At 40.6% G+C, this 57,671-nt stretch carries 56 protein-coding genes and 1 riboswitch (1 of these 57 running past the window's edge); of the genes, 18 read left to right on the top strand and 38 right to left on the bottom strand.

The genetic code is table 11. The features are described from left to right. The 7 genes from icmF to ACR65M_RS10255 all read right to left on the bottom strand — a co-directional run. Positions 1-1,313, bottom strand: the beginning of a protein-coding gene (icmF, locus tag ACR65M_RS10285; protein ID WP_440273265.1) for a fused isobutyryl-CoA mutase/GTPase IcmF. Its footprint begins 1,948 nt before the window's first position; only the first 1,313 of its 3,261 coding nucleotides appear in the window; the start codon lies at positions 1,311-1,313; its stop codon lies beyond the left edge, outside the window. Positions 1,314-1,333: 20 nt separating this feature from the next. Then, positions 1,334-1,957 (bottom strand): TetR family transcriptional regulator, encoded by a 624-nt coding sequence (locus ACR65M_RS10280; RefSeq protein WP_121448538.1) that lies wholly within the window; start codon positions 1,955-1,957, stop codon positions 1,334-1,336. 204 nt (positions 1,958-2,161) lie between these two features. Further along, positions 2,162-3,301 carry an acyl-CoA dehydrogenase family protein gene (locus ACR65M_RS10275; RefSeq protein WP_121448539.1) on the bottom strand — a complete coding sequence of 380 codons (1,140 nt, stop codon included), beginning with the start codon at positions 3,299-3,301 and terminating at the stop codon, positions 2,162-2,164. 86 nt (positions 3,302-3,387) lie between these two features. Continuing rightward, a complete protein-coding gene (locus ACR65M_RS10270) occupies positions 3,388-4,521 on the bottom strand; it encodes an acyl-CoA dehydrogenase (RefSeq protein ID WP_440273264.1) in 1,134 nt (377 codons plus the stop codon). Positions 4,522-4,594: 73 nt separating this feature from the next. After that, the gene (locus ACR65M_RS10265) at positions 4,595-5,446 is read right to left on the bottom strand and encodes a 3-hydroxybutyryl-CoA dehydrogenase (protein WP_440273263.1); all 852 of its coding nucleotides are present in this window, start codon (positions 5,444-5,446) and stop codon (positions 4,595-4,597) included. A gap of 189 nt (positions 5,447-5,635) precedes the next feature. Further along, positions 5,636-6,814 (bottom strand): acetyl-CoA C-acetyltransferase, encoded by a 1,179-nt coding sequence (locus tag ACR65M_RS10260; RefSeq protein ID WP_440273262.1) that lies wholly within the window; start codon positions 6,812-6,814, stop codon positions 5,636-5,638. Positions 6,815-7,023: 209 nt separating this feature from the next. After that, the gene (locus ACR65M_RS10255; protein ID WP_440273261.1) at positions 7,024-9,144 is read right to left on the bottom strand and encodes a (Fe-S)-binding protein; all 2,121 of its coding nucleotides are present in this window, start codon (positions 9,142-9,144) and stop codon (positions 7,024-7,026) included. A gap of 315 nt (positions 9,145-9,459) precedes the next feature. Here ACR65M_RS10255 and cls point away from each other — a divergent pair, with 315 nt between their 5' ends. Next, positions 9,460-10,662, top strand: coding sequence for a cardiolipin synthase (cls, locus tag ACR65M_RS10250; RefSeq protein ID WP_440273260.1), 1,203 nt, complete (start codon positions 9,460-9,462; stop codon positions 10,660-10,662). Positions 10,663-10,869: 207 nt separating this feature from the next. Here cls and ACR65M_RS10245 read toward each other — a convergent pair whose 3' ends face one another. The 6 genes from ACR65M_RS10245 to speE form a co-directional block, all read right to left on the bottom strand. After that, positions 10,870-11,049 carry a XapX domain-containing protein gene (locus tag ACR65M_RS10245; RefSeq protein ID WP_099360873.1) on the bottom strand — a complete coding sequence of 60 codons (180 nt, stop codon included), beginning with the start codon at positions 11,047-11,049 and terminating at the stop codon, positions 10,870-10,872. Between the two features lie 79 nt (positions 11,050-11,128). Next, a complete protein-coding gene (gene argS, locus ACR65M_RS10240) occupies positions 11,129-12,799 on the bottom strand; it encodes an arginine--tRNA ligase (RefSeq protein WP_440273259.1) in 1,671 nt (556 codons plus the stop codon). Then, positions 12,800-13,237, bottom strand: a complete 438-nt coding sequence (locus ACR65M_RS10235) for a YwiB family protein (RefSeq protein ID WP_440273258.1) — start codon at positions 13,235-13,237, stop codon at positions 12,800-12,802. A gap of 314 nt (positions 13,238-13,551) precedes the next feature. Beyond that, positions 13,552-13,929, bottom strand: a complete 378-nt coding sequence (locus ACR65M_RS10230) for a cytochrome-c oxidase (RefSeq protein WP_341333276.1) — start codon at positions 13,927-13,929, stop codon at positions 13,552-13,554. Positions 13,930-14,092: 163 nt separating this feature from the next. Then, on the bottom strand, positions 14,093-14,971 hold the full coding sequence (gene speB / locus ACR65M_RS10225; protein ID WP_121448548.1) for an agmatinase: 879 nt from the start codon (positions 14,969-14,971) through the stop codon (positions 14,093-14,095). A 256-nt stretch (positions 14,972-15,227) separates the two neighbouring features. Then, positions 15,228-16,052 carry a spermidine synthase gene (gene speE, locus ACR65M_RS10220; protein WP_121448549.1) on the bottom strand — a complete coding sequence of 275 codons (825 nt, stop codon included), beginning with the start codon at positions 16,050-16,052 and terminating at the stop codon, positions 15,228-15,230. 243 nt (positions 16,053-16,295) lie between these two features. On the opposite strand from speE, the gene ACR65M_RS10215 reads away from it, so the two are divergent. Further along, positions 16,296-18,365 carry a transglycosylase domain-containing protein gene (locus ACR65M_RS10215; RefSeq protein WP_440273257.1) on the top strand — a complete coding sequence of 690 codons (2,070 nt, stop codon included), beginning with the start codon at positions 16,296-16,298 and terminating at the stop codon, positions 18,363-18,365. A gap of 764 nt (positions 18,366-19,129) precedes the next feature. Here the strand turns inward: ACR65M_RS10215 and ACR65M_RS10210 are convergent. The 3 genes from ACR65M_RS10210 to ACR65M_RS10200 form a co-directional block, all read right to left on the bottom strand. Beyond that, on the bottom strand, positions 19,130-19,345 hold the full coding sequence (locus tag ACR65M_RS10210; RefSeq protein WP_440273256.1) for a hypothetical protein: 216 nt from the start codon (positions 19,343-19,345) through the stop codon (positions 19,130-19,132). A gap of 201 nt (positions 19,346-19,546) precedes the next feature. Next, a complete protein-coding gene (locus ACR65M_RS10205; protein WP_341333278.1) occupies positions 19,547-20,056 on the bottom strand; it encodes a YwhD family protein in 510 nt (169 codons plus the stop codon). Positions 20,057-20,355: 299 nt separating this feature from the next. Continuing rightward, a complete protein-coding gene (locus ACR65M_RS10200) occupies positions 20,356-21,036 on the bottom strand; it encodes a site-2 protease family protein (RefSeq protein WP_440273255.1) in 681 nt (226 codons plus the stop codon). Between the two features lie 87 nt (positions 21,037-21,123). Here ACR65M_RS10200 and thmT point away from each other — a divergent pair, with 87 nt between their 5' ends. Beyond that, positions 21,124-21,312, top strand: a complete 189-nt coding sequence (gene thmT / locus ACR65M_RS10195) for a 2-hydroxymuconate tautomerase (RefSeq protein WP_121448328.1) — start codon at positions 21,124-21,126, stop codon at positions 21,310-21,312. A gap of 57 nt (positions 21,313-21,369) precedes the next feature. On the opposite strand, the gene ACR65M_RS10190 is transcribed toward thmT, so the two are convergent. Next, entirely contained in the window at positions 21,370-21,930 is a 561-nt protein-coding gene (locus ACR65M_RS10190; protein ID WP_440273254.1) for a DUF4256 domain-containing protein, read from the bottom strand. A gap of 244 nt (positions 21,931-22,174) precedes the next feature. On the opposite strand from ACR65M_RS10190, the gene ACR65M_RS10185 reads away from it, so the two are divergent. Then, positions 22,175-23,476, top strand: a complete 1,302-nt coding sequence (locus ACR65M_RS10185) for an NCS2 family permease (RefSeq protein WP_341333281.1) — start codon at positions 22,175-22,177, stop codon at positions 23,474-23,476. A 228-nt stretch (positions 23,477-23,704) separates the two neighbouring features. Here ACR65M_RS10185 and ACR65M_RS10180 read toward each other — a convergent pair whose 3' ends face one another. From ACR65M_RS10180 to ACR65M_RS10170, 3 genes are all read right to left on the bottom strand, one after another. Next, a complete protein-coding gene (locus tag ACR65M_RS10180; RefSeq protein WP_341333282.1) occupies positions 23,705-24,211 on the bottom strand; it encodes a YwgA family protein in 507 nt (168 codons plus the stop codon). A 41-nt stretch (positions 24,212-24,252) separates the two neighbouring features. Continuing rightward, positions 24,253-25,548 carry an HD domain-containing protein gene (locus ACR65M_RS10175; protein WP_341333283.1) on the bottom strand — a complete coding sequence of 432 codons (1,296 nt, stop codon included), beginning with the start codon at positions 25,546-25,548 and terminating at the stop codon, positions 24,253-24,255. 210 nt (positions 25,549-25,758) lie between these two features. Further along, positions 25,759-25,986: a DUF1450 domain-containing protein gene (locus ACR65M_RS10170; protein ID WP_121448333.1), complete on the bottom strand. Its 228-nt coding sequence runs from the start codon at positions 25,984-25,986 to the stop codon at positions 25,759-25,761. Positions 25,987-26,471: 485 nt separating this feature from the next. On the opposite strand from ACR65M_RS10170, the gene ACR65M_RS10165 reads away from it, so the two are divergent. Next, positions 26,472-27,164, top strand: a complete 693-nt coding sequence (locus ACR65M_RS10165; protein ID WP_341333284.1) for an RsfA family transcriptional regulator — start codon at positions 26,472-26,474, stop codon at positions 27,162-27,164. Between the two features lie 54 nt (positions 27,165-27,218). Here the strand turns inward: ACR65M_RS10165 and ACR65M_RS10160 are convergent, their stop codons facing one another. The 8 genes from ACR65M_RS10160 to ACR65M_RS10125 all read right to left on the bottom strand — a co-directional run bounded on the left by ACR65M_RS10160 (position 27,219) and on the right by ACR65M_RS10125 (position 36,510). Then, complete coding sequence (locus ACR65M_RS10160; RefSeq protein ID WP_440273253.1) at positions 27,219-28,784, bottom strand: ABC transporter permease subunit; 1,566 nt, start codon at positions 28,782-28,784, stop codon at positions 27,219-27,221. A 14-nt stretch (positions 28,785-28,798) separates the two neighbouring features. Continuing rightward, a complete protein-coding gene (locus ACR65M_RS10155; protein ID WP_440273252.1) occupies positions 28,799-29,818 on the bottom strand; it encodes an ABC transporter permease subunit in 1,020 nt (339 codons plus the stop codon). Between the two features lie 170 nt (positions 29,819-29,988). Continuing rightward, positions 29,989-30,372 (bottom strand): VOC family protein, encoded by a 384-nt coding sequence (locus tag ACR65M_RS10150; protein WP_121448337.1) that lies wholly within the window; start codon positions 30,370-30,372, stop codon positions 29,989-29,991. Next, positions 30,362-31,384, bottom strand: coding sequence for an ABC transporter permease (locus tag ACR65M_RS10145; RefSeq protein WP_341333287.1), 1,023 nt, complete (start codon positions 31,382-31,384; stop codon positions 30,362-30,364). The genes ACR65M_RS10150 and ACR65M_RS10145 overlap by 11 nt, the downstream gene beginning before the upstream one ends. Beyond that, positions 31,353-32,891, bottom strand: a complete 1,539-nt coding sequence (locus tag ACR65M_RS10140; protein WP_440273251.1) for a sugar ABC transporter ATP-binding protein — start codon at positions 32,889-32,891, stop codon at positions 31,353-31,355. Before ACR65M_RS10140 ends, ACR65M_RS10145 begins: the two co-directional genes overlap by 32 nt. A gap of 37 nt (positions 32,892-32,928) precedes the next feature. Further along, entirely contained in the window at positions 32,929-34,005 is a 1,077-nt protein-coding gene (locus ACR65M_RS10135) for a sugar ABC transporter substrate-binding protein (RefSeq protein ID WP_440273250.1), read from the bottom strand. Between the two features lie 551 nt (positions 34,006-34,556). Further along, positions 34,557-34,712, bottom strand: a riboswitch (SAM riboswitch). A gap of 319 nt (positions 34,713-35,031) precedes the next feature. After that, on the bottom strand, positions 35,032-35,859 hold the full coding sequence (lipL, locus tag ACR65M_RS10130) for an octanoyl-[GcvH]:protein N-octanoyltransferase (RefSeq protein WP_121448341.1): 828 nt from the start codon (positions 35,857-35,859) through the stop codon (positions 35,032-35,034). Positions 35,860-35,970: 111 nt separating this feature from the next. Continuing rightward, complete coding sequence (locus ACR65M_RS10125) at positions 35,971-36,510, bottom strand: CarD family transcriptional regulator (RefSeq protein ID WP_440273249.1); 540 nt, start codon at positions 36,508-36,510, stop codon at positions 35,971-35,973. A gap of 252 nt (positions 36,511-36,762) precedes the next feature. Between ACR65M_RS10125 and ACR65M_RS10120 the strand changes: the two genes are divergently transcribed. Continuing rightward, positions 36,763-37,191, top strand: a complete 429-nt coding sequence (locus tag ACR65M_RS10120; protein ID WP_121448343.1) for a winged helix DNA-binding protein — start codon at positions 36,763-36,765, stop codon at positions 37,189-37,191. Between the two features lie 158 nt (positions 37,192-37,349). Here ACR65M_RS10120 and pta read toward each other — a convergent pair whose 3' ends face one another. Beyond that, the gene (gene pta / locus ACR65M_RS10115) at positions 37,350-38,321 is read right to left on the bottom strand and encodes a phosphate acetyltransferase (protein WP_341333290.1); all 972 of its coding nucleotides are present in this window, start codon (positions 38,319-38,321) and stop codon (positions 37,350-37,352) included. Positions 38,322-38,614: 293 nt separating this feature from the next. Here pta and hemQ point away from each other — a divergent pair, with 293 nt between their 5' ends. From hemQ to gerQ, 3 genes are all read left to right on the top strand, one after another. After that, on the top strand, positions 38,615-39,367 hold the full coding sequence (gene hemQ / locus ACR65M_RS10110) for a hydrogen peroxide-dependent heme synthase (RefSeq protein ID WP_121448345.1): 753 nt from the start codon (positions 38,615-38,617) through the stop codon (positions 39,365-39,367). 342 nt (positions 39,368-39,709) lie between these two features. After that, entirely contained in the window at positions 39,710-40,132 is a 423-nt protein-coding gene (locus ACR65M_RS10105) for a cell wall hydrolase (protein WP_121448346.1), read from the top strand. Positions 40,133-40,187: 55 nt separating this feature from the next. Beyond that, positions 40,188-40,676: a spore coat protein GerQ gene (gene gerQ / locus ACR65M_RS10100; protein WP_440273248.1), complete on the top strand. Its 489-nt coding sequence runs from the start codon at positions 40,188-40,190 to the stop codon at positions 40,674-40,676. A 44-nt stretch (positions 40,677-40,720) separates the two neighbouring features. Here the strand turns inward: gerQ and ACR65M_RS10095 are convergent, their stop codons facing one another. After that, positions 40,721-41,092: a DUF423 domain-containing protein gene (locus ACR65M_RS10095; RefSeq protein WP_341333291.1), complete on the bottom strand. Its 372-nt coding sequence runs from the start codon at positions 41,090-41,092 to the stop codon at positions 40,721-40,723. A gap of 96 nt (positions 41,093-41,188) precedes the next feature. On the opposite strand from ACR65M_RS10095, the gene pxpB reads away from it, so the two are divergent. From pxpB to ACR65M_RS10080, 3 genes are read left to right on the top strand one after another with little or no spacing between them, the layout of a single operon-like run. After that, on the top strand, positions 41,189-41,911 hold the full coding sequence (gene pxpB / locus ACR65M_RS10090) for a 5-oxoprolinase subunit PxpB (protein ID WP_440273247.1): 723 nt from the start codon (positions 41,189-41,191) through the stop codon (positions 41,909-41,911). Continuing rightward, entirely contained in the window at positions 41,898-42,656 is a 759-nt protein-coding gene (locus ACR65M_RS10085) for a 5-oxoprolinase subunit PxpA (RefSeq protein WP_440273246.1), read from the top strand. Before pxpB ends, ACR65M_RS10085 begins: the two co-directional genes overlap by 14 nt. Beyond that, the gene (locus tag ACR65M_RS10080) at positions 42,625-43,587 is read left to right on the top strand and encodes a 5-oxoprolinase subunit C family protein (protein WP_440273245.1); all 963 of its coding nucleotides are present in this window, start codon (positions 42,625-42,627) and stop codon (positions 43,585-43,587) included. The genes ACR65M_RS10085 and ACR65M_RS10080 overlap by 32 nt, the downstream gene beginning before the upstream one ends. Before the next feature lie 182 nt (positions 43,588-43,769). On the opposite strand, the gene ACR65M_RS10075 is transcribed toward ACR65M_RS10080, so the two are convergent. Together ACR65M_RS10075 and hbs are read right to left on the bottom strand one after the other, a co-directional pair. Beyond that, a complete protein-coding gene (locus ACR65M_RS10075) occupies positions 43,770-44,060 on the bottom strand; it encodes a YwdI family protein (RefSeq protein WP_121448351.1) in 291 nt (96 codons plus the stop codon). Positions 44,061-44,476: 416 nt separating this feature from the next. After that, positions 44,477-44,755 carry a non-specific DNA-binding protein Hbs gene (gene hbs / locus ACR65M_RS10070; protein WP_010677267.1) on the bottom strand — a complete coding sequence of 93 codons (279 nt, stop codon included), beginning with the start codon at positions 44,753-44,755 and terminating at the stop codon, positions 44,477-44,479. A gap of 265 nt (positions 44,756-45,020) precedes the next feature. Here hbs and ACR65M_RS10065 point away from each other — a divergent pair, with 265 nt between their 5' ends. Continuing rightward, positions 45,021-45,299 carry an alpha/beta-type small acid-soluble spore protein gene (locus ACR65M_RS10065; protein ID WP_440273244.1) on the top strand — a complete coding sequence of 93 codons (279 nt, stop codon included), beginning with the start codon at positions 45,021-45,023 and terminating at the stop codon, positions 45,297-45,299. Between the two features lie 12 nt (positions 45,300-45,311). Then, positions 45,312-45,455, top strand: coding sequence for a hypothetical protein (locus tag ACR65M_RS10060; RefSeq protein ID WP_165918240.1), 144 nt, complete (start codon positions 45,312-45,314; stop codon positions 45,453-45,455). A gap of 47 nt (positions 45,456-45,502) precedes the next feature. On the opposite strand, the gene ACR65M_RS10055 is transcribed toward ACR65M_RS10060, so the two are convergent. The 6 genes from ACR65M_RS10055 to ACR65M_RS10030 form a co-directional block, all read right to left on the bottom strand. Next, a complete protein-coding gene (locus tag ACR65M_RS10055; protein ID WP_440273243.1) occupies positions 45,503-47,164 on the bottom strand; it encodes a glycoside hydrolase family 13 protein in 1,662 nt (553 codons plus the stop codon). A gap of 46 nt (positions 47,165-47,210) precedes the next feature. Beyond that, positions 47,211-48,896, bottom strand: coding sequence for a glycoside hydrolase family 13 protein (locus ACR65M_RS10050; protein ID WP_440273242.1), 1,686 nt, complete (start codon positions 48,894-48,896; stop codon positions 47,211-47,213). A 312-nt stretch (positions 48,897-49,208) separates the two neighbouring features. After that, entirely contained in the window at positions 49,209-50,228 is a 1,020-nt protein-coding gene (locus ACR65M_RS10045; RefSeq protein WP_440273241.1) for a LacI family DNA-binding transcriptional regulator, read from the bottom strand. A gap of 207 nt (positions 50,229-50,435) precedes the next feature. After that, positions 50,436-51,257: a carbohydrate ABC transporter permease gene (locus ACR65M_RS10040; protein WP_099351506.1), complete on the bottom strand. Its 822-nt coding sequence runs from the start codon at positions 51,255-51,257 to the stop codon at positions 50,436-50,438. Continuing rightward, the gene (locus tag ACR65M_RS10035; protein ID WP_099351505.1) at positions 51,257-52,117 is read right to left on the bottom strand and encodes a carbohydrate ABC transporter permease; all 861 of its coding nucleotides are present in this window, start codon (positions 52,115-52,117) and stop codon (positions 51,257-51,259) included. Before ACR65M_RS10035 ends, ACR65M_RS10040 begins: the two co-directional genes overlap by 1 nt. Positions 52,118-52,256: 139 nt before the next feature. Beyond that, the gene (locus ACR65M_RS10030) at positions 52,257-53,561 is read right to left on the bottom strand and encodes an ABC transporter substrate-binding protein (protein WP_440273240.1); all 1,305 of its coding nucleotides are present in this window, start codon (positions 53,559-53,561) and stop codon (positions 52,257-52,259) included. A gap of 430 nt (positions 53,562-53,991) precedes the next feature. Here ACR65M_RS10030 and ACR65M_RS10025 point away from each other — a divergent pair, with 430 nt between their 5' ends. From ACR65M_RS10025 to ACR65M_RS10010, 4 genes are all read left to right on the top strand, one after another. Then, a complete protein-coding gene (locus ACR65M_RS10025) occupies positions 53,992-54,564 on the top strand; it encodes a TetR/AcrR family transcriptional regulator (RefSeq protein ID WP_440273239.1) in 573 nt (190 codons plus the stop codon). 93 nt (positions 54,565-54,657) lie between these two features. Continuing rightward, entirely contained in the window at positions 54,658-56,886 is a 2,229-nt protein-coding gene (locus ACR65M_RS10020) for a YhgE/Pip family protein (protein ID WP_440273238.1), read from the top strand. Between the two features lie 158 nt (positions 56,887-57,044). Beyond that, positions 57,045-57,191, top strand: a complete 147-nt coding sequence (locus tag ACR65M_RS10015; protein WP_440273267.1) for a hypothetical protein — start codon at positions 57,045-57,047, stop codon at positions 57,189-57,191. Positions 57,192-57,324: 133 nt separating this feature from the next. Then, positions 57,325-57,519 carry a hypothetical protein gene (locus tag ACR65M_RS10010; RefSeq protein ID WP_341333300.1) on the top strand — a complete coding sequence of 65 codons (195 nt, stop codon included), beginning with the start codon at positions 57,325-57,327 and terminating at the stop codon, positions 57,517-57,519. Positions 57,520-57,671 lie beyond the last annotated feature (152 nt).

Here is a 57,671-nt window from a genome sequence, read left to right as displayed (position 1 = left end):
TAATAGCGTCGGTCATTCGGGATAATGACATTTTGTTTTTGGACATCTGCCGTTTTTTCGAATGAAGTTTCCCAGTCTGCACCCATTTTTTCATTGATTTTATCCACTAGATTAGCAAAAAGGGCGTTCGTTCCTGGATCATTAAACTGACTTGCAATCGTACCGAATACCGGCATATCTTCGTAGTCTTTTTCAAATAAAAGGTGGCTACGCTGATACTGCTTTTGCACCTGACGTTTTGCATCTTCTGAACCCTTGCGTTCGAATTTGTTAATCACAATCAAGTCGGCATAGTCAATCATGTCGATTTTTTCAAGCTGTGAAGGTGCACCAAATTCACTTGTCATAACATACATGGAGATGTCACAGACCTCTGTAATTTCGGCGTCACCTTGCCCAATCCCACTTGTTTCAACAATGATTAAGTCGAAGCCCGCTGCTTTTACTACTGCAATTGCATCTTTAATGGCTAGCGACAATTCTGATTTTGAACCTCTCGTAGCAAGGCTTCGCATATAAACCCTTGGAGAGAAAATAGCATTCATGCGAATTCGGTCACCAAGTAAAGCACCACCGGTTTTTTGTTTTGTTGGGTCAACAGATAGGATCGCAACTTTTTTATCGTCGAATTCATTGATAAAGCGGCGAATCAGTTCGTCCGTGAGGGAGCTTTTTCCTGCTCCACCTGTACCTGTAATCCCCACAACTGGAACCGTTTTTTCAAGATCTTTTATTTTTTGAATGATTGTTTCAGTCGCTGCAGCCGTTTCATTGTTGGTTCCAATTTGATTTTCCGCAATCGTTATGAGCTTAGCGACCGTATTGTAGTCCCCATTTTGAAGGAGCTCAAGTTCATCGGTTAGCTCCGTGCTTGTTGGGTAATCGCACTCTTGTAGCATCTTGTTGATCATCCCTTGAAGACCCAGAGTGCGACCATCGTCTGGTGAGAAAATCCCTGCAATTCCGTATTCATGAAGCTCCTTTATTTCACGAGGGATAATAACTCCGCCACCGCCGCCATAGATGCGAATATGAGAAGCCCCGCGCTCTTTTAAAAGATCATACATAAATTTAAAATATTCCACATGTCCACCCTGATACGAGGAAATCGCGATACCTTGCACATCCTCTTGGATTGCTGCATTCACTACTTCCTCCACCGAGCGGTTATGTCCAAGATGGATTACTTCTGCACCACTCGCCTGTAGGATGCGACGCATGATATTAATCGAGGCATCATGCCCATCAAATAAGCTTGAAGCCGTCACAAACCGAACATGATGCTTAGGACGATATACCTCTACCGTACTCATTTCCATTCCCCCAGTCTCACCTATTTTGAAACGATACCTTTTAATAAAAGCTCTGTTTGCATCTCAATATATTCCTCAAGCGTGAAAAGCCTGCGCATCGCCCAGCGGCGAAAGCCCCACATCTGGCCTTGAACAAAAATATTATGAGCTACAAGTTCAACCTGTTTTTTCGGCAATTGAAGTTCCCCGTTGGCAATGCAATCTTCAATTGCCCTTTCAAACATACCCACCATTTCTACTTCTTTGTTCAACACATATGGAAGGGCATCCTTTGAGAGAGATTTCGCCTCCTGATAAAGGACAAGTACCTCATCCTGCATCTCATCCATTACAAGAAAGTAATTGCGAATCGCAAGCTTTAGACTCTCTATACTACCTTCCTTTGTGTTGATTGCTTCTTCCATTCGCTCTTTAACCTGATCGTAAATACTGTCTACGACCAAATAAAGAACATCTTCTTTCTTACGGATATACTCATAAAGTGTGCCAATACTAAAACCAGCAGCTTTCGCAATTTCTCTCGTTGTTGAGCGATGAAACCCTTTTTCCTTAAAAAGCGTCACCGCACCCTTAATCATCTGATCCCGCCGCTTCTTAATCAACCGCTCATCCTTCACTGAAGCCGGAACATCATTCCTTCGCATCTTTTCACCTCCAAAGATAAAGCCCAGGGCGCTCGAACATATCGGCTACAAGCATAAAACGAGCGCTGACAGAAGGTGCATGTTACCTTCCGAAACGATTGGCTTATGACCTAGAACCGACGTCGCATGGAGCTAGACATTTTGAAGCAACTGTCCCTCGTTCCACCTTTTTTCTTGGGACAAGGGACCTGTCCCCTTGACCCACTATTTTGTTAACATTCTAGATATGACGAGGCGTTGAATTTCTTGTGTGCCTTCATAGATTTGAGTGATTTTTGCGTCACGCATATAACGCTCGACTGGATAGTCCTTTGTATAGCCATAACCACCAAACACTTGAACCGCTTCTGTAGTTACCTTCATCGCTGTATCTCCAGCAAAAAGTTTTGACATCGCAGACTCTTTGCCATATGGAAGTCCTTCTGATTCTAACCACGCTGCTTGATAGGTTAAGAGACGAGCTGCCTCGACACTTGTTGCCATATCCGCAAGCTTGAAGCCGACTCCCTGTTGAGCGGCAATTGGTTTACCGAATTGGACACGTTCTTTCGCATATTCAGTAGCGGCATCAAGGGCACCTTGAGCAATTCCTACCGCTTGGGCTGCAATCCCATTACGACCTCCATCAAGCGTCATCATGGCAATCTTAAAGCCTTCACCCTCTTCGCCGAGTAAGTTTTCCTTAGGGACACGGCACTCTTCGAACATAATTTCAGTTGTAGGTGATGAACGAATTCCCATCTTCTGTTCTTTTTTCCCTACAGAGAAACCAGGGAAGTCGCTTTCGATAATAAACGCACTTGTACCTTTATGTTTTGAAGATGGGTCAGTTAACGCAAACACCACATAAATATCAGCAATCCCACCGTTTGTGATGAAGATTTTCGAACCGTTTAACACATAATGGTCGCCTTCTAATCTAGCAGTTGTCCTCATTCCACCTGCATCTGAACCAGAGCCAGGCTCTGTTAATCCATAGGCACCGATTTTTTCACCCTGTGCCATTGGTCGTAAGTATTTTTGCTTCTGTTCTTCACTACCAAACTTGTAAATCGGCCAACCTGCAAGGGATGTATGAGCGGAAAGAGTTACCCCTGTTGAAGCGCATACTCTTGAAAGTTCTTCGACAGCGATACAATATGCTAAATAGTCACTACCAATTCCGCCATATTCCTCTGGCCACGGAATTCCCGTTAACCCAAGCTCCGCCATTTTATCGAAAATTTCACGATCAAAGCGTTCCTCTTCATCACGCTCCGCCGCTGTCGGTGCAACCTCATTCTTTGCAAAATCACGAACCATCTTACGAATCATCTCATGCTCTTCAGACAACTTAAAATACATTTCCATTACCTCCATTGGGACAGAGGGACAGGTCCCTCGTCCCACCATTTTTTTCCTGGGACAAGGGACCTGTCCCCTTGACCCATTTATAGATGTTTGCTGATGACGATTTTTTGAATTTCGCTAGTTCCTTCGTATATTTCAGTTATTTTGGCATCTCGGAAGAATCGTTCAACCGGATAATCTTTTGTATAGCCATAGCCCCCGTAAACCTGAATGGCTTCGGTTGCAACCTCCACCGCTGTTTTCGAGGCAAACAGTTTTGCCATCGAGGATTCTTTGCTACATGGCAAGCCCTGGTCGTGTAGGAATGCAGCCCGATAGATTAGTAGTCTAGCAGCCTCGACATTTGTCGCCATATCTGCAAGCTTAAAGCCGACTCCCTGCAAGGAGGCGATTGGTTTACCGAATTGGTAACGATTCTTCGCATACTCCACTGCATGTTCTAGCGCCGCTTCCGCAATTCCAAGCGCTTGGGAAGCAATGCCGATTCGACCCATACTTAGATTCGCCATCGCGACTTTAAAACCCTCACCTTCAACCCCTAGAATGTTTTCAGTTGGTACCATTACATCTTCTAGGGTGATTTGAAGCGTACGTGATCCGAGAAGTCCCATTTTATGCTCATCTTTTCCGAACACAAAGCCCGGTGTATCTTTTTCAATAATGAAAGCCGTAATGCCCTTGCTTCCCGTTTCGTTCGGGTTTGTGCGGGCAAATACAATATATACATCCGCTTCGCCACCATTTGTGACAAACACCTTTGACCCATTCAACACATAATGGTCACCTTGTTTGACTGCTCTTGTTTTTAAACTAGCAGCATCTGAGCCAGCGCTCGGTTCTGTGAGACAAAAAGCTCCCAAATACGCTCCACTTGCAAGCTTTGGAATATATTTTTGCTTCTGCTCTTCTGTTCCAAAATATAAGATAGGATGCGTACCAACTGAGGTATGAACGGATAAAATAACCCCGATGGTTGCGCTCACCTTAGAAAGCTCGTTGATCGCAATAATATAGGACGTAAAATCCATCCCTGCTCCACCATATTTTTCAGGGGTTGTAATTCCCATTAATCCAAGGGACCCCATTTTCGAAAGAATTTCTCGTGGAAATTCTCCTTTTTCCATGCGCTCCACGAACGGTGCGATTTCTTCTTTTGCAAAATCACGCACCATTTTTCGCATCATTTCTTGTTCTTCTGAAAAATGAAAGTTCATGCTGTTTCCCTCCAATGCGGGATCTTGATGAGTTGGGTTGTATTTAAGAGTTGTCACTTCGTGCTCACCCCTATTATTCGTATGTGTAGAAACCTCGACCAGATTTTTTTCCTAACCAACCCGCTTTCACGTATTTCCGAAGCAATGGACATGGTCTATATTTGTCATCACCAAAGCCTTCGTGTAGGGTTTCCATAATGTAAAGACATGTATCAAGCCCGATAAAATCAGCAAGTGTCAGTGGCCCCATCGGATGATTCATGCCAAGCTTCATCACTTCGTCAATTGCTTCTTTTGTAGCGACACCTTCATAAAGGGTGTAGATTGCTTCATTTATCATCGGCATTAAAATACGGTTTGACACAAATCCTGGGAAGTCATTGACTTCAACTGGTACCTTATTCAACGTTTTTGTCATATCTTCAATCACTTGATAAACTTCATCAGCTGTGGCTAAGCCACGAATAATTTCAACTAATTTCATTACTGGAACTGGATTCATAAAATGCATTCCAATTACCTTTTCCGGGCGCTTCGTGGCTGCGGCAATTTCTGTAATCGGAAGAGAGGAAGTATTGGTTGCTAAAATAGCATTCTGAGGTGCAATTTCATCTAGTTGTGAGAAAAGTTTTGTCTTGATGTCCATATTTTCAACGGCCGCCTCAATCACAAGGTCGACATCACTTGCATTCTGCAAATCAAGAGAGGGAGTAAGCCTTCCCAAAGTTGCTGCTTTTTCTTCTTCACTCATGCGACCTTTATCGACTTGTCGTGTAAGGTTTTTCGTGATCGTCCCAAACCCGCGATCCACGTATTCTTGTTTTAAATCATGGAGCTTTACATCGTAGCCTGCCATCGCACAAACCTGTGCAATCCCAGAGCCCATCTGTCCTGCACCTATGACCATCACTTTTTGTACCTTCATCAAACATACCTCCTAATTTGAAATGCGCAGGCGCCTTGCTCAGCCCCGACAAGCACAATACATGCCGGCTAGAAGGTTGCTCTCTGACCTTCTTGACGGAATGGATTGTGACCTCGAGGGGCTAGACGCCGGAGCTAGACACAGAAATCTAAGTATCGAATTAATTACGTTCCTACCTTATAAATAAAGTTATACCTGAATCATAATGGCATCGCCTTGACCGCCACCACTACAAATCGCAGCTATGCCTATGCCGCCGCCACGGCGTTTTAATTCATGAATAAGGGTAATAATTATCCTCGCACCACTAGCTCCAATTGGGTGACCAAGTGCTACAGCCCCACCATTGACATTGACTTTCTCAGGGTCAAGATTAGCAATTTTACCGCTTGTTAAGGCAACTGCAGCAAAGGCTTCGTTAATTTCAAACAAATCGATTTCATCGACTGACTTGCCCGTTTTCTTTAACAATTCTTTGATAACCAGGCCAGGAGTTTTCGGGAAATCACTTGCTTCAACAGAAATTGCAGCATGAGCAAGTATCGTTGCAAGTGGCTCTTTTCCCTCTTGCTTTGCTCGCTCCTCACTCATGAGAACAAGTGCAGCTGCACCATCATTCACGCCAGGTGCGTTACCAGCCGTAATCGTGCCATCTGCGCTAAACACGGACTTCAGCTTTGCTAGCTTTTCAATGGTTGTGTCTGCTCGCGGTGCTTCGTCTTGGTCAACAACTGTGTTTGCACCTTTACGGCCTTTTACCTCTACTGCAACGATTTCCTCCGCGAACTTGCCAGATTCAATTGCCGCTATGGCACGTTCGTGACTGCGAAGAGCCCACTCGTCTTGTTCTTCACGGGAAATGCTAAACTCTGACGCAACCTCATTGCCGTAGGTCCCCATATGAACACCCTGGAAGCTGCAGGTTAGGCCATCATGAACCATTAAGTCCTTTAAGCTTGCATCTCCCATTCGTAATCCAAATCGTGCTTTAGGTAAAAAGTAAGGCGCATTGCTCATTGATTCCATACCACCAGCGACAATTATCTCTTCGTCACCTGCACGAATAATTTGATCAGCAAGTGTGACACTGCGAAGCCCTGATGCACACACTTTATTAATGGTTTCTGTTTTTACTTCCCACGGAATTCCTGCATTTCTTGCAGCCTGTCGGGATGGAATTTGCCCTTGGCCACCTTGTAGAACATTTCCAAAAATCACTTCATCAACCTTTTCACCTTCAATGCCTGCCCGCTTTAATGCTGCCTTGATAGCGATTCCACCAAGTTCGGACGCTGTTAATGAACTAAGATTTCCCCCTAATTTCCCAAACGGAGTACGAACACCACTGATAATGACTGTTTTTCCCATGCTCAAACCTCCTTGATTTTTCTCGACTTAACGCAAAAATCGAAACCGCTTACATTTTTCCGACTGAACGCTCGCTCAGCCTTGTCTGAAAGAAGGAGGCGTACCAATGTACACCTCTCTTTATCTGTTAATCTATTACAAATAAAATAAATGTTTCCTATACTCCTATTTTACAATATAGAGGTTGGAAGATAAATCATATTTTTCCACTATGATGCAATTTCTTTTTGATCACCGACAACGGATCTTTCAAGGATTTCAGCAATATCATATGTGCCGATTTGCTCCTCTACTTCCTTCGCCTTTGTACCATCGCTTAGCATTGTTAAGCAGTACGGACAACCAGAACCAATCGTTGTAGGACTCACCGCAATCGCTTGCTCTGTTCTTGCTACGTTAATACGAGTTCCTGTATCCTCTTCCATCCACATGAGACCACCGCCAGCACCACAGCACATTCCCTTTTCACGGTTACGTTCCATTTCAACCAACTGAACACCTGGAATTTGTTTTAAAATTTCGCGAGGTGGATCATACACATCATTGTATCGGCCTAAATAACAGGAATCATGCCATGTAATGACTTCATTTACCGCATGCTTTGGAACCAATCTACCCTCTTTTACCAGGTCATACAATAGCTCTGTATGGTGGACAACCTCGACATCTTTAAGTCCCATATCTGGATACTCATTTTTGAAGATATTGTAGGCATGTGGGTCGATTGTCACAATCTTCTTCACTTCTGCCTTTTCAAATTCAGCAATATTGTTCGTCGCAAGCTCTTGGAATAGGAATTCATTTCCGAGTCGACGTGGTGTGTCACCAGAGTTTTTCTCTTTGTTTCCAAGAATCGCAAATTTCACGCCAGCCTCATTCATAAGCTTCGCAAAAGATAGAGCGATTTTTTGGCTTCGGTTATCGAATGCACCCATTGAACCAACCCAGAATAAGTATTCGAATTCTTCTCCGGCTTTTTTCATTTCTTTTACAGTTGGTACATGAACATCTTCACGAACTTCACGCCAGTTTTCTTTTTCCTTACGATTCAGTCCCCATGGATTTCCTTGGCGCTCAATATTCGTCATCGCACGTTGAGCATCCGCATCCATTTTTCCCTCTGTCAGAACAAGATAACGACGTAAATCAATAATTTTATCAACATGCTCGTTCATGACTGGACATTGGTCTTCACAGTTACGGCAAGTTGTACAAGCCCAAATCTCTTCTTCTGTAATAACATCACCAATTAAGCTTGGGTTGTATGCTAACTCTGCTGTAGCAGCTGTTTCATTTGCACCTTGGCCAGCTGAAGCCAGCGCTAGCTGATTTGCCTTTGTATGATTGAATGCAACTGCTGGAACCCACGGAACCTGTGATGTTACAACAGCACCTGTTTCCGTTAAGTGATCACGCAATTTCACAATTAAATCCATTGGGGAAAGCATTTTTCCTGTACCTGTTGCCGGACACATATTTGTACAGCGTCCACATTCCACACATGCATAAAGGTCAACTAACTGGGTTTGCTTGAAGTCTTCAATTTTCCCAACACCAAAAGTCTCTTGTGTTTCATCCTCAAAATCAATTTTCTCAAGCTTCCCTGGGCTTGTTTGTCTGCTTAAATACACATTTGCAGGCCCGGCAATTAAGTGCGCGTGCTTTGATTGCGGCACATAAACTAAGAAGCTTAACAGGAAGAGTAAGTGAATCCACCATGCGACATAAAAAATCACAATGGCAACTGTTTCATTAAGCCCGCCTAATGCAAGTGAGATGATGGATGCAATAGGCTCGGTCCATGTTGTTTCATGGCCATGCCAAACGATTGCAGCACCGTTTCCTAATAAAACAGAAAGCATTAAACCACCAATAAATAATAAAACGAGTCCTGATTTAAAGCCCCTTTTCAATCGAACAAGCTTTTCCACATAACGGCGGTGGAAAGCCCAAACGACTGCAACTAAGATCATAAATGTGACAATCTCTTGGAAAAAAGTAAAGCCTGGATACAAAGGTCCCAGTGGCAGATGTGAACCTGGTTTTAGACCCTTCCAAATAAAATCAATCGCGCCAAATTGGACAAGAATAAACCCGTAAAAGAACATCACATGGATGACTCCACTCTTTTTATCTTTTAAAAGTTTTTTCTGCCCAAACACGTTGACCCATATCCGCTGAAGTCTCTCCTTTACTTCCCCATCAAATTCGACTTTTTTGCCAAGTTTGATATAAGCAATTCTTGTCTTGATCAAATAAACGAAAAGATAAATTGCGTAAGCGGTTACAGATAAGAATGCAAGAAGATTAATTACTAAGAGGATATTCACTTTTTAACCCCTTTCTAAAATTTGCTAAACTTAATCAAATTCACCTTGGGAATTTGCGCCCAGATTTTTATCGAGCTTGCTCGATATATTTTCTCTAAAAAATCTGAGGCATCCGCCGGAGGCTTAACTCTTTTCAGGCAGGCTTGCCCTGCTGAATGGAGTTAAAATTCTGACTATATAGTTCGTATCTCCATTATATAATGAATGAGCATTCAGTCAACTACTTTTTCTTTAAAAACCTTAAATAATCAATCCCATTTTCGTATAAACTAAGTGAACGCCATTAAGCACAACCTCATCATAGGAGGGGTATATTTGCGAGCTATCTTCTGGATTGTCCTTATTATCATTATTCTATTACTGTTACTCCGCCTTGATTACAGTCTCGGAAGAAAAAGTCATCTAAAAAAACAAGAGGATGAGGAATTTCCTCTACGCGACAGTAACATTTCCCTTTATTCAACAGGAGAAACACTCTTCAACGATTTATTTACAGATATTCGAAACGCGAAAGAACATGTCCATGTTGAATTTTATATTTTGCAGGATGATGACTTTAGTAAAGGATTCGTCTCGCTTGTGAAACAAAAGGCCGAACAAGGTGTGAAGGTTCGCCTGCTTTTGGATTGGGTGGGCAGCCACAATGTTACAAAGGAAATGGAAAAAGACCTAACTCGCTCAGGAGTTTCGTTAGCCTATAGCAATAAGCCCAAATTTCCGTACCTTTTTTATAAGCTGAATGCCCGCAATCATAGGAAAATCTCCGTCATTGATGGAAATATTGGTTATATTGGCGGCTTCAATATTGGAAAAGAATATCTTGGTAAGGATCCGAAATTTGGGTTCTGGCGGGATTACCATCTGAAACTAACCGGTGAAGGAGTCGCAGATCTTCAAACACAGTTTTTGAAAGATTGGTATGGCGCCACAAAAGAGGAAATTGAAAACCGAAATGCCTATTACCCGCCACTTCCTATAGGAAAGTCAAAAACGAGACTCATTTCTACTAATGGGGTCTTTCTTGAAGGACAATTTATGAATATGATCAAACAAGCTGAACAAGAAATCATTATTGGCTCCCCTTATTTCGTACCAAGTGAACAACTCAAAGAAGAGTTAAAAAATGCAGTGAAACGAAATGTTCGGATTCACATCCTTTTACCGAAAAAGCCGGATCACCCATTGGTCAAAGAGGCCGCCATTCCGTATATGGACGAGCTCTCAAAGCTCGGCATTCAGTTTCATATGTACACTAGAGGTTTTTACCACGCAAAAGTCATTTGTATTGATGACAAGCTTTGCGATATCGGAACAGCCAATTTTGATAAAAGAAGCCTTTACTCTAATTATGAAATTAATTGCTATATCCATGATAAAGAAGTGATTCAAGAGGTTAAAAATATGGTAACAGAGGATTTTAAAACTTCAAATGAGCTTACTCGCGACCGAATCGAAGAACTAAAGACAGAGAATAAGTTTAAGATTAAGATTGCAACATGGGTTTCGCACTTTTTATAAGGAGATGAGTGCGGAATACTGTTAAAGGAATAGCCGCTTGTGCACTTAATACTGTCACTATTCCAATTTTACTGTCACTAGCCCGTTTACTGCCAGTAACCGAAAAATACTGCTACTATTTCAGATTTACTGCCGCTAATCGAAAAATACTGCCACTATTCGAGATTTACTGCCACTAACAAATCAGGCACCCGTGATGGGTGCCTGTTATTTTGGCCCAAATTGAATCATTGGTGCTAACCATTGGAATAGCTTAAATCCTAAATAAACCCCCACGATTCCAGTTACCCCTGCAAGTGCTGGTGGCGCAGGGATTGGTAGCTTTAATAAAGCAAAAATAAATCCGACAACGACACCTGTCAAAAGTGCCAATATAACCTCTTTCATATGTGTATCCTCCCTTTTCCCTTCATTATTCCCGTTAAAAAGGCCCTCTACTCAACGTAAGGGCCTCTTAATATATAGATTACATTTTTTCTGGTGCAGATACACCGATTAGCTTTAATGAATTTTGCAAGGTGATTTGAACAGCTTTCATTAACGCAAGACGTGCTTTCGTTTTTTCAAGATTGTCTTGGTCAAGCACTTTCTCCGCATTATAGAAGCTATGAAGAGCCGCTGCAAGTTCATTAATATAGTTCGTGATGCGATGTGGAATTCGTTTTTCTGCTGCTTCTGTCACGGCTGCAGGGAATTCTCCAAGCTTTTTCAATAGGTCAATTTCTTTTTCAGAATTGATATAGTCAAGCGCATAATTGCCATCTAATGCAATATTCACCTCATCACCAGAGCGTAGCATGCTGCAAATACGTGCATGTGCATATTGCGCATAGTACACAGGGTTCTCGTTTGATTGTGAGACCGCTAAATCAAGGTCAAAATCTAGATGAGTGTCTGAGCTTCTCATTGCAAAGAAGTAACGAACCGCATCTAAGCCAACCTCTTCTGTCAGTTCACGCATTGTAACAGCTTTTCCTGTACGCTTACTCATCTTCATTTTTTCGCCGTCTTTAAATAGGTGAACAAGCTGAATGATTTCAACCTCAAGTGTGTCTTTATCATAGCCTAGTGCTTGAATCGCCGCCTTCATCCGAGGAATATAGCCGTGATGGTCTGCTCCCCACACATTGATCAACTTTTCAAAACCACGCTCGAGCTTGTCCTGATGGTACGCGATATCAGGAGTTAAATACGTATAAGAACCATCATTTTTAATTAAAACACGGTCTTTGTCATCACCGAATGTTGTTGAACGGAACCAAGTTGCACCGTCTTCTTCATAAATATGTCCTGCATTACGAAGCGCTTCAAGTGCGCGGTCAATTTTTCCATTATTGTATAAAGACGTCTCAGAATACCAAACATCAAAACGAACTCGATACTCCTCTAAATCCTTTTGAAGCTTTTCCATCTCGTATTTCAAACCATATTCACGGAAAAAGTCAAAGCGTTCCTTTTCATCCATCGCGACATATTTATCACCAAATTCTTCAGCAAGACGCTTTCCGATGCCCACGATATCTTGGCCATGATAGCCGTCTTCTGGCATTTCAGCCTCTTGACCAAGGGCTTGAAGATAGCGTGCCTCAACAGACTTTGCAAGGTTATTAATTTGGTTCCCAGCATCATTGATATAGTACTCACGTGATACATCATAACCTGCTTTTTGTAAAATATTACTTAAAGAATCACCCACCGCTGCACCACGAGCATGTCCAAGGTGCAGGTCACCTGTTGGGTTTGCTGAAACAAACTCCACCTGTACTTTTTGCTTGTTGCCAACGGTTGTTTCACCGTACGCCTCACCCGCTGTTAAAATGGTCGGGATAAGATCCGTTAAATAGGAATTATTCATATAAAAATTGATGAACCCAGGTCCTGCAATTTCAATTTTTTCGATCGATGCTTTTGATTTATCAAAATTAGCTACAATTTCTTCTGCAATCATACGAGGAGCTTTTTTAGCCACACGTGCTAGTTGCATTGCCATGTTTGTCGCATAGTCCCCGTGCGCTTTTTCTTTTGGAAGCTCCAACACAACCTCTGGAATCTGCTCTTCCGTTGCTAGTCCAGCCTTAACAACTGAGTCTTTAATTTCCGCTTTTAAGCGTTCTTTTACCTGTTCAACAACATTCATCTAGTTTCGCTCCTTAAATGTAATGGTTATTTTATGTAATCCAGACACTTCACCATGTAGTGAAAGCTCATATGCTAAAAACAACGTCCCTTTACGAGAGTTTTTGTACCATTTGTATTCAATATTATTTGTTTTTGCGGTGAGGTCAAAGGTTCCGTGCTGGTTTTGGAATGAACCTTGTGTGGTTTCATTTTTCCGGTAAACCTGACGCATTTTCACCTGTCCCGAACGAAGGATGAGGACCTCTTTTTCAGAGATTTTAATCACTGTTTTAACCGTACCTGTTTCTTGCTTTTCATCAAATTGCAAATATGTATTGTCGCCTTTTATGTAGTATAGACCATTTGCATCAAAAGCAACATTTTCTTTTCGCGGTCCGTCTTTAATTTCTGTTACAAATTTGAGATCAATAGGTACTCCTGCTTGACTCATTTCCACACATCCCTATATGAGGATGTTCAAAATATCCGGTGAAAATGACACTTCGAATTTCTTCGTTGGCTTGTTTTTCCGTTCCTTGGAAAAGAAAATCACTTTTCCTTCGTGCTAGAACATCTGCTCACGTATTAACTACATACGTTCCGCTACTCAAAACTGCACCGCCTCGAACTTCTTGGTCTTTTTCATCCTCCCTTTTGAACAACGTATTTAAGTCATTAACTTTACTAGTATACGGCATTTTATGAGGGGATTTCAAATTAAAAAAGAAAACCCGGCCTAGGCCGAGTTAGAGGTGAAGTTATATGAAGGTATTATTGCTTTGTGACTTTAACGTTCAAGAAAATATTGATTGCAAAGAGGATGATCGCAAGGGTTGTCACAGTACCACCGACAGCAATTACGGGTTCGACTGCAGCATTTCCGAGCAATAACAATGTGAGTCCAATCATCATAACCGGTAAACCAATATTATGAAGCCAAAAATGAGTCTTTCCAAGCTTGGATTCTCCTGCTTGAGGGAATAAATAATAGACAATGCCTGCAAGCCCCATAGATGCCCAACCTAATAAGTTAATATGAACATGGACCCCTGTTAATGTGTAATTATGTGACATCGACATCCCCATCCCAATGAGAACACCAATCACAAAATACACGGCAGCCATTTTCAAAAAGCGAACCCCAACCATCGAACTCCCCCTTAGATAGGTAATTTATAGTTCAAAAGTATTATACTCACCTGGCTAGAAAGAATTGTCATAATAGTTAAATTTATTTTTTTGCGGGACTTAGGTTTTGCGGAATCACAAAAAAAGCTTGAGCCACAAGGCCCAAGCATTTAAACGCAAGTTTTTACTTTTTCGGTATCCACCCTAAAATCATTTCACGAATCAGTTTACTTGCGGTATTCGCCGTTTGTTCAGACGTATCATAAATCGGTGCAACCTCTACCAAGTCTGAACCAACTACACGCACATCTGATTTAGCAATCTCATGAATCGCCCCTAACAACTCTTTAGATGTAATACCACCGGCATCAACTGTACCTGTACCCGGTGCATGTGCTGGATCTAATACATCTATGTCAATGGTCACATACACTGGACGACCCGCTAACTTCGGAAGAATCTTTTTTAGCGGCTCAAGCACTTCAAACTTTGAAATATGCATGCCGTTTTCCTTTGCCCATTGGAATTCTTCCTTCATCCCTGAGCGAATGCCAAATGAAAACACATTCTCTGGTCCGATTAATTCAGCAATTTTACGAATTGGCGTGGAATGAGAAAGTGCTTCTCCCTCATAATTCTCACGTAAATCAGTATGGGCATCCATATGAATAATCGCAAGATCTGGATACTTTTTATAAACAGCCTTCATGACCGGCCAAGAAACGAGATGCTCGCCACCCATACCAAGTGGGTACTTTCCTGCTGCAAGTACTTGATCCACAAAGTCTTCAATCATATCAAGACTACGCTGCGGATTTCCGAAAGGCAATGGAATATCACCAGCATCATAAAATTTCACTTCTTCTAGCTCTTTATCAAGATATGGACTGTATTCCTCAAGTCCAATCGACACCTCGCGAATTCGGCTAGGGCCAAAACGTGAGCCTGGACGGTAGCTAACTGTCCAGTCCATTGGCATTCCGTAAATGACGGCTTCGCTCTCTTCAAAATTCGGATGGCTTTTGATAAACACATTTCCTGAATAAGCTTCATCAAATCTCATCGAAAATCCCCCAATAATTATTAATCAAATACGCCTTGGCGTATTTGCGCCCAGATTTAGGCCCACAGGAAGTGGGTCATAAAGACGTTGCCACAGGACGTGGCGCTTTTAGTCTTTGATCTTACTGATCGAAAAACATCCTTTGAAAATCTGTGGCATCCGCCGGAGGCTTTTAATTTAATTCAGTTGATTATTATCTTTTGCAAATTGCAGTTGTACTCCACAATAGGTGTGTTAATTACTAACTTATACTGAATTAAATTAAATCAGCAACAAATTTAGGCAATACAAATGCTGCTTTGTGGAGTTCTTTTGTGTAATATTTTGTTTCTATTTCATGGAAGCGGTCATCACTCACTTCTAATGGATCATATTTTTTCGAACCGATTGTGAATGTCCAAAGACCACTTGGGTATGTTGGGATGTTCGCAATATATAGACGTGTGATTGGGAAGATTTCCTTCACATCACGCTGTACGTTTCGGATTAAGTCGGGTGTAAACCAAGGGTTGTCCGTTTGCGCCACAAATACACCGTCTTCTTTTAATGCCTTTGAAATCCCTGCATAAAAGCCTTTTGTGAACAGATTTACCGCTGGACCTACAGGCTCAGTAGAGTCAACCAAAATGACATCATACTCATTTTCACTTTTTGCAATATGCATGAAGCCATCGTCAACTTTCACATCGACACGTGGGTCTTCAAGCTTTCCTGCAATTTCAGGAAGGTATTTCTTTGAGTACTCGATTACTTTTCCATCAATATCAACTAAAGTTGCTTTTTTCACACTTGGGTGCTTTAACACTTCACGGATTACCCCGCCATCACCGCCACCTACAACAAGGACGTTTTCTGGATTTGGGTGAGTGAATAATGGCACGTGTGCCACCATTTCGTGATAGACGAACTCATCCACTTGAGTGGTCATAACCATCCCATCAAGAACGAGCATGTTACCGAATTCCTCAGTTTCTATCATATCGAGTTTTTGAAACTCTGTTTGTTCTGTATGTAAGGTTTGCTTAATTTTTGCTGTGATACCAAAGCTTTTTGTTTGTTTTTCCGTAAACCATAATTCCATTTTCATAACATCCTTTCATTGAATAACTTAGGGATTTATTCCCTTATCGTTCCCTATTCCCTTAAAAAAATCGATGTCAACTTCAAAAAGTATAAGGCAACCGCCCGAAAATGCAAGAAAATTTTTCATCTTTTAGCAAATAAATGTTTAAAAAGGCAGAAAACTTTTCATACTGATTGATATATGCCTACGAAAATGGCTCTATATGAAGCTTTCAAATAGAAAAAGAGAGAGGTGAACTCTGTGGAGCTAATTACAAATAATCGTTTAAAAACCGCTATTAAAATCATGCGAGCTCTATTATTTATTGGCTTAATTTGCTGTACACTAGTTGCTGTCGGGATATTAGGTGTGCTTGCCTATGCAAAGACACAGGGGGCACCTCCTCTTGCAGTTCCTTTATCCACCTTATTCTACGCCGAGGACGGAACGTTAATTGGGGAAGAACGTCATCAAGGTGAGACTCGCTATTGGGTATCTCTCGACGATATGTCTGAATCCATTGTTGATGCCACCGTTTCCATTGAGGACCGGAACTTTTTTGATCATCATGGGTTTGACTATAAGCGAATTGGCGGAGCGATTATTGCCGACATTAAAGCAATGTCAAAGGTGCAAGGGGCGAGTACCATTACCCAGCAATATGCCAGAAACCTCTTTTTAGAGCATGAAAAAACATGGAATCGTAAACTTACTGAGGCCCTGTACACCATTCGACTAGAACTAAATTATTCGAAACAAGAAATTCTAGAAGGATATTTAAATACAATCTATTACGGACATGGCGTCTATGGAATTGAAGCAGCTGCTAATTACTATTATGGAAAAAGAGCAAGCGAGCTGTCTCTAGCGGAAGCCTCCATGCTTGCAGGAGTGCCTAAGGGTCCAACCCATTACTCACCATTAGTAAACGAGGAAAAAGCGAAACAGCGTCAAAAAGTCATCCTGCTTTCAATGGTGGAGAATGGCTTTATTTCAAAAAAGACCGCTGAACAGGCACAGGCTGAGGAACTAACCTTTACAGGAAACAAAATGGTCGGGCGTGAAGACATTGCCCCGTATTTCCAGGATGTTGTAAAAAAGGAACTTCAAACAAAACTAAAACTTGACCAACAAACAATTGAAACAGAGGGATTACGTGTCTACACCACGCTCAACCCAAAGCTTCAAGAAATTGCTGAGGATAAAGCGAAGAACTCGATTAAAGAAGAGTCAAAAATTCAACTTGGGTTTGTTGCGATGGATCCAAAAAATGGTGAAGTTCTTGCACTCCTTGGTGGACGGGATTACGAGGAAAGCCCATTTAATCGGGCCACACAGGCAAAACGGCAGCCTGGTTCAACCTTTAAGCCATTTTTATACTATGCAGCCCTTGAAAAAGGCTACACTCCATCGACCCAAATTCGAAGCGAGTTAACGACGTTCTCGTATGATGACAATCGCTCAAAATATACACCACGAAATTACAAAAATTATTATGCTAACGACTCAATTACGTTAGCTCAAGCAATTGCCCTATCCGATAATGTGTACGCTGTGAAAACCCATCTCTTTCTTGATGATGGAGAACTCATCGACACTGCGAAAAAGTTAGGAATCACAAGTAAACTTAAAGATGTTCCTTCTCTTGCTCTAGGGACCTCTGGTGTTAGTGTAATCGAAATGGTCAATGCCTACTCAACAATTAATAATGGTGGAACGCACCATAAACCTGTTTTTATTACTAGAGTTGAAAATTACAAAGGTGAAGTCATTTATGAAAATACCCCAAAGCCAAAACAAGTGCTTGATGAGGATCTCGCCTTTGTCACAACACAGCTAATGACAGGCATGTTTGATGAAAAACTAAACGATTACACAGCCGTTACCGGATCTACGATTAGCGATAAGTTGACCAGGTTTTACGCGGCAAAATCAGGCTCGACTGACACGGATAACTGGATGATTGGGTACTCGCCGCAGCTCGTCGCTGGTATTTGGACCGGCTATGACAATAATGAACCAATGACAATCGTTGCAGAAAAACAGTATGCAAAGAATATTTGGGCAGGGTTCATGGAAGAAGCGCATCAGGACATTGCGCCAACACCATTTAAACCGACTGAAGGGGTTGTTGGAGTGTATGTAAATCCAGACACAGGTTTGCTTCCAACAAAGGATTGCCCTGTTTCAAGGCTTACTTATTATAAAGCAGGAACCGAGCCAACTGAATATTGTTCGAAAAATACGGAAGATATAAAGAAAGAGAATCCAAAAAAGGACAACGAAAAAGAAGACAAAGGCTTCTTTAAGCGAATCTTTGATTGGTTTTAGATAAAATGTACTGTATTTCTGCTCAAGTGTTATAGAATGGGAAAAAATCTTGGGGGGTTGGGGCAGATCCAACCCCCGATTACTTGGGGTGACTGTTCTCTGTTTGAATTTGGGATGGATTCGGACTCTAAGTACTCGGGGTGACTGTTCTCTGTCTGAATTAAACCTGGATTCAGACTCTGACCGCTGGATTTAGCCGTGCTCTGTCCGAATTAGAACTGGGTTCGGACTCTGAGCATTTGATTTAGCCGTTCTCTGTCTGAATGAGAGCTGGGTTCGGACTCTGGGCGCTGGATTTAGCCACTCTCTGTCCGAATTTGAGCTGGATTCGGACACTGACCGCTTGATTTAACCGATCTCTGTCTGAATTTGAACTGGGTTCAGACTCTGACCGCTGGATTTAGCCACTCTCTGTCCGAATTTGAGCTGGGTTCGGACTCTGTGCGCTGGATTTAGCCACTCTCTGTCTGAATTTGAGCTGGATTCGGACTCTGAGTACTCGATTTTGCCACTCTCTGTCTGAATTTGAGCTGGGTTCGGACACAGACCGCTCGATTTAACCGATCTCTGTCTGAATTTGAGCTGAGTTCAGACACAGACCGCTTGATTTAGCCGTTCTCTGTCTGAATTTGAGCTGGATTCGGACACAGACCGCCTGATTTAGCCGCTCTCTGACTGAATTAGAGCTGTGTTCGTACTCTGTGCCCTTGATTTAGCCACTCTCTGTCCGAATTTGAGCTGGGTTCGGACACAGACCGCTTGATTTAGCCGCTCTCTGACTGAATTAGAGCTGTGTTCGTACTCTGTGCCCTTGATTTAGCCGTTCTCTGTCCGAATAAGAGCTGGATTCGGACTCTTACCGCTGGATTCTGACTATGCGTACTCAATTTGGTCGTTTCCTGTCCGAATGATGGCTGGATTCGGACACATTCATCGGGTACTTCAAACTTTGCGTCACAATTAATTCCTAATTTTACCAATCGCGGACTCTATGCTCAGAACGAACCCTCTTTTCTCAAATCATCTTCTGTAATTGTGACATTTTGGTGAACAAACAGACTAAAGCTTGAGCTTTTTTAACAAAATAAAGTACACTAAATTTACAATGTACACACATTGAAACTAGGACATAGAAACCCCCAGACCTACACAGCCTGGGGGTTTCGCTTTTATTCTCTTCTTTATTTGACCTTAAGCCCCTCTTTTAACTCCTCACTTGAGTTATCCCAAATTTCTTTATTGTGGTTAATTAAGAAATCCGCAAGTAGCTTCTTTGATTTGTCGTCCATAAAATCGACCATGATATGGCGCTTTAATGATTTATCCATTTTGTTTACGTGCTCCGGTAAGGATTTATAGCCACGACGAATCGAGCGGTCAACCGTCATTTCACAAGCTGTTACTCCCGCATAATATGGACCCTCTTCCCTTCGATCAATCGTTACCCACACAAGCCAGTATGGCTTCCCATTAGGGACATCTTCTTTATTCGGTAGAAATTTTATCCCTTTTTCAACCACACTTCGTGCATGCATTGCACCGACGTCAACAAATACATCTTCAGCGTCTATATCAACAAATACGGGTGAAATATTTTCGAGGCTAAGCGCCCCAATTCCATATCCTTTATGCCCATCAGTTGGATCATTTTTAATGATATTAAAGGCTACTTTTTTCTTGTTTTGATCCACCGTACATCCACCTTTCCCTTTCCAAAGGATGTTCTAAAAATCGGCCGAAAGTGACGCATAGAATTTCTGGGTGCATTACTCCACGAACATAGTGAATAACCAGTTATGCGCTTGCGTCCTAGTTTATTCACGAAGGCAATTCCTCACTGCAAGGCTGCAAGGGAGTTAACTCAAGCAGTTGCCTCGCTCCGGTACTCAGGAGCTCGCGTCGCCTTGAAATTCTTGGTCCTTTTCACCCTCCTTTAGAACTCACATTTTTCTATTCATTACCAACCATTTTATCATATGAACTTCTAATTTTATAATTGAAGAATTGGTCTGAAGATCATGACCAGTAGATCTGTGATGGCATAGACCCCATTCGTCAGTAACGGATATAGAAACCGATCCCCAACTGGTGTAATGACCAGAACCAAAAACAGCACAATTCCAAGTCCCTCATACTGTGTTAATTTTGGGCGGATACGAGCTGGGACAAGGTCTTCAATGATGCGATATCCATCAAGCGGTGGAAACGGTAATAAGTTAAAAATAAACAGCACAAGGTTCAACCGTACAAACAGGTTAAAGAACGTTTCAAAACCCTCTCCAAATGTTTCTGGAATCGATGCAAATACACCAACACGAATCAAGATGATGTAAATGAGTAAAGCAAGTGCCGCTACAAGCAGGTTACTTAGTGGTCCAGCGACGGAAACAAGAATCCCAGCAAGCCTTGGCCGTTTAAAATGAAATCGATTAACAGGTACAGGTCGTGCCCATCCAAACCCAGCTAGGAAAATCAGAATTGTCCCAAAAGGATCTAAATGAGCAATCGGGTTTAAGGTCAATCTCCCTTGCCGCTTTGCTGTGTCATCCCCAAACTTATATGCCACATACGCATGAGCAAACTCATGTACCGTAAAGGCAACCAGTAATGTGATCACTACATATGGTATCAAAGATAAATCAAATGCTAAAAAACCACTTAATTGTTCCACCAAATTTCCCCTTTTTATAGAAAAGTTGTTATTTTCAGTATACAATACTCTTATGATGATATAAAAGAATGATTGGAGAGATTCATTGTGCCATACGTAACAGTAAAAATGCTAGAAGGACGCACTGAAGAACAAAAAAAGGCGCTCGTTGAAAAAGTAACTGCAGCAGTATCTGAAACAACTGGAGCTCCAGATGATAAAATTGTTGTTTTTATTGAGGAAATGACAAAAAACCATTATGCAGTAGGCGGCAAACGCTTAAGTGATCAAGAATAGAGTGTTTAAAAACCCGTGGTAAAGAAACCACGGGTTTCTATTTTTATTATGTAAAAATTAAACCCTCAATGAGCCACGGAAGCCTCTAGCTCCATAGTAGGAATCTGCTCCATTGTGGTATGTAAAGACAGTGTCATAGCGACGATCACAAAAGATAGCCCCGCCAAGTTTTCGAATAGCTGCCGGCGTCTGGACCCAACTCGACGTTTTCAAGTCAAAATTTCCAAGTTCCTGAAGTTCACGATATTGTTCTTCTGTTAATAGTTCAATGCCCATTTCCGTTGCCATATCGATAGCACTGTTATCAGGTTTATGTTTTTTTCTGGCTTCAAGTGCTTCACGGTCGTAACAAACACTTCTACGGCCTTTTGGGCTTTCTGCTGAACAATCATAAAAAATATACTCATCGGTATCCTTATCATAATCAATAACATCCGGTTCACCGCCAGTTGCTTCCATTTCGTTTAATGACCACAGTTTTTCTGTATTAGCTTCTAGCTTTGCTTGAACTTTTGCCCATTCAAGATCGCTGTGGCGGTTCAAATTTTTCTCAAATCGCTCTTGTAGTGTGTTGAGCAATTCTTCAACCTGTTCTAGTGACAATTCCTTTTTTGCCATGTTGAATTCCTCCTTATAACTTCTACTCTAGTAAGCTTATCTTAATTTTACCCCAAGATCGCTATTTTTTGCAGGGCAAACAACCTTTCTCTCAGTCAAAATCCACGATTTTCCACCTCACCAAATGACTATTCCGGGAAAACTAACCGAAGACAATTTAAACTTTCTCTTGCAGTCCATCTTTAAAACGAATATTATAGAAAAGGATTTTTAAATCGTTCGTCTTTTGGAGGTACAAACTATTATGTTTAAATTATCGGAGTTAAATACAACCGTTAAAAAGGAAGTTCTAGCAGGGATTACGACCTTTTTAACCATGGTATATGTCGTCGTCGTAAATCCTGTTATTTTATCAGATGCAGGCGTTCCTTTTGAACAAGTGTTTTTAGCTACAATTATCGCAACTGTTGTGGGAACACTTTGGATGGCACTCTTTGCAAATTATCCAATTGCGATTGCTCCTGGAATGGGATTAAATGCTTTTTTTGCTTATTCAGTTGTAGGTGCAAATGAAAACATTACGTATGAAACAGCATTTGCTGCTGTATTTGTGGCTGGTATCATTTTTGTCATTTTGTCATTGACACCGTTTCGTGAAAAATTAATTGAGGCGATTCCACCAAACTTAAAGCACGGGATCACAGCAGGAATTGGTTTATTTATTGCCTTTATTGGTCTTCGTCTTACAGGGATTATCACCGCACATCCAACAAATTTAGTTACATTAGGTGATTTACACGCGCCACAGGTCCTTTTGGCACTTGCAGGATTAGCAATCACCCTTATTCTCATGGCACGTAAAGTAAACGGAGCTTTATTTTTCGGAATGATTATCACAGCTCTTATTGCATACTTTACGGGACAACTTGAGTTTAAAGAAGGATTCATGGACAAGCCGTCTCTACCTGAAGGATTAATTATTGCAAATCCATTTGCTGCGATTGGCGATGTCATTCAGTACGGACTATACGCTGTTGTCTTTTCATTTTTACTCGTTACAATCTTTGATACGACAGGTACGATGATTGGAGTTGCTGAACAGGCAGGGTTAATGAAAGGTAATGTTATGCCACGTGCAAGACAAGCCCTTCTTGCTGATTCGGTTGGTACAACGGTTGGAGCCATGTTTGGAACAAGTCCTACAAGTGCTTATATTGAATCGTCAACTGGGGTAGCTGCAGGTGGTCGAACAGGTCTCACTTCAGTAACAGTTTCAATCTTGTTTATCATAGCTGCCTTCTTCGGACCTTTGGTAAGTGCCGTTTCTGGGATTGCGGCGATTACAGCCCCAACCTTAATTATTGTTGGTTCACTCATGATGGGAAGCATTGCACATATCAAATGGAATGAGATTGATGAAGCCTTTCCAGCATTCTTAATTATTCTAAGTATGCCACTCACATCGAGTATTGCAACAGGAATTGCATTAGGCTTTATTTCCTACCCGCTTATGAAAGTGGTCATGGGTAAATGGAAAGAAGTGCACCCACTTGTTTATCTATTTGCTGTATTGTTTTTCTACCAACTTGCATTTTTACCACATTGATACAGAATGTGAAAGCGACTTGAAATTGAACGTCTACTAACTACTGCCACGTCCTGTGGCAAACGTAGACGTCAGCACATCGTGTGCAAGTCCGACAAGCATAAGAAATGCCAGCAAGAAGGATGTAGTTTATCCTTCTTGACGGATTAGCTTATGACCTCGAAGTGCTAGGCGCTGGAACTGGACTATACAAAAAAACTCGGCAGATTCTACCTGCCGAGTTTTCTATTAATGTTTTACAAGATTACGAAGAGAATCGATATATTGATAAGCTTCTTCAACTTCCTCGTCTGTATAACGTTGCTTTGCTTTTAATGTAAATACTTTCTCTTTGACTTCTTCCTTTTCAAGTCCCTCGAAGTATAAGACAGTAGACACCAGCTCTAAAAAGCGCGCACTTTGTTCATTTAGGGCTTGCATGCAGTCTTCAAGTGGAGGCATGTCCAATTGGTAATGTCCCAAAAACTGCTCGCCTTTTTCGGTCAATGCGTAGCGATATTGATAATAGCCACCTTTTTTCTCTTTGACCTCATCCAAAAATCCAAGATTGCAGAGCTCCTCCACACGTAATGTGAGCTCCTCTGAGTATGGCCCGTAAAAATGAAAGTTGTACTTTTCGTAAAATGGGTAATCAATCTTTTTGGCGATGTAAATCATTTTTTGAAGTTTTTTTCGACCCGTGATTTCCCCTGCAGCAGCGAATGCCTTCATTACCTTTGCATGTTCTGTTAACAAAACCCCTTCATCTCCTCATCCGAAATTGGCCAGAATACCTTTTATATATCTAAAACATCTTTTATTTTCTGTTTTACTGTATCATTTGGTAATTTTCCAATCATGTCTTGTGGAAAATATAGCTTGTGATCCGTACGCCTTTTTCCAGAAATGGCATCCACAATTTCAGACTGCCTTGATAATTCGCGAATTTCTCCATTTGGCATTAACAAGTTGATTGGAAGTCTTTCTTCTTCCTCACCCGGCCGGTAAAAATCATACGGCAAATCTGATGATGAATCGACCACTAAATAATAAGTCGGATCAATCCCTGCTTCCTCAAAAAGAGTTCTTAGCTCCATCATTTTCATCATTTGTGCACTAGGATCAAACTCTACATATTTAAAGAGATTACGATTGAGAAAACGACGGCATAAATCACTTAAAATTTCGTCATCCTCGTCCTGCCATACCTGAAAATAGAAAGTAAAAATCGCTTCATCTAGTTTTACATAATCATGTAATGTCAGCTTTTCTTCAAAAATGGATATCAAATGGACAGGGGCTGTTTTAAATTCATAGTGTTCCTTGTACAAATGTTTGGCACGATGGAGGATTTTTGTTAAAATGACCTCTGCGCTTCGTGTAACGGGATGGAAATACACTTGCCAATACATTTGGTATCTGCTCATAATGTAATCTTCAACCGCATGCATCCCACTGCTTTTAAAAACAACTTGGTCTTCCTGCGGTCTCATGACACGCAAAATCCGCTCCATATCAAAGTTTCCGTAACTAACACCCGTATAATAAGCATCTCGTAATAAATAATCCATACGGTCAGCATCAATTTGACTGGAGATGAGACTCACGACTAATTTATTTTTATATGTTTTTGCAATCACTTCGGCGACTTTTTTCGGAAAATCATCTCCGACTTGTTTCAGTACGCGATTTACTTCTGTATCCCCAACAATGATTGCTTGTGTAAATTCTTCATGATCATAATGAAATACTTTTTCAAATGAGTGTGAGAATGGCCCGTGACCTAGATCGTGAAGTAGTGCCGCACATAAGCACAGTAAGCGCTCCTCGTCATTTAACAAGGGGCGTTCACGAAATACATCATCGATAATTCTCCGGACAATTTCATATACACCTAATGAATGGTTAAAACGGCTATGTTCCGCCCCGTGGAAGGTAAAATAGGTTGTCCCTAATTGGCGGATGCGACGCAATCTTTGAAACTCTGATGTTGCGACGAGTTCCCAAATCACTTTATCCTGAACATGAACATACCTATGTACAGGGTCCTTAAACACCTTTTCTTCACTTAATTTCCCATTGGAATTTGTCATGTATTCAACCTCTTCCATACTGGCATGCTATTATTATATATTTTTATGACTGACAAAAAAACCTAAAATTCTTCATAAATCGCCTCTAGCCAAGTCATATCAATGGTTGGAAAATTTTTCGACATGCATTAGAATTTCTAGGTGGATTTTGGGAAACCCTGCATAAAAAGCATAAAAAATCACCTTTTCTCTTAGGAGAGAAAGGCGATTTTAGTCCATTTTCAATTTCTTCATGACTTTTTCAATCAACTCGTCTTCAGTTGGAGCTGATACCGGACGGTTGTTAACGAATGCGAATGATTTTTTTCTACCAGGGCCACAGTATGATTGGCAGCGGATATCAATGGTTGCCTCACTATCTACTTCCTTTAAGCGTGGCACTAATGTTTTAATATTGGTTGCCTGGCAATCATCACAGATGCGAAATTCGTTTGCCATATTACGTACAATCCCTTCATTTTGTAAATTCCGAGTCGTTCATATATTTGATCAGTCATGATTAGCATGACGATTTCCTTTAAAAACACTACATGGTATTTTAACCCTTACAACATAGCCATTGCAAGGGAACGAGACAATTTTCAAAAATTCTACACATGTACGAGGTATGATATCTAAATATAAATAAATAAGTCTACTATCCTTTTACAAATATGGTATAAAGTTTGAATCTATTGACCAATATAAGTAATAACCTAGCGGAAATATCAAATACGCCTTAGCGTATTTGCGCACAGATTTTTTCGTACTTGCGCGAAAAAACACCTTTGAAAATCTGTGGCATACGCCGAAGGCTTCAACTTTATTCAGCCATAGTTTGAACAAACAAAGCTTCATACTCTTACTGCACTCGTCTACCACTATATTAGTAGAGGACAAAAGCTGAATAAAGTTAAAACATTTATATTGGGAGATGAATAAATATGAAAGAAAGACAAGATGCTTGGACAGAAGAAAATGATTTGTTATTAGCTGAAACTGTTTTAAAACACGTAAGAGAAGGTAGTACACAACTAAATGCTTTTGAAGAGGTTGGAGATAGATTAAACCGTACCTCTGCTGCTTGCGGCTTCCGTTGGAACGCTGTTGTTCGTCATAGCTACGAGAAGGATTTACAGCTTGCAAAGAAGCACCGTAAACAACGCCAACGTGCACTTGGTAAAAATCAACCTGTGAAAAAGCAGCTGTTGTATACACCACCAACTCCAAGTCTAGAAGAGTTTGCGGACGAGCTCCCGCTATTTCCATCTGAATCTACGAGTATACGTCAGGAAACACGGACACCGCAGTATTCTACTTCTAGACCACAAATGACGATTGATTCCGTGATTTCCTATCTTCAATCTATGGGCAGCAAAAATCTCGGGATTGAAGCACTGAAATCCGAGAATGAGAGATTGAAAAAAGAAAAGAATGAGATACTTCGTAAAAATGAGGAACTTGAAAAGAAAATTGCCCAGCTTGAGCAAAGTTCTGCCAATATTCAAGAAGACTACGAAACATTAATGAAGATTATGAACCGTGCACGAAAACTCGTCTTATTCGAAGACGAAGAACGTCCAGCTACTTCTTTTAAAATGGACCGCAACGGAAATTTGGAGAAAATGGCGGAATAGAGTAGATACCCCCTTGGCTGTTTGTTTTTACAAACGGGCAGGGGGTTTGTTTTACTAAGGACCTACTCCTTCAAATTCTACTTTTTCAATCGTTTTTTCTGGTGTGATGTAGAACATTACAAATATCGATTTAATATCAACCTCTAAATAGCTCTCTTTCAATAGGGAACTTTCTAGAGCATATACATATCTTTCTTTGTCTTGAAACTCAACATCTTTCACTGCATCTATTGGCAAATGGTCCACCAATAGTTGATAAGCTTCCTCTACATTGGTAATAGGTTTTTTAAACTTAATCACGGGTTTTTCACAACGACCCGCTCCAATTGTTCTGCATTTAAGGACGAAGGTATCGGTCTCATAATCGTTATCTGATTTCTTCTCCATATGGAGTTCTAGATGCTCTAATTTATCGTAAAACCCACCTTTTGCAGTGGTTGCAACTGTTGTCGCTACAAGTTTTCCATTTTCAAACACATATTTATCTTCATCAAAATGTTTTGCTTCATTAACTACTTCTTCGACTTCCTCCTCAACCTCTTCCTCAACTGGTGCAGCCACTTCTGTTGTCTTATTTCCAACCCCAGTTACAATAACGGTTCCAACCATAACCACAAACATGACTAGTGTCACAGCCCCCGCCATTTTACTAGTAACAAACGCTTCTCCAACTCTTTCAACCAAACGTCTTACCGTTTGATTTTTCTCACTAGATGTCTGTCTTTCAAATAATTTCCTGAACCCCTCACTCAATAATTGAAACGTTAGCAGCAGCAATGTAAGTGCAAGTGCTGGGAACAGCGGTATCCAGATGGCCTTCATTACTTCATAACGGGCAGCAGACAATAGCCCTGGCCAATCGAACACTCCAGTCACAGAGTTATATCCAGATTCCTCATGAAAAGTCCCACCACCTGGAATATAGTCAATTGCATGCTCAATAAAATATTGAAACAATGCAAGCTGTCCCACTAGCAATGTCACACGTGCTAAATCATTAAAAAAATTGACAACTACACTTTGGGAAACGGATGGCAAATAATGCATGACTGATAACTGAAAGGGAGTGCTCCCCACCGTCACACTCGCTTGGACAAACTCTTTCTGCGAAACCTCGTAAATTTCATGGGATAGAATATAACTAACCCTCCCCACTTCAATAAGTGCGATGATCATGACTTTCCAATATACAGCGTTTTCCAGGCCTTCAACTGGGACAATTTCAAGAAGCAAAATGGCAGCAATAATAGTGGGGATACTCCCAAATAAGGAATACCACCCATTTGACACCATGTAGGCAATTCCTTTTTTCGTAGAAGCCAGAAATGCCATCGGAATCGCAATGATGTACCGAATGAATGTGATGAGCACGATAATTTTAAGGGTATCTTTTGCACCTATAACTATCATACTCAATATATCGCGAGCTTCGCGGTCAGTCCCCAGCGGATCTTCTTTAGAAGGCGGAAAAGGCGCTCTTCCAATCTCTCCACCCTCATAAAACCTCATACGGTGTTCGGGAGCAGTATCATCAATAAAAGGCAAATGTGGCCCAACAAAACTAATAAATAACATGAATCCGAGTAGAACTAACCCTGTCCAAAGCGACCAATTTTTCATGAACACCCTCCTCCCTAATGACCAGGTTTTACGTAAGAAATAATATAAAACACAAATAACCAAACAAATGCATATTGAAAAATAACTTTTGTAATTTTGGTCAACATATTTCTTTTTTCAATCTCATACTTATTTTGCCAAATCACAGACACGACTTGAGTGATTAATAGGAGAACGACAAAGCAGAAAGAAATTTCTACGATTAGCCCTGTTTCCGGAAAATCAGCATATGGTTGATTTTCCGGAATATTTAAATCTAACCGTTTGATTGACACCATCATTCGCCAAGCTGCACCCTTATACTCCATCAACCACTCAACAATGAATAGATTCGAAACGACATAGGTCATGACAACACCAACATGTTGTAAGATTGAACGAAAGCATTTTTTCAAGATATGCTTATATATAACAAATCGTCGGGTCAGTCCCTTTGCGCGAGCATATTGAATATACATCTCGCCATCCTCAGCTGATAGTGCAGTAAAGATAATTCTCGCAAAATACATCATTGGATAGAGAGACACTAAAATCCCTGGTAATATGAAGTTAAACCACTGGTCATGACCAAAAAAATCAATAAATCGAAAGTAAATTAAAATAATCCACTGCAACGAAATAATCATAAAAAAGTCAGGTAAAGAATTGAGGAAAGAGGTTACCCCTGTTCCTAAAAAGTTTAGGGACGTATAACGATTACGATAATCAAAAATTCCTTTTCCGATTCCTAGTGCAATCGCTAGCAAAAAGGCCGTCACAATCACCGATAAACTTCTCGGAAAATATTCAAGGACGATTTCTTCAAATGGCTCCTTATTTTTCGTTGCCCCAAGACTGCCCTCAGTCTGAAAATTGCTGGTAAAATGCTTGATTGTTTCCCAACTATCGGAAACAGGGAACAACATTTTTAGTCTTGAAAAAAACGTTGACACATCCCCATTCCCTAGAAAATAGGCAATACCCAGTACAACCAGCACAAAATAAAGAATCGATACCAAGTCTCGCCCACTGAATACTCTTAATCTCTTAAGCACCCAAAATCCCCCTCTCACCTCTTACTGTAAAAAATAGGAACTACCACAAAATCATACCATATATGTAATTTTCAGAAAACACTCTCATTTATTGACGTATATAGACATAAAAAAGTTGCACGAAAAATAAAAAAACCAGAGGATCCCCCCTGGTCGCAAATTACTCTCTATTATTTTTGAAACAATTCAATCCATTCGCCGTCTGGCCCATTGAAGAAAACGTATTTAGCCCCGCTTGGAAGCGTCGTAATGTTTTCATCAACAAACGTAACACCATGCTCTTTAACTCTTGCAATTTCTTCTTCGATATTTTCAACGGTAAATGCGATATGATGTACCTTTCCTTCTGTTGGAAGGTTTGGATTATATCCGGAAATGAGCTCAATCACTGTTTCGTCTGAATCACTAAAGCCAAGGAATGCTAGCTTCAAGTTTGGATCGACATGGTCCTGTTTTTCTAGCAACTCTAACCCCAATACTCTTGTATAAAACTCAATTGTCGTGTCTAAATCCTTTACTTGAATTCCAACATGTTCTAGTTTTTTAAGCGGCATGTTTTTGCTCTCTCCTTTTTCGAATGATTTTTGGTCGGTATTTAACGCCAATGTAGGTCACAGCAAGTGCCAAGACCAGCACCCCACCTTTTACAATTTCAAATGCATAGTATGGTAGATTTAGCATAGTTAGTCCATTCAAAAGAACTCCAATAAGTGCTGCTCCAAAAAAGGTTCCAAGTGCATTTGGCTTTCCAGCACCAAGCACGGAGAATCCAACAAACACCGCAGCAACAGACTCCATTAACAGTGAAGCACCCGCATCTATTTGTCCCGAACCGACACGAGCAGTAAACAATATTCCCGCCATTGAAGCAAACACTCCAGAAACGGTATACGCAATCAGCTTTACCTTATTTGTATTGATACCAGACAATCTTGCAGCCTCTGCATTTCCACCTGTCATATATAGAATTCGGCCCCATCTCGTATGGTTAAGAATCACATAAGCAAGAAGCACGAAAACGAGCATAATCCAGACCGGAACCGGTAATCCCAGCATCTTCCCTTGCCCAATCCATAAAAATGCTTGATTGAACTCACCAGGGGCCGTCCCGCCACTGGTCAATGGCATATGGTTATAGATGGAATACCCTTCCGTATAGGTCCGGTGCAGACCTGATACGATATACATCATTCCAAGTGTCGCGAGTAGATCCGGTATCCCTATTTTTACGATTAAAAACGTATTTACAAGACCAACTACAACCCCAACTAATAGTGGTAATAGCAGTACCACCCAGAGCGGTAACTCATACCAGACCATCAATGACGCCGTAATCACGACCGACAATGACATAGTTGACCCTACTGATAAGTCAAATCCATCAACAACAAGCGTAAACGTAACCCCTAACGCAAGAAGTGTTACAATTGAGATGGATCGTAGGATATCTGATAGATTTCCATATGAAAAAAATGCACTGTTCACAGTACTAAAATAGATTAAGATAAAGCCCATTAATAAGATTGCCCCATATTTAAACAGGAAGCTGATGATATTCCCTTTCATGTACGTCATCCTTTCCACCACTAGCATACAAAAGGATTTGATCCTGTGTGGCCTCTCCTCCTGAAAGTTCCTTTACGATTTCTCCGTCATACATCACAAGAATCCGGTCTGAAATTCTTATAATCTCATCGATTTCAGAAGAAAAATAAAGGATCCCTTTCCCCTCATCGGCGAGGGAATAAATAAGCTTGAAAATATCCTGCTTCGCACCGACATCAACCCCTTTTGTCGGCTCATCAAACAAATAGAGGCCCGCATTTCGAGAAACCCATTTTCCAATCGCAACCTTTTGCTGGTTTCCTCCACTTAAATGCTCAGCCAGAGTTTCCGTATCGTTTGTTTTTATTCCAAGCAATTCAATAATGGAGCTTGCATAGCTCTTTTCAGCCTGTCGATTCATAAATAAAAACGGTGAGAACTTTTTCAAATTGGCAAAGGATAGATTTGTAGAGATTGATTCATGAATAAACAACCCTTCCTTACGGCGCTCCTCTGAAATAAGCGCAAAACCTGCCTCAATTGCTTGTTGTGAATGGGTAAAATGATGAGATTTCCCCTTAACGATTACATCACCCTGTTCGTAAGGACGAAGACCAAACAATGTTTTCGCAAGCTCTGTTTTTCCGGCACCAACTAACCCGACAACCCCAACAATTTCCCCTTCAGAAACCGTAAACGAAACATCGGTAAGCTTTTCCCCATCATCAAGCCCCTTTACCTCTAAAAGAAGATCACCCGTCACGGCTTTTCGTTTCGAGGATTGTTCTGTATAGGTACTTCCAAGCATCGTTTCGACAACTGTTTTTGGAGTCACCTCTTTAGTTGAAAAAGTGTTTATCGTCCTGCCATCACGCATAATCGTTAACCTGTCACAGATTTCAAACACCTCGGGTAATCGGTGTGAGATAAAAACGCAACCGACACCTTTTTCCTTCAGTGTTTTTACAATATCGAAAAGGTATTTTGTTTCCTCAATCGATAATGGTGCAGTTGGCTCGTCAAAAATGATGACCTTCGCTTCATGTGCAAGGGCTCTCGCAATCAAAACCAACTGCTTTTCGGCAAGTGATAACTCTAATGCCTGCTTTGTCATTGGTATATCCGTGACATTCAAGAGCCTTAGAATCGAGGCTGCTTTTTCACGAAACTTTCTTTTATTAATGAACAAGCTTTTTTCAGTTGAAAAAGTATCGAGTAAAATATTTTCAGCAACCGTTAACTGCGGTACAATCGCCGTATCGACCTCTTGATAAACAATGTGAATACCAGATGATTTTGCATCCTTCGGAGAACGAATATCAATTGTTTTGCCTTCAAGGGTAATCGTCCCAGCGTCGAGCCCATAGGCTCCTGATAGAATTTTCATCAGCGTGCTTTTTCCAGCGCCATTTGCCCCAAGCAACGCGTGGACCTCGCCCCTTTGTAGCTCAAAAGAAGCATTCTCAAGTGCAACCACATTACCGAAACCTTTTGTAATTTCCTTCATTTCGAGTAAAGGCATCTGCATATCCTCCTTTACAGAGGACCCCTTGAGGCCCCCATTTTTACTCCCCAGCTTCAAGCTTTTTCAGCTCATCTGTGTAACCTTGTTCGCTTTTACCCCAGCCTTCAATGTATTGGTCAAGCTCTGCAGTTGTAATTTTTTCTTCAGGCAGTGCATCCTTTGTTACGAATACTGGCTCTAGTTTTACTCGTTCTGGTGTTTCATCACCATTTAGTTTTTGGTAGGCAAAACGAACTTGAATACGTCCGATATCTTTTGGATCAACCGCCGCAGATGCAACCCATGGGCTGTTTTCTGCTTGAATCATTTGTAAATCTTCATCACTCATGTCAATTCCATAAACTTTAATGTCTGAACGGCCTGCTTGTTCAATTGCACGAACAGCACCTTTTGCAAATTCATCCCACGCTGCCCAAACTGCTGTAATTTGACCCTCTTCAGGATATTGCTTTAAAAGAGCTTCCATCTGTGCTTGTGTATCAAGCGCAGTATTAGCAGTCGCTGCACCAAACGTTGCAATTTCCTTTATACCAGTATTGTTGTCAAGAAACTCTTGATAGGCGATTTGACGTCTTTCCATTGGAGCAAATCCAGCCACCCAAATTTTTACGATATTTGCTTCACCACCAGCATCTTCCGCTAATTTCTCAAGTGTCATTTGCGCCATTTGCTGGTCACCTTGTTCAAGAACTGTAACCCCATCCACTTCCACTTCTGCATCAAACACTACAACTGGGATACCTTTTTCTACCGCTTTTTGAACTGAACCTTGTAGGGCTTCTTTTGTACCGTGGTCAATCAAGATAGCATCAAATCCTTGGTTTACCGCCGCATCGACGTTTGACGCCATTTTTGCTAGGTCTCCGTCAGATGTAAAAACAGTTGTTTCACCAGCAAAACTTTTCACCTGCTCCTCAACACCCTCAATATATTGAGCAGAAAAAGTTCCTAAGTTTTGTTGCATAATTAAAGCGATTTTTTTGTTTGCTAATGGATGTTCAGAATTTTTTACTTCTGTACTATCTGTTTTTGTTGTTTCCTCTGCGACTTTCGGTTGGCATCCAACCAATACTGCAATAAGTAGTAACGCTGTGAATAATAGTTTTGTTAATTTCATTGTGTTTCTCCCCTTTTTTGTATGTCATCCATTTTCATATTAAATGGCTGATTTCGTAGACATTGTTGCTTTTTGCACCGTTGATCTCCACTGCAGGCGGACGCTTTCCGCGGGCGTGGCTTGAGCCTCCTCAACGAAGTGTGGAGGCGGCTTGCACAGAAACGAGAAAATTGGCCGACTAAAGCGCCACGTCCTGTGGCGACGTCGGCACTAGCACATCCTGTGCGTCGGAGACTCCGACAAAGAGGCGTATTTTGCCTCTGAAGGAGGAGTTGAAATTTCTCGAGTTTCTAGCCGCTGCAACTGGACAGGTCGCTGTCGCGTCTGCGGGGTCTCAAGTCTCATGCTTTTCCCGCTGGAGTCGCCGCCTTCCGCTTCAATCAACTTGGTTTGCACTTCTTATAAAAGCAACAATCTATTAGAAAAGAGCCATTTTAATCTACTTACTTTTTAAAAAGCCACCACTCTCCCGTTTATGAGGCCTTTTTTGAAAAAAATAAAAGCCTCTTTCTCATCAGAAAGAGGCTTGAAGCATACAAAAGTCTTCGCACCTCTTATCTACCAGAAAGAAAAATCCTTCTGTTGGAATTAGCACCGTGCCTTACGGGTCATACCCGGCGAAAAAAACTCGCCCCATTTCACAATGGTATTACGGTCGGTTGCTGGGCGTCATAGGGCCAAATCCCTCAGCCTACTCTTGATAAGAGAAAAATACAGCAAACATATTCAATTAACTTCATTCAAATAACTTACTTGACGAGAATCATATCATGCCCGAAAATAAAATTCAATATTTTTATAATAAAAAATATTTTAATAGTGAAAATATCTTTTGGAGAAAAAAATTACGGTAAAACGCAATCATTGGATTTAGTACGCAATTGTGATCTTCTATCACGCAATTATCGAATTTAACATACGCATTTCCGGGCATCTATCGCGCAATTATCATATCTAACACGCAATTGCACGCCCACAACCCCATTTTTCCACAAAAAAACTAGGAGAACCAAATCTCCTAGTTTCCTATAATGCTTTTTCGTTCCGATCAAGTACACGTGCATAATTTTGCTCAAATAACGGCATTTCTTCCCCCGTTAATTGTGAAGCAAAAATGTGCTCACTTTCTTTTTTTAATGTTTGAAGCAACAGCATCATGACGGTTTGTACGGTAAGGTTTGGATCAACTAATTCCGCCAAAGAAGCCATTGTTTCGGGTTTTACATCTGGGTAAACAAATTTCGTCTCCGCACCTTGCAAACCTATATCATAGAACCGACGGATGATGTCTGCTCGTTCTGACCCACTTCCGGTCACACCTAAATAAATTTGCACAGCCACTCCATTACGTAAGCGGCGCTGGGAAATGCCCGCAAACTTTTTCCCATCTATACTTAGATCATAGCTTCCAGGACAATATGATCCAACGATTTCTCGTGCAACGATATCGACTTCATAGCCCTCAAGCATTTTTCGAATGAGTTCAAGCATTGTATCGTATCCGCGGTTGATATCAATCCCTTTTTCCGTCTCAGGAAAAATGAGTGAAATGTTCAACACTCCCTCATCTAATACCACTGCTAGTCCACCTGAATTCCTAACAATCGCGCGATAGCCCAATGATTCAAGGAACTCAACCCCTTCATCCAAAAAAGGCAATTTAGTATCCTGTATCCCAAGAACGATGGTTTGATGATGAACCCAAGTCCGTGCTGTAGCTGGTGATTCACCTTTACCCACAAACGCACAAAGAGTGTCATCTATCGCAAACGATTGTAGTGCATCAAATTGATAGCCTAGACTAGATTGATCAATAATCCGCCAACTTGGCTGAAATAAAAGACTTTCGGTCATAAGGCATACTCCTAAAAAATAAAAATTACTAGATTAACGATGAGGTCCTTAAAAGAAATAAACCCCAAAAAACCAGGCTATGCCTGGTTCCTGTATCGTCCTATTTTACCCTTAATTTACGTATTTAGCTACCTCATGTCGTGAGGTTTTGTTCATTTTAAAGGCAATCATTTGATTGATTTTTTTCGTTACGGCCTCAACCGTTGTATCTAACGTAATCGCCAATTCTTTATAAAATATTTTTTGCAAATGAAGAAGTAGACGACGGTCATGTTCCGACAATTTTTTATCGTTCATTTCAATCTCATGCTTTTTACAAAGCAATGTATTTAGTACTTTAGATATTTCCTCTCTATTTCCGGACGAAGCTATTCCAGAATAAACTTTATGACGCTCCGAACTGTTGTCAATCCACTGAATTCCTGGTAGCTTAAAGGATTCTAAGATTTCCTCTGATTCACTTTTATCAATAATTCCTTGCATTAATACTCTGTCATTATCCACTGGGTTTTGGATTATCAACGTGCTGTCTTCAATTGGGTGCATTATATAATAAGTCCGAGTCATACCACCGTATGTTTTTTCACAAATATCGTCTATTTGGCATATACCCATATTCGAATAAATCACTAGATCACCGATATTAAACATGTACCATGCTCCTATCCAATGGATTGTCAACTTAGTTGACTTTATTTAATCATACACCATAATTCAAAAAATATCAACTTGGTTGACAAAAATAACATTTCCAAGACAAATAGCCGACCTGTAAAACCTCAATATCCTGTATAAATCGACAAAAGTTTCAGCTTAACCCTCACATGAATTTTGTCAACTTAGTTGACTACATCTATTTATTTTTGTATAGTAATGGCGATTATAAAAACGGGAGTGGAATTTATGGACCCTGTACTTCAACATTTAGATTTAATCGACCTCTTAAGTGAAAGACATGGACAGCTTCGAGGGATTGCAGAAAAATTATGGAATGAGACCAGCGACATCGCGATTTCAAATTCAGAATGGTATATCATGTCGCGGATCTATAAAAGACAAACAACGATTGCGAATGTTTCTAAAAATGTTGATATAACTAGGCAAGCAACACATAAATTTATAAAAAACTTAAAGGCAAAAGGGCTAGTCAACGTAATGGATGTTGAAAACAACAAAAAGGAAAAACGAATCGAATTAACCCCCCTTGGTGAAGAGTGCTATGAGAAAAATGAGGAACTAAAAGCAACGATTGAAAAACAAATCATAGAAAATATCGGGGATGAACAAGTAGAGCTATTAAAAAAAGTATTAAAAACGGATTGGAACATTTGAAATTCAGACAATTGGGTGTGTAGCTGACGATTTACTGCCACTGTTTCAGAAATACTGCCATTAATCTTAATTTACTGCCACTAATCGTAATTTACTGCCACTAGCAAAAATACACCCACAAAAAAGGCCATGTCCTAAAGACATGGCCATTCTCATTCTTACAACGCTTGCGCTGCTGTGATTAAAGCAAGTTTATAAACATCCTCTGAGTTACAACCGCGTGAAAGGTCGTTTACTGGCTGATTTAAGCCCTGTAAAATTGGACCAACCGCTTCAAAGTTTCCGAGACGCTGTGCAATTTTATATCCGATATTACCCGCTTCAAGGCTTGGGAAAACAAATACATTTGCGTCACCTTTGATTATGGAATCTGGTGCTTTTTTCTTTGCAACAGATGGAACAAATGCCGCATCAAATTGGAATTCTCCATCCAATACTAAGGCAGGATTCATTTCTTTTGCAATTTTAACAGCCTCTGCTACTTTTTCCGTTTCAGGAGATTTTGCAGAACCTTTGGTTGAGAAGCTTAACATAGCTACTCTTGGTTCGATATCAAACATATCAGCCGTATTGGCACTTTCAATTGCAATCTCTGCTAAATCCTGACTATCTGGTGCAATATTAATCGCACAATCAGCAAATACATATTTCTCATCTTCACGAACCATGATAAATACACCAGAAGTCTTCTTCACACCTTGTTTTGTTTTAATGATTTGAAGGGCAGGACGAACCGTGTCTGCAGTTGAATGTGCCGCACCACTTACAAGCCCGTGTGCTTTACCTGTATACACTAGCATGGTTCCGAAGTAATTTTCATCCTTAAGGATCTTACGTGCATCCTCCTCAGTTGCTTTGCCCTTACGTCGTTCAACAAATGAAGCCACAAGCTGATCGAACTCTGGATATGAATTAGCATCATAGATTTCCACTCCTTCAAGGGAAACACCAAGTTCCTTCGCTTTGTTTTCAACCGCTGCTTTTTCGCCAACTACAATTGGTACAAGTACCTTTTCACTTGCCAAACGGCTTACCGCTGTTAAAATGCGCTCATCTAATCCTTCTGGAAAAACAATTTTCATTTCCTTTCCAGATACCTTTTGTTTTAATTGAGTAAATAAATCGCTCACTCTTATTCCTCCTAGTATGTTAATAAATGCGTTTTATGTAAGTTAGGCATTTAGCCGTACCAAAACTGCCAACCATTAGGATACGGCTTTTTTCATCAATTGAAAACCAAAAAGCCTTAAAAATCATGTGACAGTATTATGACACTATCTTCAATTTTCCCAACAACCTGACAAAATACTCACTCTCACTTTTGTTCACAAAATCTCCTAAGGTTTAATCACTTTGCTATAGGGGAAACTGTGATATAGTAGTGTTGAATACATAAACATGTGATAAATAAGGAGTGATTGTAATGGCTGAAGCAGCACAAACGCTTGATGGCTGGTATTGCCTACATGATTTTCGTTCGATTGATTGGACGTCTTGGAAAACCCTTTCTAGTGACGAGCGACAAGCAGCAATTCATGAATTTCTTGGTTTAGTAGATAAGTGGAATAAAACTCAAGCAGAGAACCAAGGAAGCCATGCATTATATACAATTGTCGGCCAAAAGGCTGATTTCATGATGATGATTCTTCGCCCAACAATGGAAGAACTAAATGAAATCGAAAATGAATTCAATAAAACAAAGCTTGCTGAATACACAATTCCTACATATTCTTATGTTTCTGTTGTTGAATTAAGTAACTATGTAGCAGGCGAAAGCAATGAGGATCCATATCAAAATCCTTATGTACGCGGACGTTTATACCCAACCTTACCGAAGAACAAATATGTTTGCTTCTATCCAATGGACAAGCGCCGTGAAGGCAATGACAACTGGTACATGCTTTCAATGGAAGAACGCAAAGAGCTTATGCGCAGCCACGGTATGATTGGCCGCCAATATGCAGGAATCGTAAAACAAATCATCACAGGCTCTGTTGGCTTTGATGATTATGAATGGGGCGTAACCTTATTCTCGGACGATGTGCTTCAATTCAAGAAGCTTGTCTATGAAATGCGCTTTGACGAAGTAAGTGCTCGATACGGTGAATTCGGAGCATTCTTCGTTGGAAACATTTTAACTGAAGAAAAAGTACCACAATTCCTACACATTAATTAAGAAAAGTGACAGGCGCCCTGTTTTAGGCGACAAGCATAAGAAAAGCGCTGACAGAAGGTGCATTTTACCTTCCGAAGCGCTTTTCTTAGACCAGAGAGCCGATGGCGCATGAAACTAGACATAAAAAAAGAGAGGGACTTCCTCTCTTTTTTTTATCCATATTCATAATCCTTTTTCCTCGCTCATACAATGCAATGATGAATCCACTAAACATACCACCAAAAAGTTCTAGTCAAAATCCCAAAAATAATCAAAAAGTAGGAACCCATCTTTCACCTAAACAATAAGTTAGTAAAGAGGCTTTTTCATTATCCTTGTCTTCTTTTGTAGTGAGGTGAAAAGATGGCAGTAGTTGCGCACACGGAAGCAGATGTAAAGCTGTTAGCAAGGTTGTTACGCGCTGAGGCTGAAAGCGAAGGTAAACAAGGCATGCTATTAGTAGGGAATGTCGGGGTAAATCGCGCGAGATCTCGTTGTCTGGATTTTAAAGATATTAACACCATCCGAAAAATGGTCTTTCAAAGTCCTGGTGGCTTTGAAGCAACCCAAAAGGGCTATTTCTACCAGGCCGCTCGACCGTCTGAGATTGCACTTGCACGAAGGGTACTAAAAGGGGAAAGGTTTCACCCTGCCAGGTTTTCTTTGTGGTTTTTTGAACCATCAGGAAACTGTCCAGCACAATGGTTTAACCAGTGGAACGTGGGAAGGTTTAAAGCACACTGCTTCTACCAACCAACACAGGAGGATTGTCCAGACGTTTTCTAAGGCATATGCCTTAATTTAAAAAGAGAAAAATTAAACATTCTGAGGAGGGCTTACATTGAGTCAAGATAATCAATCAATGCAAAATCCATATGCTGCTTACGGGTTTAACCCGCAAAGTATGGGCCAGTTTGGGGGCTACATGGATCCGAACCAATTCGCATATGGGGGATATCCATTCCAACAGCAACAACAAGGAGGCTTTCAGGCACCACAAACGCCAACTTTCGCTCAAACGGGTGGGGTCGCGCAAAATGTACCGGGTATGCTTCCGCTTGAAGAATCTTACATCGAAAACATTCTTCGCCTGAACAAAGGAAAGCAAGCGACTGTTTACATGGGCTTTGATAACACGAACCAACAAAAAGTCTTCAAAGGCGTTGTTGAAGCTGCAGGGCGTGACCACATTATTTTAAGTGACCCTCAAACAGGCGTGCGCTACTTACTCTTAATGGTCTACTTACAATACATTACATTTGACGAAGAAATTGAGTACCAATATCCATTTGGTGGAGGCCAAGGCCTAGTCAATTACCCACCACGCTAAAAAAGTAAGGAGTGTCCGCGGACACTCCTTTAATCTTTCATTTTTTACATATGTTTTGCGGCAGCCACTATTAATAATACCCAACCTAGTAAAAAGGCAACCCCACCAAGCGGTGTGATGGCACCAAGGATTTTAATACCAGTCACACTTAAAACGTACAAGCTTCCAGAAAATAAAAAGATTCCCACAAGCAAACTCCAACCAGCCGTTGTTATTAAACTAACTTGTGAAAACTTGTCCGCTAAAAAGGCAACAACAAATAATCCAATCGCGTGAAACATTTGATATTGGACAGCTGTATTCCATGTTTTTAAGTATTTTTCGGTAATTTTCCCTTCTAAACCATGGGCACCAAATGCACCAAGCGCAACTGCTAAAAATGCATTAATCGCTCCCAATATTAAGAACAATTTCATTTTCGTTCTCCATCCTTTTTTTAAAATTCGTATTTTTATTCTACCATATTCATTATAAGATAGGAGTAGGACTCTAGACCATAAAGGAGTTTTACTATGAACTACGAGATTATACCTATTGGAGACATGGCCCTGCAAATTCTATACAAGGAGCCTGCTTCAGACAACTTGCAGCGTCAAATTCAGCAAACCACGAAACACATTGAACAAATGAGTATACCAGGTGTTGTTGAACTCGTTCCTGCCTTTCAATCAATAACAGTTTACTATAATCCAATTCTCACTACCTATCATCGTCTTTTTGCTCAGGTTGCTGAGATTTGCGAAAAGCATTCCACAGAACAAAGCACCACTTCAAAAGAGATCATTGTGATTCCAACCTGTTATGATGGTGAGGACCTCGAGAATGTCGCTCGCAGGAATGGGCTCTCAACCGAAGAGGTGACTTCCATACATAGCAGCGTTGATTATCTTGTCTATTTGATTGGCTTTTTACCGGGCTTCCCGTATTTAAAAGGGCTCCCAGCTACACTTAGCACACCGCGCCTGGCAACTCCCCGATTAAAAGTTCCAAAAGGGGCGGTCGGCATCGGCGGTGATCAAACAGGGGTGTATCCACTCGAGTCACCAGGAGGGTGGAATCTCATTGGACGAACTCCGGTACCTTTATTTGACCCGGAACGGCAGAATCCGTTTTTACTGAAAGCAGGGGACTACCTCCGCTTCACTCAGATTTCAGCACAAGAATACAGAGAAATTGAAAATCTAGTAAAAGAAAACCAATACAAAGTAGAGGTGAAAAAAATTGAAAACCATTGATTTAAATTGTGACTTAGGGGAAAGTTTTGGTGCCTATAAAATCGGGAAAGACGAGGAAGTCCTCTCCTTTATTTCCAGCGCAAATATCGCTTGTGGGTTTCACGCAGGCGACCCGCATGTAATCAATCAAACTGTACAGCTGGCGAAGAAATATGGCGTCGCTATCGGTGCCCATCCAGGCTTTCAGGACCTTGTCGGATTTGGCAGGAGAGCCATGGCCGTTTCACCAAAAGACGTCTATGATCTTGTTCTTTATCAAATCGGTGCTCTTGCTGCATTTTGTAAAGCACACGAAGTAAAGCTCTCTCACGTAAAACCACACGGTGCTCTTTATAATATGGCAGCAGTCGACACTAACCTTGCAGAGGCAATTACTAAAGCTGTCAGCATATTTGATCCAACTCTTTCACTCTATGGACTAGCTGGTAGCAAGTTAATTGAAGCTGGAGAAAAATACGGCTTACATACGGTTTCCGAAGTGTTTGCTGATCGAACCTATCAACCTGATGGAACCTTAACACCAAGGACGCGAGGGGACGCAGTTATTCACGACAGCCATGTTGCAATCAAACAAGTTCTGCAAATGGTGAAAGAACAAACCGTTCAAACGACAACTGGCGAAATTATTCCAATTAAAGCTGACTCCATTTGTGTTCATGGCGACAATGATCACGCCCTCCAATTTGTACAAGAATTACGACATGCACTAACCAATGAAGGCATTACAATTAAGGCATTTAGGTGATGATATGGGACAACCGCTATTTACCGTCCTTAAAAAAGGACTTTTAACCACATTTCAGGACCTTGGCCGCTATGGCTACCAACAATTTGGAGTCGTAACAAGTGGAGCAATGGATACATATTCAAGCCAGCTTGCTAATATTCTAGTCGGTAACTCTAGAGAGGAGGCCGTACTTGAAATTACCATGCTTGGCCCGACATTACGGGTAGAAGCAGACGCAATGACACTCTCTGTTTGCGGGGCAGACTTGAGCATGACCGTGAATGGAAACAAAGCCCCATTATGGCAGTCGTTTGTTGTGTCAAAAGGGGATATTATTAAGTTTGGCAAACCCGTATCGGGAACTCGCGCATACTTAGCAGTGGCGGGCGGATTTGAAGCTCAAGAAGTCCTCGGAAGTAAATCATATTACGCAAAGGCAAAGCTTGGGACAGAGATCAACGATGGTGATATTATTTACGGTTCTGTTGATACTCTTCGAAAAAATACAGGACTCTCGCACTACCTTGTTCCAACCTTTGATAAAGGGGTAACCGTTCGCGCAATTTTAGGGCCACACCAGGATTATTTTACAGAGAGTTCCATCGAACAGTTTTTTAGCGACACCTTTCAGGCCCTTCAAGGGGACCGGATGGGGTATAGATTAAAGGGGACAAAACCCTTGCAGCATAAAGAAAGGGCCGAAATTGCATCCGACGCAATCCCTCTTGGTGGTATTCAAGTTCCAAGTAGCGGCGAGCCCATCATCCTTTTAGCAGACCGGCAAACAACAGGGGGCTATCCTCGAATCGCAACGATCATTGCCGCCGATACTTATAAAATCGCCCAGCTACCGCCTGGTGGAACGATTCGATTTGAGCGCTGCAGCATTGAAACTGCCCATCAACTCTATAAAAAAAGAGAGAACTTTCTCAAAAACCTCCAATGGTGATGCACCTTGGGGGTATTTTTTTGCCTCATACTTTGATATCGGACACAATTTTACAGATATCGGACAAAGAAAGAATTTTATCGGACATAAGTTTCAATATATCGGACATTCCCGGCCAGATATCGGACATAACTCTCCTTTTATCGGACAAAACCAAAACAGATAAAAAAAGAGACCTCTGTTTAGAAATCAAACAGAGAATCTCCATTAGCATCGTCTTCCTCTAATTTTGTAGCGTTTTGGATTGTCGTTGTTTGCGGCATCGCAGGAATGGACTGCACAACCTGTCGCACTGGTTGTACAGGCACCGCCTCAACCCGCTTTCCCTCTGTTGGGGCCTCATCCAACACAAGGTCACATAATGTCCGAATGGCCATCAAACGCTCTCTCACCTTTTGTTCACTCTCTTCACTCTTTGCTCTCAACAATTCCTGCTGCATTTTATCTAAAATCTTATTCAAAGATATATTCACAAAGTTCACTCCTCTATGCCCGAATATCTACGTTGTAGGAAGGGGTTTGCTGTTGCTTGATATGCTTTTCCTCATACTTCATACAATGTACCCCAGAAGATCTAAAAACCGCTATAGAGGGCATTGCCTGCGTCTTAAAATTGAAGGCGCGACAGCCACGAGGAAATTTCGGTTCCCATGTCGTATAAAAATGCTTGCATTTTAAGCAATTGACTCGTTTTTGCATCCCTTCACTACCTTTGTAAAATCGATACTCCTATTTTCCCATGAGCAATAGGGGTGCGTCAAACTCACATTTTGACAATCTAGCAATTCGCATATAGGCTTTTACAATCGGTTGCACACTTTTAGTCTAAGAGTATGAAAAAACCCCTCAGATCGTCTCTGAGGGGCATTTGCGCAGGGATTATGTAATATTACTTACCAGCTACTGCGTCTTTAAGAGCTTTACCTGGTTTGAATGCAGGTACTTTGCTAGCTGCGATTTCGATTTCTTCACCAGTTTGTGGGTTGCGGCCTTTACGAGCAGCACGCTCACGAACTTCGAAGTTACCGAATCCGATTAATTGTACTTTATCTCCGCTACTTAATGCATTTTGAACTGCTTCAAATACTGCGTCAACAGCTTTTGTTGCATCTTTTTTAGATAGTTCTGCACTTTCAGCAACTGCACTGATTAGTTCTGTTTTGTTCATTTTAAAATTCTCCTCTCCAAATAAGCACATATTCTTTTTACCACTTTTTTCATAGGTTCGCAAGAATTTAGGCTAAATTCATCCTATTAAACTGGTGGTATAAGTATTACATCACTAGATTAGCCAAAAAACAAGCGTTTCAAACCAAAAAAACTGAATTAAATAAAAATCTTTTAAAATGTTGTTACTACCAAGTTTTACCGAATCTCTAGATTTTATACTAGGGAATACTATAAAAAATTACATGACGAAAGGAGTGTCCCTATTGGCACGAAAAAAACGTCGACCACTCATTCCTGAAGCAAGAGAAGGGCTTGACCAACTCAAAGCAAATGTAATGCGAAAACAAGGCTACAAAACAGATCCATCTAACCCTGACAGCGTAAAATACGAAGTCGCAAAGGAACTTGGGATTCCATTAAAGGAAGACTACAACGGAAACCTCACGTCCAAGCAAGCAGGCAAAGTCGGTGGCAACATCGGTGGCAAAATGGTTAAAGAAATGATCCGCATGGCGCAAGAAAACTTAAATAAACGCGGGTAAGGTGGTGTTCGTATGGATAAAAAGAAAAACCGTGATGGTCAATCCAATCATAGCCAATACAAAGTTGCCAAAGGCCCAAAAGCAAGAGAGTCTGGCTATGAGGCAACCTATGAATACACAACTGGTAATGAAGTAGGAGAGCCAGATCATAAATAACTCACTCAAAATCCCCTATGCCTTACTTAAGCATAGGGGTCTTTAAATTAACCTAACCGATATACTCGTGCCTCATACGCTCTTAATTCTATTGAATCTGTAGCCTCGTGTGCATCGATATAATAATTTGCCAACATTAGCTCATTATGCCTAAATTCACCTTCTGGCAGACGACAAATGGCATTTTCTTGAGATAGATTCGTTACAACAATCACTTTCTGATCGCCTAGCGTGCGTGTGTATACATATAGCTGTGGGTCTTCGGCTAGTAATAAGTCATACTCACCATACGTGAATACTTTATTCGCCTTTTTCAAAGCAATCATTTTTTTATAAAAATGCAGCACAGAATCTTCATCTGCCTGCTGGTTTTCAACATTAATTTCCACGAAATTTGGATTAACACCCATCCATGGTTCTCCTGTTGTAAAGCCTGCGTTTTCGGTATTGGACCACTGCATTGGAGTACGTGAGTTATCCCTACTTGTCGCCCAGATGACCTCCATAATCTCCTCATGCGGGACACCCTCAGAGCGCTTTTCATGATACAAGTTTTTTGTTGCCACATCATCATATTCTTCGATGGATTGGAATTGAACATTTGTCATTCCAATTTCTTGCCCCTGGTAAATGAAAGGAGTTCCTTGCATGAAAAAGTACATGGCACCTAGCGCCGTTGCACTTTCCTTCCAATAGTCCTTATCATTTCCCCAATTAGATACGACACGTGTTTGATCATGGTTCTCGATAAACAATGCATTCCAGCCCATGTTTTCTAGTCCCTTTTGCCATCTCGTAAGAACTTGTTTGAGCCCGACCACATCAAGTTTTTGTTTCTCTTCATCCCATAGGCCTAAATGTTCGAACTGGAACACCATATTGAATTTTCCTTGTTCCTCGCCAACCCATTCTTCTGCATCCTCGACACTTACACCATTTGCTTCACCAACTGTCATAATGTCGTATTTGGCAAAGGTTTCTTTCTTTAATTCTTGTAAAAATTCTTGAATCCCGGGACGATTCATATGGCCGTCGAAAGAAGAAACATACTTTAGACCAGTTGGATTTGGCAGATCAGGGAAACCCGGTACTTTTTTAATATGACTAATCGCATCTACCCGGAAACCATCAATGCCTTTATCGAGCCACCAATTAATCATGCGGTATAACTCTGTGCGAACCTCCGTGTTCTCCCAATTGAGATCAGGCTGCTTTGTAGAAAAAATATGCATGTAATATTGACCAGTCTCTTCATCAAAATCCCATGCCGGCCCCCCGAATATACTTTCCCAGTTATTTGGCTCTTTTCCATCTTTTCCATCATGCCAAATATACCAATCCCGCTTTGGGTTATCCTTTGAAGAACGAGATTCGATAAACCAGGGGTGTTCATCACTTGTATGGTTAATAACTAAATCAATAATGAGTTTCATCCCACGCTTATGGGTTTCCTCTAGTAATTCATCAAAATCAGCCATCGTTCCAAAGTCAGCCATGATGTCTTGATAATCGCTAATATCATAGCCGTTATCATCATTGGGTGATTTGTAAACAGGGCAAATCCAAATTACATCGATCCCCAGATCTTTTACATAATCTAATTTGGATATAATCCCCTGTAGATCACCGATACCGTCACCATTTGAATCCATAAAGCTTCTTGGATAGATCTGATAGGCAATTGCTTCCTTCCACCATGCTTGCTTCATTTTTGTATCCTCTCTTCCCTTCTACAGATGGTACTCAAATCCACCTTCAAATCGTTAACCGATACACTCTTGCCTCATATGGCTTTAATTCTATTCTTTCAATTGATTCATTTTGATTGACATCATAATTGCCAATCAATAGTTCCTGTGATTTGTAGCTACACTCTTCTGGCAACTCAAATAATGTATGTTCATTTGAAAAATTCAGTACTACCAGTAACTTTTCATCAGCTAATATTCTAGTATACGCATAAATCGTTGGATGCTCCGGCAACAGCAGGTCATAAGTACCATATACCATAATCTCATGCTGCTTTCGTAACTCAATCAATCTTTTATAATAATGAAAAACAGAATTTGGATCATCCACTTGTTTAGCCGCATTAATGTCCCGGTAATTCGGATTCACCGAAATCCATGGAGTGCCTGTCGTAAACCCAGCATTCTCACTTTCGTCCCATTGCATAGGGGTACGCGCATTGTCTCTTCCTTTTGCATAGATAGACTGCATAATTTGCTCTGGAGCCACGCCTGCATCTACCTTTTCCTTATACATATTTAGGCTTTCGATGTCCTTATAATCGTCAATGGAATCAAACTGAACATTCGTCATCCCAAGTTCTTCACCTTGATATATATATGGAGTTCCCTGCAACATATGCAAAAACGTTCCAAGCATCTTTGCTGACTCTAACCAATACTCACCGTCATCACCAAATCTAGACACCATCCTAGGCTGATCATGATTATTTAAATACAAACTGTTCCAGCCAGAGCCTTCCAGACCTTTTTGCCATTTGGTAAACGTTTGTTTCAAATCTAGTAGATTTAATGGTCGCATATCCCATTTTCCTGTTGGACCTGAATCTAAATCCATATGTTCAAATTGGAAGACCATGTTTAGCTCATTACGGTCCGAACCTGTATACTTTTGCGCTTCTGCTGTGTCGACACCCGGCATTTCGCCAACAGTCATAATGTCGTATTTCGATAACACTTGTTGGTTCATTTCCTGTAAAAATTCATGGATTCGAGGTCCATTCATATAATAAGGTGCACCTGAAGCATATTTTTTTCCTTCCTGCGGTTCACCATCTGGTAGCGATGGAACTTTTGAAATTAAATTGATGACGTCCATTCGGAATCCATCTATTCCTTTTTCAAGCCAAAAAGTCATAAGGTCATAGACTTCCTCACGAACTTTAGGATTCTCCCAGTTTAGATCAGGCTGTTTTTTACTAAATAAATGTAAATAGTATTCATCCGTTTGTTCATCATATTGCCACGCTGAACCACTAAAGAATGACTCCCAATTATTCGGTTCCTTACCATCTTTAGCAGGACGCCAAATGTAGTAGTCACGGTAAGGGTTATCCTTTGATTTTCTGGATTCCCGGAACCACTTATGCTCATCTGATGAATGATTTACGACTAGATCCATCATTAGCTTCATGCCGCGATTATGCATCTGCGAAAGTAGTTCTTCCCAATCAGCCATCGTGCCAAACTCATCCATGATCTCACAATAGTTGCTAATATCATAGCCATTATCATCATTAGGGGATTCATAGACAGGGGAGAGCCAAATTACATCAACACCAAGGTCTTTTAGATAATCAAGCTTTTCGGTAATTCCCTTAAGGTCTCCAATTCCGTCGCCATTTGTATCCCTAAAGCTTCTTGGGTAAATTTGATACACAATACTTTCTTTCCACCACGTTTTGTTTTCCATTTCCCATAAACTCACTTTCTAGAGGATGTTTAAAAAGTGCGGTAAAATGACACATCGAATTTCTGCAAATACTGCACCGATAACAGAGTGATAACTAGGTTATGCGCTTGCGTCTGCTAGTTAATTCAGGAAGTCAATTCCTCAGCGCAAGGCTGCAAGGATGTTAACTCAAGCAGTTGCCTCGCTCCGCTACTCGGGAGCTCGCGCCGCCTTGAACCTCGACGCACAGGAAGTGCTAGTGTCGACAAGACATTAGGCCGTGGCGCTTTTGTCGACGCGGTCCTTTTTATCCTCCTCTTTAAACCTTCATTTTTATTTAATCCGTGCGCACGACTTCCGTTCAATTAGTTTTGCCGGTATCGTAATTCGCTTTGGTAAGACATCCGGATTTTTAATTTTTTCAATCAAACAGCTTGCACCTTCAACTCCCAGCTGAAAAATATCAATATCCACTGAGGTGAGGGGAGGCTTCGAATATTCCGCCAGTAGTACGTTGTTAAAGCTTGCAATGGAAACGTCCTCTGGAACGCGAATATTCAATTCTTCAAAATGACTCATCAATTCGATCGCAATAAAGTCATCTGTACAAACCAATGCTGTAGGTGTTTTAACCGAACTTAGAAAGGATATAATTGCTTCTTTCCCTTTATTTATCGTACTCTTTTGAACGATATAGTCCTCATTAAAAGAGATCCCAGCCTCGCTTAGCGCTTGTTTGTATCCTTCAAGGCGATCGAGCATAAACACGAAGTCGCCATCATAGCCGACAAATGCAATTTTCGTATGACCTAAGGCAATCAAATAGTCCGTTACGACCTTCGTGATGTAGATATTGTCATTGTCGACATACGTGACTCGTTCTGCACCTATCACAGGTCGACCAATCACTGTAAATGGAAAATCAATCTTTTGTAAATACTTGATAATACGATCATCTGTCCGCGAATAGAGGAGAATTAAGCCATCTACACGGCGACCTTGGACCATCCCAACAACTTCTTCATAAATCTCATCTTCCGTTCCAGCTGTCGAAAGGTACAATCCATATTTATGTTCACGTGCTTGTACGCTGATCCCTCTAATCACTTCCGGGAAAAAGGGATCTTGAAGCACATGGGATGCTGAGAACGGCATCACAACCCCAATGGTTGCTGTGCTATTCACCGCTAAGCTCCGTGCTGTAAAATTAGGATGATACCCGAGCTTATCCATTGCTTCTCGTACTCGTTTTTTCGTTTCTTCACTAATTCGAGGGTTATTTGCTATGACCCTTGAGACAGTGGAAGGCGAGACATTTGCCTCTTTTGCAACATCTTTTATTGTAATAGCCATACATACCCTCCATATTAGAAAAGCGCAAGGTGCCCGTTTATCGGCTGCAAGCACAAGAAAAGCACTGACAGAAGGCGTTCTTTACCTTCAGAAGCGGTTAGCTTGTTATTTCGAGCCGATGGCGCCTGGAGCTAGACATCAAAAAGCTTGTGATATTTCGTTTCATTTTATATAAAAGGAATCAATTCAATCCTTCGTTATCAATAATTATTTTACAGAACCCTCTGCAATTCCTTTGATAATGTGTTTTTGCATGAAGAAATACACAAGTATCACTGGAATGATCGCAAGCGTTAATCCTGCTAGGGCTAAATGCCATTGCTTCGTATATTGACCAAAGAAGAAGAACATCTTCAATGGAATCGTATGCATTCCTTCTTGGTTAATGACTAGAGATGGTAATAGATAGTCATTCCAAATCCAAATAATATTCAAAATTGCTACTGTTACTGAAATTGGCTTCAACATCGGGAAAATGATGTGCCAGAAAATTTGCCATCTGTTTGCACCATCAATGGTGGCCGCTTCATCCAATGATTTTGAGATTCCTTGTAAGGACCCGTGATATAAGAAAATCGATAAACTACTACCAAAGCCAAGATACATAAAAACGATTCCAAAACGGTTTAATAGTTCCATTTTACCAAACAGGGATACTAATGGAATCATGACTGATTGGAATGGAATCAGCATAGCTGCGATAAAAAGGAAGAAAACGAGACCACTCACTTTACCTTTGCGACGATTTAATGCATATGCTGCCATCGATGAAAAAAGAATAATTACCGCAACTCCTAAAACCGTAATTAGTACAGAGTTAAAGAATGTACGGATAAAATCGAGCTCTTCAAATGCTTGAACATAGTTATCAAATGTAAATACATCCGGAAGTTTTAGCGTATCTGTAAAAATTTCACGTTTTGTTTTAAAAGAGTTGACGACCATCAAATAGAAAGGGGAGAGCCAAATGAGGCCAAGGACAATGCCTAGAATTTCAAGCAAATATAATTTTCTTTTTTTACTTTTCATTACATCTCGACCTCCCGTTTCTTATTGATGTACACCTGTGTTAAGGATATAGCCGCCACGATTAGGAAGAAAATAATCGCTTTTGCCTGTCCATACGCATAATTATTTTCTGAGAATGCGGTTTTAAAAATTTCCATTGCTACCATTTGTGTTGAATTATAAGGGCCGCCACCTGTTAAACTTAGGTTTTGATCATATAACTTAAACGTATTAGATAACGTTAAAAACAAACTTACTGTAAATGCCGGTGCGACAAGTGGGAATGTCACATTTTTAAAACGCTGGAAGCTACTTGCTCCATCAATTTCCGCCGCTTCTAATAACTCCTGCGGAACACTTTCCAAATAGGAAATATAAATAATCATGATATATCCAGCCATTTGCCAACTCATGAGAATAACCAATGCCCAAAAACCAGTTGTATCTGTCGATAACCAGCCTTTAAAAGCTGCAATCCCCGTTAAATCTCCAATACTCGCAAATACCTTCATGAAAATAAATTGCCAAATGAACCCGAGGATGAGTCCTCCAATTAAGTTCGGCATGAAAAAGATTGTACGTAAAATATTGTTTGTTTTAAGCTTTTGCGTAACAAGTAATGCTAATGAAAGTCCAAAAAAGTTAATGAGGAAAATTGACACGACTGAGAACTTCACAGTAAACCATAGGGAGTTCATGAATTCTTTATCCTCAAGTAGCTTTTGATAGTTCTCAAGTCCAACAAACTCGGTGATCTTAATTCCGTTCCAGTCTGTAAAAGAGTAATAGGTTCCAAAAATTAATGGCACGATTATAACAACTCCAAGTGCTACAAGCGTTGGGGCTAAAAATAACCAATACCATAGATTCCGGTTTCGCATAGTAAATTCCTCCAATTGATCGAAATCCGAAAATATTTCAATCATATTTGGGGGAGCACGAGCTCCCGTTCATTTTTGTATAAAAGGAGAAAACAAAGCAACCATACGCTGCCTTGTTTTCTATTGTTAGATGAATCAATTATTTTCTTGTGTCTTCCCAAGCCTTTTGAGATTCCTTCACAAGATCATCCCAGCTCATTTCATCGCTGATGTATTTTTGAATATTTACACCAAGCTGTTGCTCGCCCCAACCAGTTGGGTAGCCCATGAATACCCAAGGAATTGTTTTACCTTCTGTTGCGTACTCATACACTGATTTTCCTAGTGGATCAGAAACTTTTGAAGCGTCAAATCCTTCATATGCAGGGATAAATTTAAAGTCTTCTAGTACCGCTGTTTTTCCTTCTTCAGAAGTATATAACCAGTCTAGGAAGTCTTTTGCAGCTTTTACTTCTGCCTCATCTTTATTGCTATTTACTGCCCAGTACATTGGAATTCCAACTGGAATTGAATCTTCTTTATAGCCTTCAACAGGAATTGGTAGAATGCTTACTCCGTTATTTGCAAGCTCCTCATCGATACCTGCGATTGAACCATATACCCAGTTACCTTGCTGAATCATTGCCACTCGGCCAGTAGAAAATAACTCTTCTACTTGCATGGCATAGTCTAAACTTACAGTTGGTTGAACAGAATACTCATTTTGTAAATCTAGAACCTTCTTAAATGCATCGCCATATTTAAAATCAACACTTGCAGAATCGAATGTTCCTAAAACATTCCCTTCAAATTCAGGGGATAAGAAAGCATTTGATAAGTGTAAACCCGTTACCCATTTTTCTTTACCTGGTAGAGCGAAAACAGCATCTAAACCTAATTCATCCTTCTTGCTATCTAATGTTTTTACAGCTTCTTCTAAAGCAGCTAAAGTTGTAATTTCATCTGGATTGATTCCAGCTTTTTCAAATACTGCTGTATTGTAAATGAATCCATATCCTTCTTGGTTAAAAGGTAGTCCTAACACTTTGTCATCTTGTGTAACTCCTTCAAGGGTTCCTTCTAATGCAGCACCAGCTGCTGCTGTGTCAGAAAGGTCTGCTAAGCTATCGACCCAGTCTGCAACATCTTGAGGTCCACCAATGTTATAAATTGTTGGCTCTTCACCTGAAGCAAATTTTGAACGAAGTGCTGCACCGTAATCTTCTCCGCCACCAACAGTTGTGATGTTGATTTTAACACCATCGTGTGACTCTTCATATTGCTTTGCAACAGCTTCAAATTGATCCTTAAATTCCACTTTAAATTGGAAGATATCTACTGTTGTTGTTTTTGAATCGCCTTTATTTCCACTTGAGCTTTCTCCATCTGAAGAACATCCTACAAGTACAACACTTAAAAGGAATAAGAGTGCCATTACTGCAGGAAAAAGTTTCTTTGCTTTCATGATAAAACCCCCAGTTTACATTTTTGAAAGGAAGGAACCGTTGCACAGGTTTAGGAAACCGATTGCATAAATTTAGACTTTTTTGTAGAAATTAGTCATTTTCCATTCTACCGATTAAACGCTTTCATTGAGTTTAAAATATATAAACTATTGATATTACTGTATTCTTTTAACTTTACTGCTTTTGCGCAATTGTTGCGCAAACGGTTGCATTCCTTTTACAAGATTTATATTAGCACGGGCAAAAAATAATTACAACAAAAAAGTTTAGCGTTTTCATTAAATCATTAAAGCTCACTAATATGTACGCCGTTAAAGTAAAAGATAAACAAGACTTGCAATGTATCATTTAGTGTGCTATATTTCTCGTTGTGAATTAAATGACCGAATTCCCCATTTGGTCAATCCACCTAAAGTGAGGTGATCAAAAGTGGCGATTGATAGAAAACAGTTAATTATTGAAGCTGCGACTAAATCGTTCTCTTTATTCGGGTACAAGGCTACAACAATGGATCAGGTTGCGAAGCTTGCGAGCGTTGGTAAAGGTACAATTTATACCTTTTTTAAGAACAAAGAGGAGTTATTCGATGAGATCATTAGTACACTCATTCGGGATATGAAAATGGTAGCCGAAGAAGCAATGGATGAAAACAGTACCTTTTATGAAAATGCACACCGGATACTTTTTCGATTGCTAGAATTTCGTAAGTCCCACCAGCTAACGATTAAGCTTTTTCAAGAGGAAAGAGATATCGGAACACAGGCAGTTGTTGAGGTTGTCCAGCGTGTTGAGCAGGCGATCATTAACTATATGAAAGACATGATTCAAGAAGCAATCGACCGCGATGAAATTAAGCCCTGTAACCCAGAGATCACAGCTTTCGTCATGTTGAAGCTATATGTTTCCTTAATCTTTGATTGGGAACGAAGCCACACACCACTCGAAAAAGAAGAAATTTCAAATTTATTTCAGCTGTATTTTTTTAAAGGGTTAGAGAAATAGTCATGCCATGGGTCCTCAAGTTGAGTACCCATCTTAATTGGCTTAAAATGACCATTTGAATAAAACAGTCATATTTTATTAGGAGGTTTATATATGAAGGGATCATCCTTTTTTGCTGAATTAAAACATATCCTTTCAAATCGCAAAGTCCTCATTCCAATTTTAGCAGTAGCTTTTGTGCCTGTTCTTTATGCAGGTATGTTTCTCTGGGCATTTTGGGATCCATATGACCAGATGGAAAATTTACCAGTCGCTATTGTGAATGAGGATATTGGAGCTGAATTTGAAGGGGACCAATTACAACTTGGAAATGAGTTGACAGACAAACTTTCCAATAACAACACCTTCGATTTTCATGTTGTCTCAAAGGAAGAAGGATACAACGGGCTTGAGAACAGGGATTATTATATACTCGTTGAAATACCTGAGGATTTTTCAAAAAACGCAACTTCCTTATTAGATCGTCAACCACAAAAGTTGGAACTTAAGTATGTGCCAAATGAAGGCACAAACTTTCTGTCCTCTCAAATTGGGGAAACCGCAATTGAAAGAATAAAGGCAGAAGTATCAAAGAATGTTACTGCCACCTACGCTGAAACCATGTTTGGCAAGGTTCAAAACCTGGCAGACGGTTTAACCCAAGCAAGTGAAGGTTCTGAACAACTTGCGGAAGGTGTAGCGAAAGTAAATGACGGTTCAAAAACACTAGAGGAAAACCTAGCTAATTTAGCTTCAAAATCAATTGAATTTACAAATGGAGTAAAAAAAGCAGAGTCCGGAGCAACTGATCTTGCTTCTGGAACTAATCAAGTAAAAGCAGGGCTTAACGAAGTGAATGAAAAAATTCCTTCTTTAGTGGATGGAACCGATCAAATCCAAGATGGGCTTGCCCTCATGAAGGAAGAACTACCAAAGCAAATTGCAAAAGAAGTAACAACTCAACTTAACAGTAATGTTAGCAAAGTTGATGAAGGTATAGATGAACTTGAGATGAAACTTAACGCTGGGCTATCAACTCAACTAACAAATGGGATTGCAGCCAGCCTTTCTGAACAACTAGCAGACCAAATGCTCGCATCTCAAACACAACAAATGGAGCAGCTTAAAACGACCTTAATTGAAAATCAAATAATGGACGAAACGCATGCTTCTGCTTTTATTGCACAAATGGCTCAAAAACAGCCAACGAAAGAACAGTTACAACAGCAATTAGAACAGCAATTGCAGCAAAAACTTGAACCTGGTATATCAGCAGGCGTTGAAAATGGACTTAACCAAGGGTTCACCCAATTTAAAACTGGCTTACATCAACAGTTTGGTTCCGCAACAACTGGTTTAGAGGAACAGCTAATATCCCAAACAAGCCCTTCCTTTAACCAATTATTAGCTGGGCTTCAACAGATTAATGAAGGTCATAGAAGTCTACAACAAGGAATTAGCCAATTATACAATGGTTCGGTTGACCTTAATAACGGCGCTAACGAATTAAACAATGGTATGAACCAATTAACAAATGGTGCCGGTCAACTACAAAATGGCGCAGGACAACTTGCTGATGGTTCAAAAGAATTAGAAGAAGGCACTGTTCAACTTGCCAAAGGCTCGGATGAACTCGCGGAGAAACTTGCGGAAGGTGCTGAACAAGCAAATTCTGTAGAGGCATCCAACGAAACCTACGACATGATGGGCGAACCTGTCACTGTTAAAAAGCAAGAAATGAATACCGTCCCTAACTATGGAACAGGTTTTGCACCATATTTTATCTCACTTGGTCTATTTGTTGGTGCATTACTCATGTCAATTGTATTTAAACTTAAAGATCCTGTTGTTCAACCAACTAATGCATTCCGCTGGTTCTTTAGTAAATTTGGTGTATTAGCCATTGTCGGAGTGTTCCAAGCAGCCCTTGTTGACATCATACTATTAGAAGGTCTAAAAATTGAGGTCGCAAGTGTCCCATTATTCTTTGTCACATCTTTAATCACAAGCTTTACTTTCTTAACTTTAATCCAAATGCTTGTGACTATGTTGGGGGACCCTGGTCGTTTCATTGCGATTATCGTCTTAATTTTACAATTAACAACAAGTGCTGGAACTTTCCCACTTGAACTAATCCCAACTGCATTACAACCCATTAACGCACTTTTACCAATGACATATTCCGTACAGTCATTTAAAGCTGTCATTTCAAGCGGTGATTTCAGTTATATGTGGAATAACAACTTGATTCTCTTAACCTATATGGTGGCCTTCATTGCGATTACCATCGGGTATTTTGCAGTGAAATTGAAAAAGCAAAAAGTACAAGTTGAAATGAATTAAGATGTGTGAGAAAAGCTAGGGATTGTTTCCCTAGCTTTTTTTATTAAAGGGCATTGATGTCACATGCTCTTTTTTGTCCTTAAAATGAAAGTATGGATGTAACGGGACGTATTGCTAATACTATGATTTGTAGAAGAAAAAATGCAGGAGGAATTACTATGCCGCAAAAACAACCTAAACAGAATACGATGCAAACAGATGTCTCAGGAACAGACCCACAAAAAGTGAAACAAGAAATTCAAAAGGATGTTAGCCAAGGCCAGGGCGCCATGACTTCTAGAGAAGCAGGAGCCATGCGGGATTAAAAAAACCACTGTTTAGTGGTTTTTCTTCTGTCAGCATCCCTATTTTCCCATTTTCGCTATCGTGGACCTTTCCCAATTGAATGCAAATAGATTATACTAGACTAACTACATATCCATTAAGGAGAGATTTTCTATGACAGAAAATAATCAACCCGAAGCACCTAAAAAGAAAATTAGTCTACAAGAGGCTATGAAGCAGCAACTTGAAAACAAAAAGGCCCAGTCTTCCAATACGAAAGGAAAAATGAATGCGGATCTTTCAACAAAAAAAATGAAAAGCCAACAAACAAAAAAACCTAGTAATACTCGGAGAAAAATGGGCGTCTAATGAACGTACACTATTAGAATTTACAGGCATGGCTGTTAAGAAGGATAAAAAAGGAGTATGAATCCTCAATGATTCTGGACTAACCTAAAATAGTGAGACAATATAAAACACCTCCAAAATGGCAATACTTGAGATAAGTATTGTGACATTAT

The sequence above is a fragment of the Ferdinandcohnia sp. SAFN-114 genome, assembly GCF_059415045.1.
The sequence above is the reverse complement of the archived record's forward strand: the minus strand, read 5'-3'. Positions and strand labels throughout refer to the sequence as shown.

What these genes read in the sequence shown, in the direction of transcription:
- ACR65M_RS10280 (WP_121448538.1), bottom strand. Translation starts at nt 1,957, where the DNA reads ATGCGAAGGAATGATGTTCCGGCTTCAGTGAAGGATGAGCGGTTGATT.
- ACR65M_RS10275 (WP_121448539.1), bottom strand. Translation starts at nt 3,301, where the DNA reads ATGTATTTTAAGTTGTCTGAAGAGCATGAGATGATTCGTAAGATGGTT.
- ACR65M_RS10270 (WP_440273264.1), bottom strand. Translation starts at nt 4,521, where the DNA reads ATGAACTTTCATTTTTCAGAAGAACAAGAAATGATGCGAAAAATGGTG.
- ACR65M_RS10265 (WP_440273263.1), bottom strand. Translation starts at nt 5,446, where the DNA reads ATGAAGGTACAAAAAGTGATGGTCATAGGTGCAGGACAGATGGGCTCT.
- ACR65M_RS10260 (WP_440273262.1), bottom strand. Translation starts at nt 6,814, where the DNA reads ATGGGAAAAACAGTCATTATCAGTGGTGTTCGTACTCCGTTTGGGAAA.
- ACR65M_RS10245 (WP_099360873.1), bottom strand. Translation starts at nt 11,049, where the DNA reads ATGAAAGAGGTTATATTGGCACTTTTGACAGGTGTCGTTGTCGGATTT.
- argS (WP_440273259.1), bottom strand. Translation starts at nt 12,799, where the DNA reads ATGAATGTTGTTGAACAGGTAAAAGAACGCTTAAAAGCGGAAATTAAA.
- ACR65M_RS10230 (WP_341333276.1), bottom strand. Translation starts at nt 13,929, where the DNA reads ATGGTTGGGGTTCGCTTTTTGAAAATGGCTGCCGTGTATTTTGTGATT.
- speB (WP_121448548.1), bottom strand. Translation starts at nt 14,971, where the DNA reads ATGAGATTTGATGAAGCTTATTCAGGAAATGTGTTTATCAAAAGCCAT.
- speE (WP_121448549.1), bottom strand. Translation starts at nt 16,052, where the DNA reads ATGGAATTATGGTTTACGGAAAAACAAACAAAAAGCTTTGGTATCACA.
- ACR65M_RS10190 (WP_440273254.1), bottom strand. Translation starts at nt 21,930, where the DNA reads ATGGCAAAAAAGGAATTGTCACTAGAACAGGTTGAAGAATTGCTCAAC.
- ACR65M_RS10185 (WP_341333281.1), top strand. Translation starts at nt 22,175, where the DNA reads ATGTTTAAATTATCGGAGTTAAATACAACCGTTAAAAAGGAAGTTCTA.
- ACR65M_RS10175 (WP_341333283.1), bottom strand. Translation starts at nt 25,548, where the DNA reads ATGACAAATTCCAATGGGAAATTAAGTGAAGAAAAGGTGTTTAAGGAC.
- ACR65M_RS10170 (WP_121448333.1), bottom strand. Translation starts at nt 25,986, where the DNA reads ATGGCAAACGAATTTCGCATCTGTGATGATTGCCAGGCAACCAATATT.
- ACR65M_RS10165 (WP_341333284.1), top strand. Translation starts at nt 26,472, where the DNA reads ATGAAAGAAAGACAAGATGCTTGGACAGAAGAAAATGATTTGTTATTA.
- ACR65M_RS10160 (WP_440273253.1), bottom strand. Translation starts at nt 28,784, where the DNA reads ATGAAAAATTGGTCGCTTTGGACAGGGTTAGTTCTACTCGGATTCATG.
- ACR65M_RS10150 (WP_121448337.1), bottom strand. Translation starts at nt 30,372, where the DNA reads ATGCCGCTTAAAAAACTAGAACATGTTGGAATTCAAGTAAAGGATTTA.
- ACR65M_RS10145 (WP_341333287.1), bottom strand. Translation starts at nt 31,384, where the DNA reads ATGAAAGGGAATATCATCAGCTTCCTGTTTAAATATGGGGCAATCTTA.
- ACR65M_RS10140 (WP_440273251.1), bottom strand. Translation starts at nt 32,891, where the DNA reads ATGCAGATGCCTTTACTCGAAATGAAGGAAATTACAAAAGGTTTCGGT.
- ACR65M_RS10135 (WP_440273250.1), bottom strand. Translation starts at nt 34,005, where the DNA reads ATGAAATTAACAAAACTATTATTCACAGCGTTACTACTTATTGCAGTA.
- lipL (WP_121448341.1), bottom strand. Translation starts at nt 35,859, where the DNA reads ATGACCGAAAGTCTTTTATTTCAGCCAAGTTGGCGGATTATTGATCAA.
- ACR65M_RS10125 (WP_440273249.1), bottom strand. Translation starts at nt 36,510, where the DNA reads ATGTTTAATATCGGTGATCTAGTGATTTATTCGAATATGGGTATATGC.
- ACR65M_RS10120 (WP_121448343.1), top strand. Translation starts at nt 36,763, where the DNA reads ATGGACCCTGTACTTCAACATTTAGATTTAATCGACCTCTTAAGTGAA.
- hemQ (WP_121448345.1), top strand. Translation starts at nt 38,615, where the DNA reads ATGGCTGAAGCAGCACAAACGCTTGATGGCTGGTATTGCCTACATGAT.
- ACR65M_RS10105 (WP_121448346.1), top strand. Translation starts at nt 39,710, where the DNA reads ATGGCAGTAGTTGCGCACACGGAAGCAGATGTAAAGCTGTTAGCAAGG.
- ACR65M_RS10095 (WP_341333291.1), bottom strand. Translation starts at nt 41,092, where the DNA reads ATGAAATTGTTCTTAATATTGGGAGCGATTAATGCATTTTTAGCAGTT.
- pxpB (WP_440273247.1), top strand. Translation starts at nt 41,189, where the DNA reads ATGAACTACGAGATTATACCTATTGGAGACATGGCCCTGCAAATTCTA.
- ACR65M_RS10080 (WP_440273245.1), top strand. Translation starts at nt 42,625, where the DNA reads ATGAAGGCATTACAATTAAGGCATTTAGGTGATGATATGGGACAACCG.
- hbs (WP_010677267.1), bottom strand. Translation starts at nt 44,755, where the DNA reads ATGAACAAAACAGAACTAATCAGTGCAGTTGCTGAAAGTGCAGAACTA.
- ACR65M_RS10060 (WP_165918240.1), top strand. Translation starts at nt 45,312, where the DNA reads ATGGATAAAAAGAAAAACCGTGATGGTCAATCCAATCATAGCCAATAC.
- ACR65M_RS10055 (WP_440273243.1), bottom strand. Translation starts at nt 47,164, where the DNA reads ATGAAGCAAGCATGGTGGAAGGAAGCAATTGCCTATCAGATCTATCCA.
- ACR65M_RS10050 (WP_440273242.1), bottom strand. Translation starts at nt 48,896, where the DNA reads ATGGAAAACAAAACGTGGTGGAAAGAAAGTATTGTGTATCAAATTTAC.
- ACR65M_RS10045 (WP_440273241.1), bottom strand. Translation starts at nt 50,228, where the DNA reads ATGGCTATTACAATAAAAGATGTTGCAAAAGAGGCAAATGTCTCGCCT.
- ACR65M_RS10040 (WP_099351506.1), bottom strand. Translation starts at nt 51,257, where the DNA reads ATGAAAAGTAAAAAAAGAAAATTATATTTGCTTGAAATTCTAGGCATT.
- ACR65M_RS10035 (WP_099351505.1), bottom strand. Translation starts at nt 52,117, where the DNA reads ATGCGAAACCGGAATCTATGGTATTGGTTATTTTTAGCCCCAACGCTT.
- ACR65M_RS10030 (WP_440273240.1), bottom strand. Translation starts at nt 53,561, where the DNA reads ATGAAAGCAAAGAAACTTTTTCCTGCAGTAATGGCACTCTTATTCCTT.
- ACR65M_RS10020 (WP_440273238.1), top strand. Translation starts at nt 54,658, where the DNA reads ATGAAGGGATCATCCTTTTTTGCTGAATTAAAACATATCCTTTCAAAT.
- ACR65M_RS10015 (WP_440273267.1), top strand. Translation starts at nt 57,045, where the DNA reads ATGCCGCAAAAACAACCTAAACAGAATACGATGCAAACAGATGTCTCA.
- ACR65M_RS10010 (WP_341333300.1), top strand. Translation starts at nt 57,325, where the DNA reads ATGACAGAAAATAATCAACCCGAAGCACCTAAAAAGAAAATTAGTCTA.